This is a genomic window from Flavobacterium mesophilum, assembly GCF_039581405.1.
Classification (GTDB): Bacteria; Bacteroidota; Bacteroidia; order Flavobacteriales; family Flavobacteriaceae; genus Flavobacterium.
This window is the reverse complement of record NZ_JBCPXZ010000001.1, coordinates 346,029-403,699: the sequence shown is the minus strand read 5'-3', so window position 1 is coordinate 403,699 and position 57,671 is coordinate 346,029. Positions and strand designations below refer to the sequence as shown.

Below are 57,671 nucleotides of genomic sequence, written 5' to 3'. Positions count from 1 at the left end.
AAGCAGGAATAAACAGAATTCCTTCTGGCGCGTCACCAGTTTTTACCGTTTGTAGATATTGTGGAGAAGTTGGGTTTGTAGCATCATAAACCATAAAAGCATCAGATCTTTCTAAACCAACAAATATGATGTTTTGATTTCCCATTTTAGCTACCACAACAGCTTCTGGTTCAGAACCCTTATCGTCGCTTCTTTTATCGTCGTATGTTCCAATTTCGTTTGTTTTTTTGTCAACGTCATTTTTGCTGTCAAAAACGATTTTTCCTGTGTTTCCATTCCAAATAGAGAAAGATCGAGCTCCAAAACTTACCATTTCGTCTAAGTCTCCATCTCCATCAGTATCTCCCATGTCAGCAACAAGGTTTAGTCTTCCTACATTAGCATCTAATTTTAGAGTAGCGGCATCTGGAAAAACTGTAGCGTCTAAAGTCATGCTTTTCATGCGCTTCACATCTGTATAAGCAGTATATTCTCTTGCATCACCTTCGTTAGCAGTAACAAAATAAGGAGTATTGTTTACCGTAAAATGGCTAATGGCATCTGGCATATAAAGTCCTTTTACTTTCCAAGGATTAAAAGCAATTTTGCTGTCGCTGTCGCTTACGTCAATTGCATTATCTGCAGTATTGTAATCTTTTAAACCTAAAGGATAAATAGCGGTAATAGTTTTTGAGGTTAAATCAACTTTTGCAACACCATTGTTTTCTTGTAAAGTTACCCAAGCCGTTTTAGAATCGTCAGAAATTGTAATGTATTCCGGTTCGATATCTTGAGCAAAACTAGTTTTAGCAAATTTTGAAATTCTGAATCCGTCTTTTGCTAAAGCTGCAGCTTGGCTAGCAAATGAACTGAAATCTAAAGTTGTAACATTGTAAGTGCTAGTTTCAATAATAGAAATTGTTCCGTTTGGATCTTGTGAATAATCGGTATTTGGTTCTCCTTCATTTGCTGTCATAATGTATTTTCCGTCAGGAGAAAAAGTAATCATATCTGGCAAGGCTCCAACAGTAACTTGTTTGATCAAACTATAATCTGAAGTGTTGAAAATAACAACTTTCCCGTTTCCTTGTTTGTTTGCAGTCGATTCTAAAGCAACAGCAAGTTTTCCATCAAAAACAGAAACGCTATTTGAAGCTCCTTCGTAAGCTGTCAAATCAATTTTACCGATTTTTACTGGTTTTGTAGGATCAGAAATATCGATAACATCAATTTGGTTTGTTCCACTATTGTTTACTGTAAAAAGTCTTTTGGTTTTTTCGCAATAAGCCGAAATTTCAGCAGCAGCTTCACCACCAATTGTGATAGAACCAATTTCTTTAAAAGTTCCAGGGTTTTCATTTACAACAACTTCGTTGCTAGCGTTTTCATCGTTATTACAGCTCGTCATAATTACAAGAGCCACTAATAATGAGACAGTTAATTTTTTCATTTTAATTAGTTTTTAGTTGGGCAAATGTAATTCGTGGATTTCTGTCAAATATTAAGCCTTCATTATTTAATCTTTAACTTAATTTTATAAGATATTTTCCTTATAAAATTGATTTAACGGAGGAATGTTTAAAACTTCTTTTTATATATTTTGAGAAGAAGCTATTAAAAGTATTGCTGATGAAAAGCCATGCAAGAGAAAATATATTCCTATAATGATAAAAATAAGTGGGAGGTAAGATTTTCTCCATTTAGTATTGCTTAGGATCTCATAACTATTTTCTTTTTTGAGGTAAAGGATATCAATCAAATCGTTAATTTTCTGTGGATTTGTATTTGCATCTGGCATTTGCTGTGTTATCGAATTGCCGTTAAGGTCTGTAAATACTATTATTGGGTAATAAAATTTAAGTTTTTGACGGCCACGCATTCTTGTTTTGCGAAAGTGACTCCATCTTTCTATTATGTGAAAATCTATTATTTTAGCTTTGGTACGAATGCCATTCGTTTCCATGTTACGAATGTGTTTTTTCATACTGATTCCTCCGTAAATACAACCAATTCCCATTGCCATATATAGAATAGTTTCACTTACTCTAAAACTGCAAGATAGAAACAATATGGACAATGCTAGGAATATAAGAAGAGCTGCGTTTTGCTTGAAATTTTTATTTGTTCTGTTGAACGGTTTGCTTTTAAAGAAATTCACAAAAGCATTTAGTATAATTTTGAAAAAATCAGTTATTCTCATGAATGGTTATTGAAGCTTGGTTTGAATCTGAAACAAATATAGATTTTTTTAGAAACGATATTATTCAAAATGAAGGTTGAGTCAAAGATTTAGAATCAATCAATTCGAGTTTTCAAAATCCTTATGAATGATTATCTTTGTAAACTTTTAAAAATAGAATCAATTTATGTCAACAAATAATAGAAGATTTCCAGCAGAGTGGGAAAAACAACAAGGAATTGTTTTATGTTTTCCGCATAATGGCAACGATTGGCCGGGAAAATATGAAGCTGTTCAATGGGCTTTTGTAGAATTTATTAAAAAAGTAGCCACTTTTGAAACTGTTTTTTTGGTTGTAGCCGATGAAAAGCTAAAGGAGAAAGTTGCAGATATGATTGAAAGAGCTCGCGTAAACATTAAAAATGTTTCTTTTATTATTCATAAAACCAACAGAAGCTGGATGCGTGACTCAGGACCGATTATTGTAAAAAACGGATCGAAAAGAGAAGCTTTGAACTTTAATTTCAACGGTTGGGCAAAATATAAAAACTATCAATTGGACAAATTCGTTCCGGGAAAAATTGCCGATTTTATTGATGTTCCTTTGACGCAAGTTATGTACAAAGGAAAACCAGTAATTGTTGAGGGTGGAGCAATTGATGTAAACGGAAAAGGAACTTTGTTGACTTCTGAAGAATGTTTGATGCATCCAACAATTCAGGTGAGAAATGCTGGTTTTACAAAAGAAGATTACGAAGCTGTTTTTAAAGAATATCTTGGTGTTACCAATGTAATTTGGCTTGGAGATGGAATAGAAGGTGACGATACACACGGGCATATCGATGATTTATGCCGATTTGTAAATGAAGATACGATTGTAACAATTGTAGAAACAGATAAAAACGATTCAAATTACAAACCTTTACAGGATAATTTGAAACGTTTGCAAAACGCAAAATTAGAAAACGGAAAATCTCCTGTAATTGTAGCATTGCCAATGCCAAAACGTGTTGATTTTGAAGATCTACGTTTGCCAGCAAGTTACGCGAACTTCTTGATTTTGAACAATTGCGTTTTAGTGCCAACATTCAACGATAGCAATGATAGAGTAGCTTTAAATATTTTAGCAGAATGTTTCCCGGATCGCGAAGTGATCGGGATTAGCTGTATTGATTTTATCTGGGGATTTGGAACATTGCACTGTTTAAGCCAGCAGATTCCAGCGTAATTTGAGAAAAAATAAAACCATATAAGTAAAATATAAGAAAATTTAAGTTTGAATTAAATGAACTTATATTACTTATATGGTTTAAAAAAATGTATCCCTGCAACTTTGCCATATTAAAACAAAACATAAAAAAACCTTGGCCATACATAACCAAGGTTTTTTATTTTCTATATCTCTTCAGAGATTCTATCTTCTCTTCATTGTCTGATAAACGGAGGTAAAAGCTGGCTTGAAACCTCTCCAAAACCAATTCTTACTTCTGCATTTTCACAGAAACCGCGAATAATAACAGTATCGTTGTCTTCGATGAATTTGCGTTCAGTTCCGTCTTTCATTTTTAACGGATTTTTTCCGCCCCAAGTCAATTCCAACATAGAGCCAAAACTATCAGGAGTTGGACCAGAAATTGTTCCAGAACCCATCATGTCGCCAGAATTAACACGACATCCATTTGAAGTATGGTGTGCCAATTGTTGACTCATTGACCAATATAAATATTTGAAGTTCGATTTTGAAACAATCGTTTCTTCCTGTTCTTCTGGTTTTATTGAAACTTCCAAGTGAATGTCAAAAGCTTTTTTTCCTTTAGTTTGTAAATAAGGAAGTGGAGTCGGATCTTGTTTAGGTCCTTTTGTTCTAAAAGGTTCCAAAGCATCCATAGTTACAATCCAAGGCGAAATTGAAGTCGCAAAGTTTTTTGCTAAAAATGGCCCAAGTGGCACATATTCCCATTTTTGAATATCGCGCGCGCTCCAGTCATTTAGCAAAACCATTCCGAAAATATAATCCTCAGCTTCGTAAGTTGGGATATTTTCGCCCATTACATTTACATCGGTAGTAATAAAAGCAGTTTCAAGCTCAAAATCGACTAAACGTGAAGCGCCAAAAACAGGAGTGTCATGTCCAGCTGGCAAAGTTTGTCCCATTGGTCTGTGAACTGGAATTCCAGATGGCACAATTGTAGAGCTTCTACCGTGATAACCTACTGGAATATGAAGCCAATTTGGCAATAAAGCGTTTTCTGGATCACGGAACATTTTTCCAACGTTTGTTGCATGTTCTCTGCTTGAATAAAAGTCAGTGTAATCACCAATTAAAACTGGCAATTGCATCTCTACATCTTCGATTTTAAATATAACAATATCGCGATGTTTTGTTGAATCTCTAAGTTGTGGATTGGTTGCATCAAAAATATCAGCAATACGATTTCGGACCAAACGCCATGTTTTTTTTCCGTCAGAAATAAAATCATTCAGCGTGTCCTGCATAAACATATCATCAGTCAAATCTATTCCCTCAAAATAGTTTAACTGTTGTAAAGCCCCTAAATCTATAGCATAATCACCAATTCGTGTTCCTACAGTAACGACATTTTCTTTAGTAAGAAATACACCGAAAGGAATATTTTGAATAGGGAAGTCGCTATTTTCTGGCACTTCTAACCATGATTTTCTTTTGGTATCGTTGGCGGTTATTGGCATGTTAGATGTTAATTATTTGTTGAAAAATTACATGTCAAATATATCATAATCTAACTGTATGACAAACGTTTTTTTGTATTTTTGCATCAAATTAACGAAAAACGAAAAAATGCAACGCGACGAACAAATTTTTGATCTTATCCAAGAGGAAAAAGAAAGACAAATTCACGGATTAGAGCTTATTGCTTCTGAAAACTTCGTAAGTGATGAAGTAATGGCAGCAGCAGGGTCTGTTTTAACGAATAAATATGCTGAAGGGTATCCTGGCAAAAGATATTACGGAGGCTGCGAAGTAGTTGACGTTATTGAGCAAATTGCAATTGACAGAGCTAAAGAATTATTTGGTGCTGAATATGCAAACGTACAACCACACTCAGGTTCTCAGGCAAATACAGCTGTTTATCACGCTTGTTTGAATCCTGGTGATACTATTTTAGGTTTCGATTTATCTCACGGTGGTCACTTGACTCACGGTTCTCCAGTAAACTTCTCAGGACGTTTATATCGTCCAGTATTCTACGGTGTAGATGCTGAAACTGGTCGTTTAGATTATGATAAAATTCAAGAAATTGCTACTAAAGAACAGCCAAAACTAATTATCGCTGGAGCTTCTGCTTATTCTCGTGATATGGATTTTGCTCGTTTCAGACAAATTGCTGACAGTGTAGGAGCAATCTTATTTGCTGATATTTCTCACCCAGCAGGTCTTATTGCAAAAGGATTATTAAGCGATCCAATTCCACATTGCCACATTGTTTCTACAACAACTCATAAAACATTAAGAGGACCACGTGGAGGTCTTATTTTAATGGGGAAAGATTTCCCAAATCCACAAGGATTAACAACTCCAAAAGGAGAAATCAGAATGATGTCTTCATTATTGGATTTAGCTGTTTTCCCTGGAAACCAAGGTGGGCCTTTAATGCACATTATCGCTGCTAAAGCGGTTGCTTTCGGTGAAGCGCTTAAAGATGAGTTCTTTACTTACGCAATGCAATTACAAAAAAATGCAAATGCAATGGCTGATGCTTTCGTAAAAAGAGGTTACAATATCATCTCTGGCGGAACTGATAACCACATGATGCTTATTGACTTAAGAAATAAAAATATTTCTGGTAAAGAAGCTGAAAATGCATTAGTAAAAGCTGAAATTACAGTAAACAAAAACATGGTTCCTTTTGACGATAAATCTCCATTTATCACTTCTGGAATTCGTGTTGGAACAGCTGCAATCACAACTCGTGGTTTAGTTGAAAAAGATATGGAAACTATCGTAGCTTTAATCGATAAAGTTCTTACAGATCATACAAACGAAGATCTTATCGAAGAAGTTGCTGAAGAAGTAAACGAATTAATGAGCGAAAGACCAATTTTTGCATATTAATTAAGATAAAGCCTTAAAGTTTTTAAAATCGAAAGTCAAAAGTCTTATTTTTGACTTTCGATTTTTGCTTTTATAACTCATAACTTTTAATTCATAACTCATAATTTAGAATGGGCGTATTAAGATTACAATTGCCAACCGACCCAAGATGGGTAAATATTGTTGAGAAAAATATCGAAGAAATCTTAACAGATCATGCTTGGTGCGAGCAGAAAGCAGCAACAAACGCGATTACAATTATCACTAATAATTCTGAACATCAAGATTTAGTTGTGGACTTATTGGCTCTTGCCAAAGAAGAAATTGATCATTTTGAGCAAGTTCACAATATCATTATCAAGAGAGGATTAAAATTAGGACGTGAGCGTAAAGACGATTATGTAAACGAACTATACCAATACATGAAGAAAAGCGGAGATGGAAGTCGTGTTTCAGGGCTTGTTGAAAGACTTTTATTTTCTGCAATGATCGAAGCAAGAAGCTGTGAGCGTTTCAAAGTTTTATCTGAAAACATTCAAGACGAAGAATTAGCTGTTTTCTACAGAGAATTAATGGAAAGCGAAGCTGGACATTATACCACTTTCATTACTTACGCGCGTAAATACGGAATAGGTATTGACGTTGAAAAACGCTGGAGAGAATGGTTGGCATTCGAAGAATCAATCATTACAAATTACGGAAAAGGAGAGACGATTCACGGGTAAGTTTTTTGTTTGTTTTGTTTCAGGTTTAAAGTTTCAAGTTTCAAGTTTGTCAGACTGAGCGAAGTAGAAGCTGGCACAAAGTTTGGCAAATTTCAAAAAATCCGTTTTTAATTTGCGCTTTCGCGAAAGCGAATCAGGAACTCAATTGTTCAAAAGTTCAAGTTTTTGTTAATCTAATAATCTGAAATCTAAAATCAGAAATTCTTACATTTGAGAGTAACCAAAATCTCGAATCATGAGAATAGAAATGGATTTAAAATTGGGGTTTAAAGATGTAATGTTTAGACCTAAAAGATCAACGCTTAAAAGCAGATCTGAAGTTTCTCTAGAGCAAAATTTCAAGTTTTTACACAGTACTTCAAATTGGACAGGAATTCCAATTATGGCGGCTAATATGGATACTGTTGGAACTTTTGAAATCGCAAAAGTTTTGGCAAAAGAGAGGCTTTTTACCGCTGTTCATAAACATTACACTTTAGAAGAATGGAATTCATTTCTAAAAAATGCAGCTCCCGATATTTACGATTATATTGCGGTAAGCACGGGGATAGGAAAAGAAGATTTTGAGAAAATTGAAAAAATAATCACTGCAAATCCGTTACTGAAATTCATTTGTATTGACGTAGCAAACGGCTATTCAGAACATTTTGTTCAGTTTTTAAAGAAAACACGCAAACAATATCCAGATAAAATCATTATTGCAGGAAACGTAGTTACAGGCGAAATGACTGAGGAACTATTGTTGGCAGGAGCCGATATAGTAAAAGTCGGAATTGGACCAGGTTCTGTTTGTACGACTCGTGTAAAAACTGGAGTTGGTTATCCGCAACTTTCTGCTATTATTGAATGTGCAGATGCTGCACACGGTTTGGGCGGACACATTATAAGCGATGGTGGTTGCACAACTCCCGGAGATGTTGCAAAAGCTTTTGGTGCCGCGGCTGATTTTGTAATGCTTGGCGGAATGCTAGCAGGACATACCGAAAGTGGCGGAGAACTAATCGAAGTAAAAGGAGAAAAATTCAAACAATTTTACGGAATGAGCTCTAAAACCGCCATGGACAAACATTCCGGAGGTGTTGCAGAATACAGAGCAAGCGAAGGAAAAACAGTTCAAGTTCCGTTTAAAGGAGATGTAATTCACACTGTTTTGGATATTTTAGGTGGCATACGAAGCACTTGTACTTATGTTGGGGCTTCAAGATTAAAAGAATTAACCAAACGAACGACTTTCATCCGCGTAAGCGAGCAAGAAAATCAAGTTTTTAAAAAATAATATGATTCAAATTACTGAAGCATCTATTGATGATATTGCTAAAATTCAAGAGATTGCACACATTACTTGGCCAATTACATATGGCGAAATTTTAACGGCAGAACAATTAGATTATATGTTAGATCTTATTTATTCTGATGCAGCACTTTCAAAACAAATTCAGAATAAAGAGCAGTTGTTTTATTTAATTTCAGATACTGATTCCGTAATTGGTTTTATCGGAATTGAACACAATTATAAAAACGAAGCAGTGACGAAAATTCATAAAATTTATCTTTTACCAGAAACACAAGGAAAAGGTTACGGTAAAATTGTTTTTGAAGAAATCGGAAAAATGGCTTTAGAAAATAACTCAGAAGAACTTTTATTAAATGTAAACCGCTTTAATACGGCTTTGAATTTCTATAAAAAACTTGGTTTTGAAATTAAAGAAACTGTTGATATAGAAATTGGGAATGGGTATTTGATGGAGGATTATGTGATGGGGAAACAATTATAGTAAAGGTTTAAAAATAAAACAAATGAATTTTATTAAAAGCCTGCTAGGCATAACAAAAAATTACGAATTCGAATTTAACGAGACCGGAAAACATCAACTTGGAGGTGAAATACCAGCAGAATTTGTAATCCCAGATAATGAATTTAAGTCTAACTTTCAATATTTGGGTTTTATAGATAATAATGACGAGCTTTTTAATTGGTTGCCATTTAAATTGAACTTAATATGTCCAATATATTTAGATTTTGACCAAATATTTCTTGATTATGAAAAGCCCAACGAACCCCAATTAATCTTTCCTAAAAATACATCTGAAATTGGAAGTGCATATAAAAGTTTAGATATAAATTCAAAAGTAATTTACGAAGCTCAGAAGTTTTCTTTGAGAGAATTTGATGGTGTTACAGAAGATAATGAATTTGATATTAAGGGAATTGCAGGACGACCTCATTGGGATCAAAAACAAAATATCCCAATTTGTCCTAAGACAAATAATAAAATGAAATTTGTTTGCCAATTAACGAGTTGGAATGATGTGCCAACAAAATATACCAATGTTGTGGAAGAAAGCGAGTACGAACAAAAGTTGTTTTCTAAAATGAATTTTTGGATTGATGGCAATTTGTATGTTTTTATAGAGCCTAAAGCAAAAACAGTTTGTTATTTTATACAAAACACTTAAGGATTTAAACTAGGTTTATTAGCTCACAATCACATCATGCTTAAACAACAAACCTTTTACTTCATTCAAAGAAAAAACAGCTTTCTTCAATTTAGTTTTTGATGGATCAATGGTGTAGTTAAAACTCGTTTTAAAATCGGCTTTATTGGCAATGGCTTTGTCAAATTCTGAGCGGTATAAATCGCAATTGTAAAAAACGACATTAGTCAAATCTGCAGCCATAAAATCGACGGCAATCAAACTGCAATTGGTGAAAAATGTTCCTTTTAATTTTAGAGTATAAAATTTGGAGAAATCCAAAATGCAGTCATTGAATTCGATTTCAAATATAAGCTTGTCGCACATCGCAAAATTAACGTCTTTAATTTCACATCGATTGAATCTGGCTGTTCTAAAAGCCACATAATTGATTTTGGCTTCGTTAAAAATGCAATCATTAAAAACACAATCGATAAAAGTAACAGCAAGAAAAACGCAAGCAGAAAAATTACAATTATTAAAAATACAGCCTTCGAAATCCTTGAAATTTAAGTCTTCTTTGGTGTAAATAATGTTATTGTATTCTTTGTCAAGAAAATATTCGCTTTCTTTTTTCAACTCTTTTCCGATAATTATTTGAGGCTGAAAAGGTAATAATTTGCTGTAGAATTTTCCATGAAATTCATAAATCATTTTGAAATTATTAACGACTTTCGAATAAATTTAATGTAGCTTTACACTTATTATTAAGCCAAAATTTATCAATTTCACAATATGGAATCAACAAGAAAAGAACATGATTTTCTGGGGGAATTAGAAATTCCAAATCATTTATACTACGGAATCCAAACTTTTAGAGCGGTAGAAAACTTCAATATTACCGGTATTTCAATTTCGAAAGAACCATTGTTCATCAAAGCTTTAGGCTATGTGAAAAAAGCTGCCGCTTTGGCAAATAAAGATTGTAATGCAATCGATCCTAAAATTGCCGAAGCAATCTGTTACGGAAGCGATCAAGTTATTGCAGGTAAATTTGATAAGGAATTTGTTAGCGATTTGATTCAAGGTGGCGCGGGAACTTCCGTGAACATGAATGCCAATGAAGTTATCGCGAATATCGGGTTGGAATATTTAGGTCATAAAAAAGGCGAATACCAATTTCTTCATCCCAATAATCATGTAAACTGTTCACAATCTACAAATGATGCTTATCCATCTGCATTTAGAATTGCTTTGTATTTGAAAATGGAAAGCTTTATTAAAACTTTTGCAGGTCTTGAAGTTGCTTTCGCTAAAAAAGGTGAGGAATTCAAAGAGGTCTTGAAAATGGGAAGAACGCAGTTGCAAGACGCTGTTCCGATGACTTTAGGGCAAGAATTTAAAGCTTATGCCACAACAATCGGCGAGGATATTCAGCGTTTGAAAAATGCTCAGGAATTATTATTGGAAATCAATATGGGCGCAACGGCCATTGGAACAAAAGTAAATGCGCCAGAAGGTTATCCTGAAATTTGCGTAAAATATTTGGCTGATGAGGTTGGAATTCCATTGACGCTTTCTCCAGATTTAATTGAAGCAACTGTAGATACAGGAGCTTATGTGCAGATTATGGGAACTTTAAAACGTTCTGCGGTTAAGATTTCCAAAATCTGTAACGATTTGAGGTTGTTGAGTTCTGGACCAAGAACAGGTTTGAATGAAATTAATCTTCCGGCACGCCAACCAGGATCTTCAATTATGCCAGGAAAAGTAAATCCGGTAATTCCGGAAGTTGTAAACCAAACTTGTTTTTACGTAATCGGGCAGGATTTGACAGTAACAATGGCAGCAGAAGCTGGACAATTACAGTTGAATGTAATGGAGCCAGTTATTGCTTTTGCGATGTTTACGTCGTTAGATTATCTTTCAAATGCCATTCAAACTTTAATTGATAAATGTATCAACGGAATTACTGCAAATGTAGATCACTGTTATAATATGGTAATGAACAGCATTGGAATTGTAACACAATTAAATCCAATAATTGGTTATGAAGAAAGTGCTAGTATTGCTGGAGAAGCTTTAAAAACAAATAAGAGTGTGCATCAGATTGCAGTTTTGGAGCGAAAGCTTATCACGCAGGAAAAATGGGATGAAATCTATTCTTTAGAAAATTTGATCCATCCAAAATTTATCACAAAATAGTATTTGGTATAAATAATGTTATAAGAAGCCGTCATTTTATTGACGGCTTTTTTTTATTTTATATTTATTGATTTAGTAATGTAAAATCTTGAAAATAAGCTATATATTTACATATGAATTGATTATTGTTTCCAAAAATTAAAACTTTAGTATGGTAAAATTTTTAAAAAATAATTACTTTCAGAATAAATATGGAATCATAGGATTGCTCTTTTTTATTCAATTTAGTTTAAAAGCGCAGACCGAAATTGACTCTTCTAAGATTTGTCCTCCGAAAACAATTTTAGAAATCTTTAAAAAAAAGGATTCTGCTTACGTGGTAAAGCCCGTAAAAAACAGTTTTTTTCTAATTATTCCAGCAATTGGTTCTCAACCTGCAACAGGTTTCTTTTATGGTGCTGTTGCTCAATATACTTTTAAGGGAAAAGAAAAAACAGATAAATATTCTATTGCGAATGTTGGAATAACATATACCACAAAAAAGCAATGGCTTATTAATGTCAAGAATAATATTTTGCTGAAAAACAATAAGATATTTTTGAGTGGCGACTATCGTTTGTATATATTTTCACAACCCAATTATGGTTTAGGAACAAATATTATTCCGCCTAGGCGAGATGAAATTCCTGGTTTCAGCATAGATTCGATTGCGCAACCAATGGATTATAATTATTTTAAGTTTCATCAGTCGGTTTCTTTTCAGGTGCATCCCAATTTTTATGTTGGAGGTGGAATCAATATCGATTGGTATTCTAGTATTGTAGACAAAGATCTTGATGTTGCTAATGGGAAGTTTACCTATCATTATGATTATAACCAAAAATACGGTTTTGATGACAAAGAATATTTTTTGAACGGAATGAGTCTTAACTTGGTTTACGATTCTAGAGACAATCAAGTAAATGCCTCACATGGATGGTTTGCCAATATAAACTATCGTTTTAATCCAGTTTTGTTTGATAATCAAGAAGTAAGCAATGTCTTGTATGCTGAATACCGAAATTTTATTCCGGTTTCGAAAAAAGATAAAAGATATATTTTAGCACTTTGGACCTACGGGCAATTTGTCACCAAAGGAAAAGTTCCTTATTTGAATTTGCCTGCAATTGGCTGGGATCAGCGAAGCCGAAGCGGTGAAGGATATACCCAAGGATTATTTAGAGGAACAAATTTGGTTTATGCAGCAACCGAATTTAGATTCCCAATTACGTGCAATCAAATGTTGAGCGGAACCGTTTTTACAAACTTTGTGACTACAAGTAATCCAGATACAGACACCAAACTTTTTCAATATATTCAGCCAGCATTTGGTTTTGGTCTGCGCGTTTTAATTGATAAAGCTACAAGAACCAATTTGATTATGGATTATGCTTGGGGGAACAGTTCTAAAGGTTTTTACCTAAATGCAGGCGAAACTTTCTAACCATTTTTATTCTTGCCTAATATCGACAGAGGCTTTTGTTCATAATTAAATCATAATTTTTAATTATTGTGATTTATATTTCTAAAGTCAATCCTTATTTTTGTTGTATACAGAAATTTAGATGAAGTTACTCATAGTCGAAGACGAACCAAATCTTTTGTCGATTTTGCGAAAAGGATTTGCCGAAAACAATAACGAAGTAAGTGTGGCTCTCGATGGCAAAACAGCTCTCGAAATGATTCACAATTACCATTTCGATGTTGTTGTTTTAGATGTCATGCTGCCAGATATTAATGGAATCGAAATTTGCAGAAGATTGCGCGCAGCCAAAAACTTTGTACCCATATTGCTTTTGACTGCCTTGGGAACTTCTGAAAATATTGTGACAGGCTTAAACGCAGGTGCCGATGATTATTTGGTGAAGCCTTTTAAATTTGGCGAGCTCGATGCGAGAGTTAATGCTTTGAATCGAAGAGCAAATCAAGATATTGAAAAAATTGACACGATAACAATTGGCGATTTAGAAATAAATGGAAAAGCCAAATCTGTAAAAAGAAACGGTGAGGCGATTGTTTTGACAGCAAAAGAATTTAAACTGCTCTATTATTTGGCAAGAAACACAGGCCGAATTGTTTCCCGAGATCAGATTTTAGATAATGTCTGGGACATTAATTTTGATATGAACACTAATGTGGTGGATGTTTACATCAATTATTTAAGAAAAAAAATAGATAAACCTTATAAAACCAAACTCATTCATACCATGAAAGGTTTAGGTTACGTAATACAGCCCTAGATGGATATCAGAAAACGAATTACTTTTACATACGTAGCACTTTCTACCTTTAGTACATTGCTATTGTGTATCGTAGTATTTGTCCTTTTTAGGGAAAATAATCGCTATCATTTCTTGAAGAGATTAGAGGACAGGGCGAAAATTGTTGCTTCAATACATTTTCAAAATGATCCTGAAAAAATAAAGTATTACAGCAATCTTAAGAAAAATGGTCTTGAAGAACTTATTGAAGAGGAAGAATATGTGTTGAAAATAAACAGTGCGAACAGTTTTGATTACAATACAAAACTGAATTTGCCCAACTCATTTTATTCAACTGTATTAAGTACTGGAAAAGATTATTTTGAAATCAACAGCAAATATTATTTAGGCCAAGTTTTTACAGAAAACAACCAAAAATACATTGTTATTGTTGGTGCGCGCGACAGACGCGGTAAAACGACTACAATATACATTATCAAAATATTAGTTTTTGGCGGTATCGGATTTATATTGCTGGCTTTCTTTTTAGGCCGATTTTTAGCAAAACGTGTTATTAATCCGGTAGCGAGAATTACAAAAGAGGTAAATAGAATTAGTGCTTCGAATCTTCATAATAGATTGCCCGAAGTCAAAAACTCTGATGAAATTTCAGATCTTACCGCTACATTTAACGATATGCTCGATAGGCTTGAAACGTCGTTTGAAATTCAAGCCAACTTTATCAATAATGCTTCGCACGAATTAAAAACGCCAATTACGACTATTATTGCCGAGTCTGAAATTATGCTTTTGAAAGAAAGACAGGTTTCAGAATATATTCAGTCTTTAGAAAACATTTACAGCCAAGCATCAAGATTAGGAAATTTGACCGAAAGTTTGCTGAAATTAACCCAAACAGGTTACGATGGCAAAAAACAAGTTTTGGATATTGCCAGAATTGATGAATTACTATTGGAAGTAAAATCTGATTTGGATAAAATTTTTCCAGATAACAGAGTGAGTATTAAACTTAATTTTGCACCAAAGGATTCTAATTTGCTTTTAATTCCTTGCAACAAACCACTTTTAGAATTGGCAATAAACAATATTATTACCAACGGAGTTAAATATTCTGATAATAATGAAGTGTTTGTAACACTTTCTGCAAACAAAGAAATGATTAAAATTGCCATAAATGATATCGGAATTGGAATCCCGCCAGAAGATATCCCGCATTTATATGAACCTTTCTTTAGAGGAAAAATTGCTACCAAATATATTGGTTACGGTTTAGGATTGCCTTTGGCTTCAAAAATCATTCGCATGCATGATGGCGAAATTCAGGTGCAGTCAGAACAGAATAAAGGAACGATTGTGACCATCATTTTCAACAAATCAAAAATCAAGAAAAACAACATTAAAAATTCTAATGTTGAATCTTAGAAAAATCTAATTTTAGATTAATACCCATCTAATTTTCAAGGAGTTATTTTGTATGTATAAACTAAACGATTATACTTATGAAAAATATCCTTATACCCACTACTTTAAAAGACGATACAATTTGTGCAGTTAAATCGGCAGTTAATCAAACTAAGGATTCGGCTTGTGAAATCATTTTATTGATGGTTGCTGAAACGCCTGATTCATTTTCTTCTTCATTTTATTTGCGCGAAATGAAAACCGGACTTTCAATTAGCCAGGAAGAAGTTTTAGAAACTTGCAGATATATTGTGGAGCATGCTCCAAACTGCAAAATCAAAGTTCACAATCAATACGGACTTTCTTCGCCAATTTTTAAACGCATTATTGATCATTTCGCAGTCAAATTGGTGATTTTAACCCATTCATACAAACAAGAAACAAAACGTATTCATCAATATTTAATTCAATTGGCAGGAAATCAAAAATGCCCGATTCTGCATCTTGGAAACGAACGTTTAAAAGAAGATTTTACAAAAGCACTTTATATTGAAAGTGGCAGCGCCAATGTACATGTGAAAGATGTGCAACAGTTTTTAAATGAGAATTTCTCTTATGAAATTGTAAGCCAGACTTCTAAAATTGATGATGATTACGAAAATCTAGCACCTTATTTATCGGAAGCAATATCAAAATATGAAATCGATTTGCTTGTCGAAACGAGAAAAAGTGAAAAAATCAAATTCAAAAAGAGCAAAAAAGAAAATATCAATGAAAAACTAGGACTTCCAGTTCTTTCATTGTACGAGGAAATGGTTTAATAAGTGATTAGTAAAAGGTGGATAGTAATTAGTAATTAATAATTGTTCTTGATATAGATTTTACTAATTTTTTTTACATGATTCGATTTTGCAAATGTAATTTATGCCATGGCTATTCACTAATTACTAATCACGTAAACCGTTGTAATATTAATTTAATTTAAAACCGAAAATATGTTATTAAAGAAAAGAATACCAATGAAGTACGTTCTCGGAAAAATTAAAGTAGAAATTGTACTAGTTCTTGCTTATACCATTTTGTTTGAGGTATTTCATTATTATTTCATCAATTTGCCGGTCGATATTCCGATTGCAATTCCAACAATGATTGGAACTATTATATCATTATTATTAGCCTTTAAATCTAATCAGGCCTACGACAGATGGTGGGAAGCCCGAATTGTTTGGGGCGCGATTGTAAACGACTCGAGAAGTTTGATTCGCCAAGTTTTGACCTTTTATAAAGATCCCGATTTTTCTGTCGAAGCAAGCGAATTCAAAGAAAATTTTGCAAAAAGACAAATTGCGTGGTGTTATAGTTTAGGTCATGCACTTCGAAATAAAGATGCGATAAAACCCATCGAAGGCTTGATGAGCGATGAAGAAATAAAATACATTAAAAATCATCAAAATGTTCCAAATGCGATTTTGATGCTTCACGCAAGAGATCTAAGAAACGCAAAAAACGATAAGCGATTCAATGCTTATCAACAAGTTGAAATTGATAATACATTATCGCGATTATGCGATCATATGGGGAAATGTGAGCGAATTAAAAACACAATTTTTCCAACAACATACAGCATGTACATTAGATTGACATTGTGTTTATTTATTTTATTGTTGCCTTTTGGTTTGACAAGTGTGTTGAGTTGGTTCGCAATTCCGTTGATTACCGCAATTGGAGCAGCTTTCTTTTTGATTGAAAGAATGGCGATTCATTTACAGGATCCGTTTGAAAACAGACCAACAGATACTCCAGTAACAGCAATTGCAAACACAATTGAAAAAAATATCAAACAAATGCTGAACGAATATCAAAGTGAATTTGATATCCTGAAAGAATTTGATTTAAAAGAAGAACCTAAAAAGGCAGAGCAAAATGCCTACTACGTTTTATAAAAAATAATTGACTTGGTTTCTCAATTTGTTCCAGGCAGCGTTTTAATTAGTGGCGCTGTCTGGTTTTTTTGTTTTAAAGTGAATATTTTTTGAGTAAATTCCCTAAAATTTGAATCGATTGGCGCAATTCATTTGTCCAAGGAAGACCAAAACTCAAACGCATACAGTTGGAAAATTGATTCTGAAATGAAAAAATCCTGCCCGGTGCAATACTGATGTTGTGTTTCATGGCCAAATGATAAAAAGCAGCAGTATCAATTTTTTTATCCAATTCTACCCAAAGGAAAAATCCGCCTTGAGGTTGACTCACTTTTGTTCCGGCCGGAAAAGATTCTAAAACGGTATTGATGTAATTGTTACAATTTCGATTTAAGATTTGACGAATCTTTCTAAGATGATTTTCATAACGTCCGTTTTTCAAGAAATCGCCCACAACTTCGTGCGTAATAGTAGGAGAGGAGATGGTGTGATATAGTTTTGTGCGCAGCATTTCTTTTTTGAATTTTCCCGGTGAAACCCAGCCAACGCGGTATCCCGGTGCCAATGTTTTGGAAACCGAACTACAGCAAAGCACAATACCACTTTCGTCATAAGTTTTGCAATTGGTTGGTCGGCTTGCGCCAAAGTACAAATCGCCATGAATATCATCTTCAATCAACGGAACATTATAAAAATCCATTAATCGGACAATTTCTTTTTTATGCTCGCTTGGCATCATACTTCCAGAGGGATTGCTGAAATTGCTCATCAAAACACAAGCTTTTACTTTATTGCTTTTGAGTGTTTTTTTTACGGCTTCAAGTTCAATTCCTGTTGTCATGTTGGTCGGAAGTTCCATAACATATAAACCTAAAGATCTTGCCAATTGCAGAATGCCGAAATAAACAGGACTTTCAGTGATAATTGTATCTCCCGGTTTTGTCAAAGTCAACAAACAATCCGAAATAGCAGAAATACAGCCTGGAGTGGTAATAATATCATCTTCAGTTAATGAACCACCCCATGTAAAAGACCAGCGCGCAATTTCTTTTCGCAGATTGCTATTTCCTTGAATTTCCTCATAACTGGTGCCGCTGTTTGGCAATTGGCGCATAGCCTGAACCATTCCTTTATTCAGTTTGGCAATTGGCAATAATTCATTTGAAGGAAAACCGAGCGAAAGCATCGTAACATCTTTTACTCTCATATCGCCGTAAACCAAGTCAAGTAAATCTTCACGGTCTATATTTTCAACTTTTAAAATTGGTTTGCTGGCAGAAGGTTCTGCAATATTTCTGGCCGAAATATTACTCACATAATAACCCGATTGAGGACGCGATTCAATCAACGATCTGCTTTCTACTTCATAATATGCTTTGCTTACCGTACTCATGCTGTAGCCAGTTTCTGCACAAACTTCCCTGATTGAAGGCAATTTGTCTCCAACATTCAAAAGACCAGATTTTATTTGTTTTTCAATAACATCTGCAAACTGTAAATACAAGTAATTCGAACTTTTCATAAAATAAACTGTTATGCTGCAATTTACAAAAACTGTATCTGTATTGCTGTATTATTTTTTAGAAATTTGTCTCAGAAAAAAAGAAGAAATAGAAATCGTGAAAACAACAAAATATTATACAGCTGCGATTACCGCTTATACTATCTGGGGATTTTTCAGTTTGGTCTTGAGGCCAATTCATGATTATCAGTCCTTAGATATTTTATTTTTTAGAGTTTTCAGCTGCAGTATTTTGATGCTGTTGATTGCTTTTCTTTTCAAAAGAAGCAAAATAAAAGAAACCGTGGGGAGTTTCGCTGCGCTTTCTTCTTCAGAAAAGAAGAAAGCAGTTTTGCTTAATATTAGCGGAAGCTTCTTTTTAATGGCCAATTGGTTCACATATATCTATGTTATGAATCACGTGAGCGTTAAGGCGACTTCTTTAGCCTATTTGGTTTGCCCGATTTTGACCACTTTATTGGCTTATTTTCTGCTTAAGGAAAAGCTTAACAAAACACAATGGCTTGCTGTTGGATTAAGTATTTTAGGCTGTCTTTTGCTATCATATGCCGATATTATGGATATGTTTTTCAGCATCATCATCGGATTAACGTATGCTTCTTATTTGGTAAGTCAGAGAATTAACAAAGGTTTTGATAAATTCATTGTACTGACATTTCATATTACATTGGCGGCATTGGTTTTATTGCCTTTTTACCCAGCTTACAGCGGTCCAGTTCCAACAGAATTTAAATTTTATTTCTGTATTGAAACGATTGCCATAGCGTTTACCATAATTCCGTTGTTTCTGAATTTATATGCGCTTTCAGGGCTTCCGTCTTCAACTGTTGGAATGTTGTTGAATATTAATCCAATGATTGCTTTTATGTTAGCGGCTTTTGTTTTCAAAGAGAAAATAAGCACTTTGCAGATTGTAGCTTATAGCATCATTTTTATGGCGGTGTTAGTTTTTAATTCACATCATATTTTTGCATTAAAACAAAAATATATCCTGTCGTCTAAAGATTCTCAATAGTTGGTTTTGCATTTTTTATTGGTTTAGAAAGTAAAATTACGAGAATCTTAACAGGGTTTTAAAACAGGAATGAAAAATAATCATTCCTGTTTTTTTGTTTTTTATGATGAAAAAAGGCCATTGTGATAGTACCGGGAATAAATAAAAATTAAAATAAACTGAATACGACTTTTGTTAACGCATTTCAGTTTCGTCTAATTTTATAAAATCAGTCACGAACTTCACGACGTTTCCATTTTTATCATATCCAACGTATCTTGTGTAAAGGCCATCACCATAACCGGAGCCAAACATAATCATATTGCTTTTGGAGTTTTTAGGGGTGTAATTTATCCAATCTTCTCCTCTTGAACTTTTCGGAATGTTTTTGTTTTTTGCGAATTGAAATGCGAGTACATCATTATAAAAATTGGCATTTTTATCATTTTTGTAAAAATTAGTCATTTCTTCTTGGTATTTTTTGAATGTTTCAAAATCAGAAAAGCTGCTAAGGCCTGTTTCTACGGGATACCATCCATTCATTTTTTTTTCAAAATCATCAGACAAGAACTTTTCTGAAATTAAAGAGATTTCCCAGTAAACAGGAATTTCATCTTTAATATTCAATTCTGCATAGGCAATACGTCCTATATAATCGTCCTCTAATCCAATGTATAAATAAACTGGATATTCTCCTTTTTCTATAATCCAATTTTGAGGGTATGCCAATTCTTTAAACAAAGGATCTACGCATACAATTTGACCAGATGTAATACTAAGTTTTCCAGCAAAAAAGCGATCATAATATTTATTGTTTTTTAAATCATTAAAATCATTGTAGTTAAAAGTGCTTTTTTCGTCGCAAATAATTTGTGTAACAGTTTTGTTTTTAATGTCTTGTTTGGATTGAGGCTTGAATTCTGTTTGTTTAAATTTATCATTACATGAAAAAAGTGTCCAGAAAGAAGCCATAATTAGTGTTATTTTGAATTTGTTCATAAAGATTAAATCAAGAATTTCTTGAATAAACAAATATAGTATTTAACTTGTTAAATAATGAATTTTTTAATAGTTTTTAATAGTGGTGGCAAACCTGAAATATTGTTTTTTATATTTTTATTAACGTCTGATAAATTATTTTAATCACTATTTTTTTTAATTTAACAAACATAAATTTTGCATCAAATATGAAAAATACCAAACTTCAAGCCTTTCTTCCTTTGTTTTATTTAGTGTGGTCTGATGATCTTTTGACTCAGAAAGAATTTTCGACACTAAAAGAGTTTATAAATTCCCTGAATGTTTTATCAGAAGAAGAAAAAGCGTTTTTGCTCTCAAAAGTTGATGTTTCAAATCCGCCTTCTCGAAATGAACTCACACAATGGAAATTGGATATTGAAAAAAGTATTCAGGATAAATCGTCTATAAAGTCCATTTTTGATATTGCAAAAGCACTTTCTGGCAGTGATTTGGATTTAACTCCGATAGAATCAGACTTTATAAAACTGGAAAATGATCTTGGAATTTTGGGCGAAGAAGCGCTTCAGAATTTCAAAACGAAAGCCGATTCGTTTACAGCAAATTCCCAAACAACAAGCAATTTCGATATTCAAAAAATAACGGAATTACTGGATGGAAAAGAAGCTCCAATCATAAAAAGAGTAAAATCAGTTATTTCGAGACCTGAATTTGCTTATGAAACTTCAACAGATATAAATGTTTTTCGTCAAACGGTTTACAATTGGTGTAAAATTTTAGCCGAAGAAAACTTTGGAAATATGGCCTATCCAAAAGAATATGGAGGAGGAGGAAACGTAGAGGATTATTTTGCAATCATGGAAACGCTGAGTTATCACGATTTGAGTTTGGTAATCAAATTTGGCGTGCAATTCGGGCTTTGGGGAATGAGTGTGCAATCACTTGGAACCGAAAAACATTATGCTAAATATTTAAAAGATATTGGTTCTCTGAAACTTCCTGGCTGTTTTGCCATGACCGAAACCCATCACGGTTCAAACGTAAAAGGTTTGGAAACTACAGCAACTTATAATCATAACGATCAGACTTTTACGATTCATACACCAAATAAAAATGCTCAAAAAGAGTATATTGGAAACGCTGCAGTTCACGGACAAATGGCAACTGTTTTTGCAAAATTATTTATTGACGATCACGATTATGGCGTAAATGCTTTTGTGGTGCCATTGCGCGATCCAAATGGAAATGTCTTAAAAGGCGTAACAATTGGTGATTGTGGACATAAAATGGGATTAAATGGCGTTGACAACGGAACTATTAGTTTTGATAATGTGGTAATTCCAAAGGATAATATGCTGGATCGTTTTGCTTCTGTAAATGAAAAAGGAGAATTCGAAAGCCCGATTCCGAGTGATAATCGTAGATTTTTTACCATGTTGGGAACTTTGGTAGGAGGAAGAATCGGAATACCGCGTTCAGCTTTGGCAGCAACCAAATCAGGATTAACAATTGCCATTCGCTACAGCGATCAGAGAAGGCAATTCGGACCAGAAGGCGGGTCAGAAGTTCCAATTTTAAATTACAGAATGCATCAACGTAGATTATTGCCACCTTTAGCCAAAACATACGCAGTTCATTTTGCACTTCAATATTTAACGAATCGATTTTTGAATAGAACTGAAGCTGAAATGCAGGAAATCGAAGCTTTGGCTGCAGGATTAAAATCGTATTCTACTTGGAGTACAAGAGATATTTTGCAAGAATGCCGCGAAGCTTGTGGCGGAAAAGGATATTTATCTGAAAACCGAATCGATGCTTTGAAAAACGACACAGAAATTTACACCACTTTTGAAGGTGATAATACAGTTTTGATGCAGTTGGTTGCTAAAAATCGTTTGTCTGAATTCAGAAAATCGTTTGGAGAAATGGGTTCGCTCGGAATCATCAATTATGTTTATGAAAATGCCAAAACGGCTCTTGCCGAGAAAAACCCAATCGCAACCCGAAGAACTGAAGACGAACATTTATTGGACGCAGAATTCCATCATCAAGCTTTTGTTCACAGAGAAAAAACAATTTTAGCTTCGGCCGCGCGACGTATCAAAAAACTGGTCGATAGCGGTTTAGAAGCTTATGACGCATTTAATGTGGTTCAACATCAAATGATCGATGTGGCGCAGGCTTATTTGGAACGCATCGTTTTAGAACAATTCCAAGAAGCTTTAAAAACAATTAAAGACGAAAAGTCAAAAGAGATTTTGACCAAATTATATCAATTATTTGCGCTTTCGCAGATCGAAAAAAACAAAGGCTGGTATCTAGAAGACGGTTATATGGAAGCCGTAAAAACAAAAGCCATAAGAAAAATGGTCAATCAGTTATGTTGGGATATTCGCCCAGATGCAGTTGCGCTCGTAAATGCTTTCGATATTCCAGAAAGCTGTTTATCGGCACCAATTGCTAGATATTAAGGTTTTTTAGCCACAAATTATACGAATTTCCACGAATTGTACTTTAAAAAGAAATTAGTGCCAATTCACGTAATTAGTGGCAAGAAAAAACTTAGTCCCTTAGCAACTCAGAACCTCAGAACCTTTTTTCATATATTTGTTTCCCTATTAAACTATCTATCTTTTACCAGTGAAGAACCACCTTTTACTGTTTTGTGCTTTTTTATGCAGCATTCCAACTTTCGCATTGGATAGTGAGGATGTTATATTGTCCAAATTAAACGATGCACTCAAAAACAAACAGCACTACGTTAAGCTCAAAGAAGAGCGCATTTTAAACTTTAAGAAAATAAAATCGGAAGGTTTAACTCCTGAGCAAGAATACAATTACAATAAAACATTATATCTCGAGTATCAGAAATTCAATTCAGATTCGGCTATTCGATATGTAAAAAAGAATGTTCATATTGCGGAAACACTTCAGAATAAAGACCTTTTGCATTTAGCGCAATTGGAATTGGTTACGCTTTATTCTTCTTCGGGAAAATATCGCGAATCGGAAGCGTTATTAAAAAGCATAAATAAAAAAGCTTTGCCTCCGAATTTATTGCCAAATTATTACATTTCGTATCGCGAATTTTTTGAGCATTATGCAGCCAACAGTTATAATGATGAATATCGCCAGCAAATTGGGAAATATCGCGATTCGCTTTTAATGGTTTTAAAACCAAATACTTTAGATTATCAAATCAATAGGATTACCCAAGACATCTTTTTAAAGAAATATGTCAACACTGAAAAACAGCTAAAAGTTTTATTGAAAACTACGAAAGAAGACAATCCGCAATATGCGATGATTACGTATCTTTTGGCAAAAATATATGAAGCGACCAATAATCTGGAACAAAGGAAAATATATTACGCCCTTTCTGCCACATCAGATTTGAAAAACGCCAATAAAGACAATGCTTCATTACAAGAATTAGCCTCTGTTTTTTATGAAATTGGTGATGTCGATATGGCGTACAAGCTCACACAATCGGCAATTGAAGATGCACTTTATTGTAATGTACAGTTCCGAACGCTTTTAATGTCTGAAGTATATTCGATCATAAATACTGTCTATTTAGAAAAGGAAGCCAAACGAAAAACCGAATTACAGGTTTATTTGCTCTGCATTAGTTTGTTGTCTTTATTTTTGATCGTAGCCATAATCTATGTCTACAAACAAATGAAGAAGGTTTCTAGAATTCGAGGAGAATTGTATGAAACCAGCCAGAAATTAGCCGAATTAAATAAAGACATAACAGAAACCAACGAACAACTTCAAGAAAGAAACTCGCAATTGTCTGAATCCAATCACGTTAAAGAAGAATATATTGCCCATTTTTTCAGTCTTTGCTCAACTTACATCAACAAACTGGAAAACTATCGCATTATTTTAAATAAAAAAGCGACCGCAAAACAGTTTGATGAAATTTACAAAATTCTGAAATCGACGACTTTGGTTGATAATGAATTGGAAGAGCTGTATAAAAACTTTGATATTATCTTTTTGAATTTGTATCCAACCTTCGTTAAGGACTTTAACGCCTTGCTAATTCCGGAAGAACAAATCGTTTTAAAACAGAATGAATTACTGAATACTGAGTTAAGAATTTTTGCTTTAATCCGACTTGGAATTACGGACAGTGTTAAGATAGCGGCATTTCTTCGTTATTCTTTAAGCACAATTTACAATTACAGAACCAGAGCTCGAAATAAAGCAGCAGTTTCCCGAAATGATTTTGAAGAAATGGTCATGAAAATAGGTTTAATTACTTTGAAATCATAAAGAAAAATTTTAAAAGCACTACTTTTTTTAGTGCTTTTTTTTATTTATTAAATTGATAATCAGTTATTTGATTTTTTAATTCACTACTTTTTTCCGTTTAAAAATGTAACTTGTACGATAACGTTTTAGTTTTACAATATTATTAAAAGGTACAACTGACCACTAGACCTTTTATGTAAATTGAATGCTTAAATAAATAATAATAGTTATGTTTAAAAACGTTAAAACAATCGTTGTTTTAGTTTTATTGAGTTCATTCGGATTGAATGCGCAAAATAAAGTTCCGGTTTATCTTGATGATAAAAAGCCAATTGATGAGCGTGTAGAAGATGCGCTTAAAAGAATGACAACTGACGAAAAAATTGCCATGATTCATGCGCAATCTAAATTTAGTTCGCCAGGTGTAAAACGTCTTGGAATTCCAGAAAACTGGATGACCGATGGACCACACGGAATTCGTACGGAAGTAAAATGGGACGAATGGGATCAAGCAGGATGGACAAATGATTCTTGTATTGCTTTTCCTGCGTTAACAGCGCTTTCTGCAACTTGGAACAAAGAATTGGCTTCTTTATATGGTAAATCTATTGGAGAAGAAGCACGTTACCGTAATAAAAACGTATTATTAGGACCTGGAGTAAACATTTACAGAAGCCCATTGAATGGTAGAAATTTTGAATACATGGGAGAAGATCCGTTTTTGACTTCAAAAATGGTGGTTCCTTACATCAGAGGAGTTCAATCAAATGGAGTTGCTGCTTGCGTAAAGCACTTCGCCTTAAACAATCAAGAAACAAATCGTAATACAGTAAATGTTGTAGTTGATGACCGTGCTTTATACGAAATCTATCTTCCAGCTTTTAAAGCGGCTGTGCAAGAGGGCGATGCATGGGCTATCATGGGATCTTACAACAAATACAAAGGACAACAATGTTGCCATAACGAGTTTTTGTTAAACGATATTCTTCGTAAAGAATGGGGTTTCAAAGGTGTTGTAATCTCAGATTGGGGAGGAGTTCACGATACCAAACAAGCTATTCATAATGGTTTGGATATGGAATTCGGTTCTTGGACAAACGGACTTTCTTGGGGAACAAGCAACGCTTATGACAACTATTATTTAGCAAAACCTTATGCTGAAATGATCAAGAAAGGCGAAGTTGGAACAAAGGAATTAGACGAAAAAGTGCGTCGCATCTTGCGTTTGGCTTTCTTGACTACAATGGATAAAAATCGTCCTTTTGGTTCTTTCGGAACACAAGAACATGCTGACGCAGGTCGTAAAATTGCTGAAGAAGGAATTGTTTTATTACAGAACAACAACAACATTTTGCCAATCAATCTTTCTAAAACAAAGAAAATCGCTGTAATTGGGGAGAATGCAATCAAAATGATGACTGTAGGAGGAGGAAGTTCTTCTCTTAAAGCAAGATACGAAATTACCCCTCTTGAAGGATTAAAGAAAAAAATCGGAAATCAAGCTGAAATAGTTTACGCTCGTGGTTATGTTGGTGATCCAACAAGTAATTATAACGGAGTTGTAGCTAAAGTAAGTTTAGAAGAAAAACGCTCTCAAGCGGAACTGACTGCGGAAGCTTTAAAAGTAGCTAAAGATGCTGATATCGTTCTTTTCATTGGAGGTTTGAACAAAAGCCCTAATCAAGATGATGAAGGCCATGACCGTACTGAATTAAACTTGCCATACGCTCAGGATAAATTAATCAGTGAATTGGCGAAAGTAAATAAAAACATTGTTTTCGTAAATATTTCTGGAAATGCTGTGGCAATGCCATGGATTAAAGAAGTTCCAGGAGTTGTTCAAGGATGGTTTTTAGGAACAGAAGCTGGAAATGCTTTGGCAAATGTTTTGGTTGGAGATGTAAATCCTTCTGGAAAATTAACGTTCACTTTCCCAGTAAAATTAAACGATAACGGAGCGCACGCTTTAGGACAATTCCCAGGTGGAGATGAGGTAGTTTATAACGAAGGAATTTATGTTGGATACCGTTGGGCAGACAAGCAAAAAATCAAATCTTTATTTCCTTTCGGGCACGGATTAAGCTATACAACTTTTGCTTACGGAAAAGTTACTGCTGATAAAAAAACAATGTCAGCTGGGGATAAAATTACGTTCTCTGTTACAGTAAAAAACACTGGAAGCCGCGAAGGTTCTGAGATTGTACAACTTTACATCAGCGATTTAAAATCTTCTTTGCCTCGTCCGGTAAAAGAATTAAAAGGTTTTGAGAAAGTTTCGCTTAAAGCAGGTGAAGAAAAAACTGTAAGTATTACAATTGATAAGGCAGCTTTAAGCTTCTTTGATGATAAAAAACACGACTGGGTTGCTGAACCAGGAGCTTTTGAAGCTTTAATTGGTGCATCATCTGCAGATATAAAATCTAAAGTGGGATTCTCACTTCAATAAGTTTTATTATTTCTAAATTGGTTGGTTTGTAAAGCTGTAAATGTAAAAGTTTACAGCTTTGCTTTTGTCTTGAAATAGAGGTGAAAAAACAATATCTTAGATTTTTGCTTCAACTATAAAGAATTTATAAAATGAAAAAAATACTATTATGCACACTTGGTTTTGTTTTGTTTCAAAACCTTTCGGCGCAAAGCCTTAATAAAATGCAGTGGTTTAATGAACCTGAAAAATGGGAAATTAAAAACAACGCATTGATTATGAATGTTACTCCAAACAGCGATTACTGGCGAATTTCGCATTACGGATTTACTGTTGATGACGCACCTTTTTATTATGCAACTTATGGCGGAGAGTTTGAAGCCAAAGTAAAAATCACAGGAAATTATATTGCCCGTTTTGACCAAATGGGATTAATGATTCGTATTGATGAGAAAAATTACATCAAAACCGGAGTAGAATTTGTTGACGGAAAATTCAATATCAGCACTGTTGTCACACATGAAAAGAGTGACTGGAGTGTTACTACGCTTGACAAAGCGCCACCATTTGTTTGGATAAAAGTAGTAAGAAGACTGGATGCAGTTGAGGTTTTCTTTTCTTATGATGATAAAAACTACATCATGACCAGAAATGCACCTTTGCAAGACAATACACCAGTTATGGTAGGCTTAATGGCAGCATCGCCGGATGGAAATGGTTTTGAGGCCAAATTTGAAAACTTCACCGTAAAACATCTTTCAGATCAGCGAAGATTAGAATGGTTGAAAAATCATCAGTAAATTTTTGAAATTCCAATTTTAAAATCCCAAATTACAACACAACTTATTACTTATCTTAACCAAAAACAAAAATGAACATTCAACCAAAAAAACATTATGAAATTCTCGACGGTTTGCGTGGAGTTGCGGCTATTTTAGTTGTGGCTTTTCATATTTTTGAAACCTTCGCAGGCGGAAACCGATTTAAACAAATTATCAATCACGGATATCTTGCAGTTGATTTTTTCTTTCTTTTATCAGGATTTGTTGTCGCTTATGCGTATGATGATCGTTGGGGAAAAATGACACAATGGGAATTCTACAAACGCCGATTAATACGCTTACAGCCAATGGTCATCATGGGAATGATTATTGGAGCCATCTTTTATTATTTCCAAGCTTCAGATATACTATTTCCGCAAATTGCAGGTATGGAGGTATGGAAAGTAATTGTAACTATGTTAATTGGTTTTACTTTATTGCCAATTCCGCCTTCATTAGAAATCAGAGGCTGGGGTGAAATGCATCCTTTAGACGGTCCGGCGTGGTCACTTTTTTTCGAATATATTGCAAATATCTTGTACGCCCTAATCTTTCGCAAATTTTCAAAAAAAGTACTGTCAGTTTTTGTGCTGATATTTGCCGGACTGCTAATTAATTACCTTGTTTTTGGGCCAAAAGGAGACGTGATAGGAGGATGGTCTTTAAACCTAGAGCAAATGAACATCGGTTTTACGCGTTTATTATTTCCATTTTTTGCCGGAATTTTGCTTTGTCGTCTAGGGAAATTAATCCACGTAAAAGGCGCTTTCTGGGTTTGCAGTATTTTAATCACAATTGTTTTGGCTTTGCCGAGATTTGGAGATGAAAACAGTCTTTGGATGAACGGTTTATACGAATCATTTTGTATTATTTTAATCTTTCCTTTAATTGTTGCAATTGGAGCAGGAGGGGAAATCAAAAATCCTTTATCGCTCAAAATATGCAAGTGGTTAGGCGATATTTCATACCCAATTTACATCACGCATTATCCGTTAATTTACTGGTACACTGCATGGGTCGTGAATAACAAAGTTTCGCTACAAGACGGTTTGATTCCTGGAATTGCTCTTTTGATTGCTAGTATCGTTTTGGCTTATGTGTGCTTGAAATTATACGATGAACCTGTTAGAAATTGGCTTCAGAAGAAATTTCAAAGTAGCAAAGTGACAAAGTAGCAAAGTGACAAAGTAACAAAGGCCTTGAGGAAACTTTGCACCTTTGGAACTCTGTTACTATGTAACTGGAAAGAAAATATTGAATTTCTAATTTGTTAGTTATAGATATTCAAAAAAAGGGATAAACGTAATTGTTTATCCCTTTTATATTTTAGCAAAGATTGAAAAAACTTTGTCACTTTGTTACTTTGAGCCTTTGTACTTATTCGATAACCAACTGACCTAAAGCTTCTTTACTAAACCCTTTCAACTCAGAAGTTTTTCCAGCTTTGATTTTCGCAACCCAATTTGGATCAGATAAAAGTGGTCTTCCTACGGCAACTAAATCAAAATCGCCCCTGTCGAAACGTCTGTTTAGTTCTTCTAAAGAAGTTGGCTCAGAGCTTTCTCCAGCAAAAGCGCCAAAGAAATCGCTTGAAAGTCCAACAGAACCTACTGTAATTGTTGGAGCTCCGGTTACTTTTTTAGCCCATCCAGCAAAATTCAAATCAGAATCTTCAAATTCAGGTTCCCAAAAACGACGTTGTGAAGCGTGAATAATATCAACTCCAGCATCAACAAGAGGTGTAAGCCAAGCTTCTAGTTCTTGTGGATTTTTAGCCAATTTATAATTGTAATCAGAAGGTTTGAATTGAGAAAAACGCATGATGACAGCAAAATCATTTCCAACTTGTTTTCTCACTTCTTTTACGACTTCAATTGCAAAACGATTGCGTTCTGGCAACGTTTTTCCGCCATAAATATCTTCACGTAAGTTGGTTTCAGCTCTAAAGAATTGGTCGATCAAATAGCCGTGTGCACCGTGAATTTCAACAGTGTCAAAGCCTAATCTTTTAGCATCAGCTGCTGCTTTTCCAAAAGCCAAAATTGTGTTTTCAATATCTTTTTCAGACATGGCAACACCATTTCTAAAATCAGGACGGTTCAATCCAGACGGACCTTCAAATGGAACAGGAGGAACCCATCCAGAATGGTGGTTGTCCATAATTCCCATATGCCAGATTTGCGGGCCCATTTTTCCGCCAGCGGTATGAACTTCATCAATAACTTTTTTCCATCCGTTTAAAGCTAAATCGCCGTAAAAATGAGGAACATTAGCATCATTAGAAGATGATTTTCTGTCAATAACAGTTCCTTCAGATAAAATTAAACCAACTTCACCTTCAGCTCTTTTTTGGTAGTAAGCTGCTACATCATCAGTTGGAACTCCATTTGGAGAAAAAGAGCGCGTCATTGGCGCCATTACGATTCGGTTTTTCAGATTCAACGATTTTAAGTTAAATTCCGAAAACAGGTTGTTTGTACTCATAGTAATTTTACAAATTAGATTGAATTAATTTACTAAGTGCTTCAAAGGCACCTTCGTTGCGTTTATAATAAGTCCATTGTCCAACACGTTTGGCTTCGATAAAACCAGCGCGTTGTAAAATAGACAGGTATTCAGATACTGTAGATTGTGTCAAACCTGCTTTGGCCTGAATTTGTCCCACGCATACGCCGTGTTCAAATCCGCCATGCTCAAGTTGACCGGGAAAGTTAATTTCGGGTTCTTTTAGCCACTCCAGCATTTGCAATCTGGATTTGTTTGAAAGGGCTTTAAAAAGTTCTATATTTTCCATGACACAAATATATCGACTTTTCCCGATATATCAATTAAGAGAAAAATATTTAGGATAATTTTGTGATAGAGGAGAGGAAATAATGAGAATTTTAATAAAGAAAAATTATATTTGTTTGCAAAATTTTAGCGTTGAATGAAAAAGGAAAATCCATATGAGCAAGCTATAAAACTAGGAAGAACAGTTGATTTTCTATTAGGAAGAAGAGAGTTTTTTTATGAAGAAGATGTGTTTTCTAAAGAGTTGCATGATTGTTCCAGAACATTTCTAGATATTTTGGATTATAGAAAAAAATATGGAGAGGTTAAAATGTTGAAACGCTTTGAAATCGATATTAAAAAAGTTTTAAAAAAAGAGTTAACTCCATATGATTTCTCTATTATTTCTTACTACATCTTTATTTATATGCGACATTTTTATGAAGAGAAAGATCTTGAAATTGAATGGTTTCCAGATAGAAAAACGAAAAGATTAATTAGAAAGCATTATTATAATTTTTATGGGAAATTTAATTTTAAGGATAATTTTAATTACAAATTTCCAGTAGAAAGCAATGGTTTTTTTCTTTCTAATATTATGGCAAATTTTCAATTTATAAAGGAAAGGTTTGGAGTTGATTTATTAAAAGAAGATCTAAATGAATACAAAGAAAGTTGGCTGTGCCGATTGTTCAATACTTATAAATTAAAATTTTAAATATACAGATAGTCCCTAATTATATAAATAAACTTAATCGATTATGAAAAAAACTTTACTTATTGTAGCATTCTTATGTTGTGTCGTTACCAGTTCAAAAGCCCAAGTTGTAGGCGTTGATGTTGGAGATATCGCTCCAGAAATTGAACTTCCAGATACAAAAGGAAATCTTGTTGCGCTTTCATCTTTCAGAGGTTCGCTGGTTTTGGTTGACTTTTGGGCTTCTTGGTGTGGACCATGCATCAAAGAACAGCCAACTTTGCTAAAATTGCATAACTCGTATCCGGATAAATTATCAATTTATGGTGTTTCTATGGATACAAAAAAGCCTTTATGGACTGCCGCAATTGCAAAAGGAAAATTGCCTTGGACAAATGTAAGCGACTTGAAATATTGGCAATCACCAGTGGTTAGTGCTTATATGCTGCAATCTGTTCCATTGAACTTTTTGATTGATAAAAACGGAATCATTTTGGCCAAAAACATTCACGGAAAAGCATTGGAAGATATGGTTAACGGTTTGTTGACTAAATAATTTTTGTTTCAAGTTTCAAGTTATCTCAGTTCAAAACTTGAAACCTGAAACGCGAAACAAAAAAAGCCCATTCGATAAGAATTGGGCTTTTTTGTTCGTTACTCGTTTTCTGTGTTTGCCTTTTTGACGCCTCCAAAGCTTGTTTTCATCATTTCCCTAATCTGGAACTGCGATTTGTTTCGTGTAACATTTTTCCATTCGTCAAAATCATAAATATGAATTTTATCGGCATACGGATTTGTTACAAAGAAAAGTCTTGATATAGAGAATTTATAATATTTTAATTCATGCGAAATGTGGCGATCGGGTACGACAATAAGAATCGTATCCCAGTCCAGAAAATCTTTAGGAACGTCCTCTCTTTCAGTTAATCCAAGAGAATCAAAAAAGGCAACTATCTTTTGATCATTAATTTTATCGATCTTTTCATCGATACGTTTAATGGTGCTCAGAAGCTTTTTTTCATCTTTAATAACACTCATATAATCCTTGTTTTTTTTATTTTAATATAAAATTACATCAAAAGAAAATCATTTTTGAAAGTATAGCCAATAGAATGATTCTAAATTTTTGTTAGCCTTTTTCAATCAATCCTACAACGTTTATACTTTATGCTTTTGATAAAATACTATTAATTTAAATCGGTTTTAAAACCTAATTTTATCACTTCACGCTTTTATCTAACCAAACCACTTTTTCATGAAAATATCTTTTTTCAAAAAACTTCCTTTGTTTATAGGCTTCTTGATTCCGATTTTGGCTTTCGCCCAAAGTAAATCAGACCGAGAGTTGATTTTAATCGATAAGGATTGGCGTTTTTCTTTAGGACATTTGTACGATACTGAAAAAGACTTTGGTCATGCTACAGGATATTTCTCCTATTTGACAAAAACAGGTTTTGGAGACGGTCCAGCGGCGAAAGATTTTGATGATCGCGCTTGGCGAAAACTCGATTTGCCTCACGATTGGGCGGTCGAACAACCTTTTAGCGAAAGTGGCAGTTTTAGCCACGGATTTAAAACAGCTGGAAAAGGTTTTCCAGAAAAAAGCATTGGTTGGTATCGAAAAAAAATCAATATTCCGGACTCTGACAAAGGAAAAATTATTTCTTTGAAATTTGACGGCATTTTTAGAAATTCAAAAGTATTTTTCAACGGCTATTACCTCGGAACAGAGGAAAGCGGGTACAACGGATTTGAATATGATGTGACGGCTTATGTCAATTATGGAGGAGAAAATACAATCGTCGTACGTGCTGATGCTTCCATGGAAGAAGGCTGGTTTTATGAAGGCGCCGGGATTTATAGACACGTATATCTTCAAAAAACAAATCCAATTTATGTTGCTTTGAATGGGACCTATGTAAAGTCTGAAATTCAAAATAATAAAGCGCTAATTACAGCTGAAGTTTCAGTTCAAAATAAAGGAAATTATAAAGGTTCAATTGAACTGGTTGAGACGATTTTTGATGCTTCGAATAAGCAAATTACATCCGTTTCTGAAAATGTTGTAGCTCCTGAATTTTACAAAACAACAAATCTTGTTTCGAAACTAAGTGTCGAAAATCCGATTTTGTGGGATGTTGACTCGCCAAATTTATATCGTTTAGTTACTGAATTAAAGCAAAACGGAAAAATAATTGACCGTTATGAAACGCCATTCGGAATTAGAACGATAAAGTTTGATGCTGAAAAAGGTTTTTTTCTGAATGGAAAATCATTGAAATTAAAAGGAACCAACAATCATCAAGATCACGCCGGAATTGGAACTGCTTTGCCAGACGAAATTCAGTATTACAGAATCAACAAGTTGAAAGAAATGGGTTCGAATGCGTATCGTTGTTCACATCACCCGCCAACACCCGAATTATTGAAAGCTTGTGATGAATTGGGGATGCTTGTAATTGACGAAACCCGATTGATGGGAATCAACGATTATCATTTGAATGATTTGGAACGAATGATGAAGCGTGACCGAAATCATCCAAGTATTATTTGCTGGTCAGTTGGAAATGAAGAATGGAATATTGAAGGCAATATTGTGGGTGAACGCATTACAAATGTGATGCAGGATTTTGCAAAAAGCATTGATGATACAAGACCAGTGACAGTTGGAATCAGCAGCGGATTTAGAAGTGGTATTTCATCTGTAGTAGAAATTATGGGCTACAATTATCTTGGCAATGGAGATATTGATGCGCACCGAAATGAATTCAAGCAACAACCCGGAATGGGAACGGAGGAAGGTTCAACTTTCACCACGCGAGGGGTGTATTTTACAGATGATGCAAAACACTATAAAAGCGCTTACGACCAAAAGCCTAGATCAACTTTTTACAGTATTGAAGAAGGTTGGAAATTCTACGCAGAAAGACCGTATTTGGCGGGAATGTTTATCTGGACTGGTTTTGATTATCGTGGCGAACCAACACCTTATGGATGGCCATCAGTAACTTCATATTTTGGGATGATGGATGTTTGCGGTTTCCCGAAAGACAATGTTTTTTATTTGAAATCTTGGTGGGGGGATAAACCTGTTTTGCATCTTATGCCACATTGGAATTGGGCCGGAATGGAAGGGAAGGAAATTGATGTTTGGGTTCAGTCTAATTGTGATGAAGTGGAGCTTTTCTTAAACAAAAAAAGTTTAGGCAAAAAGAAAATGGAATTGAACAGCCATTTAGAGTGGAAAGTCAACTATCAGCCCGGAACTTTGGAAGCTGTTGGTTATAAAAATGGAAAGAAAGTTTTGACCGAAATTCAGAAAACTACAGGAAAGGCCGAAAACATTAAGCTTTCTTCAGATAAAGAAAATCCGTCAAAAGGCAATGTTTCAGTTGTTACAGTTGAGCTTACAGATAAAAATGGCTTGCATGTTCCAACAGCAAATGATGAAATTCAGTTTTCGATAAAAGGCGGCAAAATATTAGGAGTTGGAAATGGTGATCCAACTTCGTTAGAAAATGATCAATTCTTGGATGAGATTTCATTAGTTAAAATAAACGATTTAAAGGAGCAAAAAGGAATTTCAGCCACTTTGCCTGATCAATTGCAAAATTATCCAGAAAACGATTGGAAAACAGCCTTTAAAGACCGAGATTATAAAAACCAAGCACCGTCATATATTTATAAAGGCGAATTTAATTTGGAAAACGATTCAGCTTCAAATGTGGTGAGTTTCTTTTACAAGAAAATCGGAGTTGAAAGTGTTGTTTTTGTAAACGGAAATAAAATCGCACCAAGCGCTGAAGATCCTCAAAAATATGTCATTAATTCTTCCATTTTAAAAGAATCTAAAAATACAATTCATATTATCGCAACACCATTGCAAAAAATCAAAGATTGGGACGTAATGAACACAGATCCAGGCGTTATCCAAGTTTTGAAACCAGCAGAACCATGGAATCGAAAGTTGTTTAATGGCTATGCGCAAATCATTGTTCAAAAAGACGAGAACAGCAATGAAGTTGCATTAACTGCTTCTGCAAAAGGATTACGAACTTCAGTTTTAGTTGTGAAATAATTAACCGCAAAGCACACAAGGAATTACGCAAGGTTCGCAAAGTTTTATAGGCAAAGCTTTGCGAACTTTGCGTTTGTCAAAAATCCCAGAGAAAAAATCTTTGCGTGCTTTGCGGTTAAAATAAAAATAACAATATAATAATGTTTGATTTTCATAACTTTGCAAAATGAATAATCAGACAGAAATGAACAATTGCGATTTTAATACTACCGATTTAAAACTAAAAGGCTTCAAAGTATATGAAGTAAATGGTGATGTAAGCAAAATTCCGACCTACAACAGAAGGGATTTTTATAAAATCTGCATCAATACCAGCAAGAGCCTTATTCAGTATGCCGACCGCGGTATAGAAACTGATGGCACTTTCTTGTTTTTCGGAAATCCGATTATTCCTTATTCTTGGGAATTCATTTCTCCAGATCATCATGGCTATGCTTGCGTTTTTACCGAAGAATTTCTAAAATCCAAAGAACGTTCTGAAACGCTTCATGAATCGCCTTTGTTTAAAATTGGCGGAACTCCGATCTTTTCTTTATCTGCTGAACAAAAGGTGTTTATAGATTCATTATTTCAGAAAATGATTGAAGAACAAGATACAGATTATGCGTTTAAAGACGATTTGATGCGTAATTATATCAATTTGATTTTGCATGAATCAATGAAGATGCAACCTTCGGAGAATTTCTTTAAGCCTAAAAATGCATCTTCTAGAATAACTTCTTTGTTTTTAGAATTATTAGAAAGACAATTTCCAATTGAAACTAAAGATCAGCCACTTTTATTGAAAACGCCTCAGGATTATGCGCAAAGCCTTGCAGTGCATGTGAATCATTTAAATCGTTCGGTGAAAGAAGTTACAGGAAAACCAACAACATCACACATTACAGAAAGAGTAATCAACGAAGCAAAAGCACTTTTGCAGCATACAGATTGGAGTATTTCAGATATTGGTTATTCATTAGGATTTGAATATCCGAGTTACTTTAATAATTATTTCAAACGACTTACAGGTACGGTTCCAAAATCGTTAAGAATGTAAATTGTTTCATTTTCATAATTTTTTGTTTGAATATTGTTATTTCTGGACTGAAGTATTGTTCTACATTTGTCCCAGATTAACAAACAAATCATTTATCGGTTTTTAAAGACTAAAAAATACTTCTTAAAAGCAAGGTCCCAGCTTTACGGTTTAGTTTTAAATGCTTGATATAAAATAATATAAAGTTTTAAAGAATTAATTACATGAAAGTCTCTTTTTGAAGAGATCGACGTTCTGATTTTGCTATCGAAAGATAGTTTGCGATAACTTTTAAAATAAATTATTAACCTAAAAACAACTAAATTATGTCGACACAATACACCACAGTGACCGAAGAAGGAAGAATTCCAAATACTTATATGACAGGTGAGGTGTCATATAAAAAGCAAACCAGCGAAATTCATCCCGAAAATACAACGATTAAAGAAGTTTCATTTGAACCAAGCGCTAGAAGCAATTGGCATAGTAATGCAAGTCTGCAATTGCTGATTGCAACAGATGGAATTGGATATTACCAAGAAAGAGGAGGCGAAATTAGAATGCTCCACAAAGATGAAGTGGTTACCATTTTGCCTGGCATTGAACATTGGTATGGCGCAACTCCGTTTAATAAATTCTCGTATATCGCTATCATTACAGAAATTGACAAAGGTTTTGGAACTTGGCTTGAAAAAGTATCAGACGAAGAGTATTTTTCTTTTCAAAGAGCTTAATTTTTTAGGTGCTAAGATTCTAAGGTTCTGAGGGACTGAGATTTTACGTGTGTGGTAAAGATTTTTTAACATCACAACAATGAAATATTTTTGTAACTTTCATGTTGTCAATTTTTTACAGGAATAAATCTGTCTAAATCTGCCAAATCTGCGTGCCATTTTTCGTTCCAAATAAACCTGAGACCTGAAACTTCAGACTTCAAACTTGAAACTTCAAAAAACAACAACAAAAAACAAATTATGGAAACAAAAGACATCAAAGCCTTTGGTACTGAAGCTGCCGAAGCACCATTAAAAACATTAGATATTAAAAGAAGAGCGGTACAAGCACATGACGTAGAAATTGAAATTTTATACTGCGGTATTTGCCACTCTGATTTGCATTCTGCTAGAAATGAATGGCACGGAACTATGTATCCAATTGTTCCAGGCCACGAAATAGTAGGGCGCGTTACTAAAGTTGGAGATCACGTTAAAAACTTCAAAGTTGGACAATTAGCAGGGGTAGGTTGTATGGTTGATTCTTGCAGAGAATGCGATCATTGCAAAAACGATTTGGAGCAATATTGTGATGAAGGAAGTATTTTGACATTCAATTCTCCAGACAAACATTTGGGCGGACATACTTTTGGAGGTTATTCTCAAAGCATTGTAGTGGATGAAAATTATGTATTGCATATTTCTGATAAATTAGATTTAGCTGGAGTTGCGCCATTGCTTTGCGCTGGAATCACAACATATTCTCCACTAAAACATTGGAAAGTTGGTCCAGGCCAAAAAGTTGGGATCGTCGGGATTGGAGGTTTAGGACATATGGGAATCAAATTGGCTAAAGCTATGGGTGCTCATGTGGTCGTATTTACAACTTCTTTGTCAAAATTTGAAGCTGCAAAAGAGCTTGGGGCTGATGAGGTAGTTTTATCTACAGATCCAGAACAAATGGCAAAACATGCAAAAAGCTTGAACTTTATTTTAGACTGCGTTTCGGCGGAACATAATATCGATTCTTACTTGAATTTGCTAAAAGTTGACGGAACTCTAACGCTTGTAGGTGCGCCAATGGAACCGCTTCCGGTAACATCTTTCAGCCTTTTATTAGGAAGAAGAAGTTTTGCTGGTTCAGCTATCGGTGGAATTGCTGAAACTCAAGAAATGCTTGATTTTTGTGCAGAACACAATATTACGGCAGACATCGAATTAATTGGCGTAGATCAAGTAAATGACGCTTACGAAAGATTGCTTAAAGGAGACATCAAATATCGTTTTGTGATTGATATGGCGTCTTTAAAATAAGATACTAAGGCACTAAGTTGCTAAGGTTCTAAGTTTTCCATTTTAAGCTTAAAATCTTTGTCAATAAAATATTAAAAATTAAGATGTTAAGATTAGCGATGCTGAGATAAAAACTTAGTTTCTCAGAATCTTAGCATCTTAGAACCTTAAAAGGAATGAAAACACGCAAACTAGGAAATAGCGGTCTTGAAGTCTCAGCATTGGGACTTGGCTGTATGGGAATGAGTTTTGGATACGGTCCAGCTCATGATAAAAATGAAATGATAAGTCTGCTTCGTTCGGCTTATGAAAAAGGAATTACTTTTTTTGATACTGCAGAATGTTATGGCCCACATTTAAACGAAGAGTTGTTGGGAGAAGCTTTAGCGCCTTTCCGCGATAAAGTAGTAATTGCTACTAAATTCGGTTTTTTGGAAGGTGATTCTAAAAAAGGTTTAGACAGCCGTCCAGAATGGATTAGACAAAGCATAGAAGGTTCATTAAAAAGATTAAAAACAGATGTGATTGATTTGTATTATCAGCATCGTGTTGATCCAAATGTGCCAATCGAAGACGTTGCTGGAACGATAAAAGATTTAATTCAAGAAGGAAAAGTAAAACATTTTGGACTTTCAGAAGCAGGAGCAGAGACGATTCGTCATGCGCACGCAATTCAGCCTGTGACGGCACTTCAGAGTGAATATTCACTTTGGTGGAGAACGCCTGAAGAAGATGTTTTTCCAACATTAGAAGAACTCGGAATTGGTTTTGTGCCTTTCAGTCCGTTAGGAAGAGGTTTTCTGACCGCAAAAATTGATGAAAACACACAATTCGACAGCACAGATTTTAGAAATTCTTTACCACGTTTTGCTCCAGAAGCGAGAAAAACAAATCAACAATTTGTTGAAGTATTAACCAAAATGGCCGAAGAAAGAGGTGTAACAAATGCTCAAATTGCACTTGCGTGGAATTTAGCTCAAAAACCTTGGATCGTGCCAATTCCAGGAACTACAAAATTGCATCGTTTAGAAGAAAATTTAGGAGCAATAAGCCTAGAACTTTCTACTAAAGATGTTGAAGCAATCAACGAAGCAGCCTCAAAAATAACAATCGAAGGCTCAAGATATCCAGAACAACTTCAGAAAATAACTGGAAAATAAAATAAGGTTCTAAGGAACTAAGTTACTAAGGAACTAAGTGCAAAAAAAACTTAGAACCTTAGCCCCTTAGCATCTTAGTATCTTTAAGAAAAGAGAAACCCCTCAAGCAATTCAACTCTTGAGGGGTTTTTGAAAATAAATAATAACCAATTAAATTTATTTTACTTTTAATCTTAGCATCTTAGTTCCTTAGTCCCTCAGCACCTTAAAAAATTACTTTTTATCTAAATTTTGTTTAAGCATTTTGGCGTGTTCCAAATGTGCTGTCAGGCCGGCAATATTATTTGAAGCCCACATTTTCACATCATTATCTGTGGCGTCTTTTGAAGCTTTTTGAAGTTTTTCAATTGCTTTTTCGTGACCGTCAATCATCATATCGGCAAATTTCTTGTCGAAATCCACACCTGATTTTTCGTTTAGTTTGTTGTATTCATCTTGGCCTTCTTCTGTCAATGAAGTTGGAAGCGTAAAGTTTTTGGCTTTCGCCAAAGCGCTAACTTCAGAAGCCGATTTTGTATGTTCGTCAACAAGCATTTTACCAAATTTTTTCACTTCGGGATTTGTGCTTTTTTGTTGTGCCAATTTTCCAATTTCAATTTCTGCCAAATTAATTTCAGCCTGATCTACTAAAAACTCAGAATCATCTTCTTTGCTGTTGATTGTATCAAATTTGGCTTCATTTGCATCTTCTGCAACTTCTTTTGGATCCTCTTGTTTCGTTTCGTTTTTACAAGAATTCAGAAATATAATGATCAGTCCTGCTCCTAAAATTGCTTTTCCGGCTAATAGTATCTTTTTCATGATTTTAATAGTTTAAAGGTTACGATGTAAAATTATTTAGGAAACGCAAGGAATGCCTTACAGGATTTTAAGAGATTGTTATATGATTTGAATTAATCGTACAACAAATGTGGTTTCCCGTAAAATGAATTGACAATTATTTAGCATATTTGTTTATAAACCCATCTACAAAACCTACTTTACTATGTCATTGAAAAAGGAAAACCAAGGGCAATTGATACTTCTTGGAATTGTTGCATTAGCTTCTGCATGGTTCTTATATGATAAATTCAATACGTTTGAAACTAATGGCGGAAAAGTTTCTGCACCTTTAATTTTAATGCTTATTTATGATTTTTTTGGAAAGTCGGCGGCTTCAGGAATTCTGCTTGTGAGCGGTTTATGGATGATTGTGAATGGTATTTTGAATATTAACAATCAAAAGAAATGGGATGCAATTGAAATTGAAAAGAAGAAACCTAAATTTATTTCATTTTCTGATGGTGAAGAATTTGAAATTATCAGAACATTATCAAATGATGAGGTTGATTATTTCGAAAACATGAATTTTGAAATAAAAGAAGGCTTACTTTTTAAACATTATTGGACTGATAATAGTATTGACAACAAAAATGATGAAAATTGGCTTAATATTTCAACCTATTTTTGGAAAGTTGATACACAAGTTCAAGATGCGCTATTGTCTGAAAATTTCAACAATTATCAACAGTTGCAGTTTTGGTTTTTGAATCAAGTTGATCAAACCAATATTAAATCGGAAAAACTCACTAATGGTAATGAGAAGTACTATTATGAAGAACAAAATGAAAAAATAACGATCAATAATTTAGTAGAAAGAAGCATAATTGAATATTGTGAAATCCAAAGTTTAGGTGATGATGCAATCAATGATTTTAAGTATTATCAAGATGAGCTTTTCTTTTTGATCACAAATTCAAAAGTAAAATTCCAAAACAACGAATTGTACATCAATGAAGATAAAATTTCAATTGAGATAGCGTATGCAATAGGTGCAATCGAACTTTTACGAACAAAAAAGAATAAAGTAGTATTGAATTATTAAACGAAAATCTATTTAGCCAACCAAAACCAAACTTTAATTTATGAAATCAACCACAAAAATTAAAATTACTGCCGTAATGCGAGTTTTAGTCTTAACTGCATTTATTTTTTTCGGTGCTACATCTAAATCATCTGCGCAGAAATTGACTTTTAATCCCAAGACAACATCAAACGGATTGATTTTCGGTTCCATTACTTTTCCAAAAGAAAAAGCAAGATTTAATGGTTATTATATGCTTATCAGCTATAAGTCTACAGATCCAAAATTGGTTAGAAAGTATTCAAAAGAGGTACATTTTATTCCGGCGCAAATTACTAGAATGAAACATAAAGGAGATTTAGATAACGGATTGACTTATCTTTTTGCAGTTGAAAAACCGGAAGGAGAATATGTAATCACCAATATTAGACTGTTTTCAAATAGCGGTTTTCAAGTGCTTCAGAAAACGAGTAATGTTAATGGCTTTTCAATTCCTTTTAAAGTGAATAAAGGCCAGATTCAGTATGTTGGAAATATATTATTTAATGAATATGCCGAAGAAGGTGAAACGATTATAGGTTATCAAAACAATTTTGAAAAAGATCTTGCCGGAATTAGAATAGAAGAACCATACGTTTTTTGGGATGCAGCAAAAAATGATGAGACCATAAAACTTTCTTTTGAGAAGGAATCGTAAAAAGTTTTTTTGGATGAAAATTCCAAATTCCACATTTAAAGTTTTATTTCAAAACATCATATTCAAAATGAAAAATATAATTATCCTAATTTTATTTTTAAGCTTTATGGTTTCATGCAAACCGAAATCAGAATTTAAAACCATCGATTTTGGTAATTTTGAAATAACTGTTCCGCAAGAATGGGAAAAATTAGAATTCCAAGGAATTGATAGTTATGTTGGAGGAATAATTACACCTGAAAAAGATTCTTTAATTTTTGACATCGGAAGATATTCTGAAGATGTGAGTAAGAATGCTTTGCCTTTAGTTTTTGATAAAAATGGTTATAATGAATTAACTAAAAAAGAGAAGCAACTTTTAAAAAACACAAAACATTTAATTGTTGATTCATTATCAGGTAATATTGACTTCGGAAAATATCCAAAATATAAATTTGTATTTTATCCGATAGATTGTTTTAAAGCAAAAATAATTACACCGGCCAATCAAGGATTTGGTACGACAGGTATCTATATTGATAGTTTGAGGGGAAACACTAAAGATTTTAGTAAGGTTGGGATGTGCTTTTATGGTCGGAATCTAAAAAAGAAACCCCAACAACAATTTATAATTGCGTTAAAAACAATTAAGCTAAAAGAATATTGTCATTCTGAAAAATGAAATCATAGAAAAATGATCAAAATCCCAATTCCAAAAAAGAGTTGGGATTTTTTTTAATATTTCGGACAAAATTAAAATTCAGAATCCGTATTTTCGTTTAGTAAAATCTAATTGTAAAATAGTATGAAAGAGTTAGTTAAGTTTGGAAAGTTGCTGTTTCAAATCATTTTATTATTTCCTTTTATTTGCTTTTCTCAGATAAAATCAGATAATCAATTAAAAAGTAAATTAGATTCTCTCGTTGATCAAAACGTTCAAAAATATTTCAAAGACCCAAAAGCCGTTGCATTGTCAATTGGAATTGTATTAAATGGGAAAAATTATTTCTATAATTATGGCGAAACTGAAGTTGAAAATTCAACTTTGCCAACAAAAAATACGATTTACGAACTAGGATCTATCACTAAAACATTTACGGGTATTATGCTTGCTCAGGCAGTTATAGATAAAAAAATCAATTTAAATGATGATATTCGAAAGTATCTTAAAGGCGATTATCCAAATCTGGAATACAACGGAAAAGCAATAACAATTCAAGATCTTTCAAATCATACTTCAAGAATTACCAGAATATTTCCTAATCTTTGGAAAAGAGCTGAATGGGATTCGTTAAATCCATATAAAAGTTATACAAAAAAGTTATTGTTCGAAGGGCTTCACGATTTTAAAATGGATACTTTGCCTGGCGTAAAATATACTTATTCCAACATGGGAACGGGAGTATTAGGAATCATAATTGAAGATGTATATCACGATGGCTATTTTAATTTGGCATCGAAATATATTCTGAAACCACTTAAAATGTCCAATACGACAATAGATCTTTCAAAAGTAGCCAAAAGCAATATTGCGATGCCTCATAACAAGAAAAGAGAAATAATTCCGCTTTGGGATAATGCTGAAATTTATGCAATTGGCGCTTTGCGTTCAAATGCTGTAGATATGGTGAAATACATTTCAGCTAATAATGCTGAAAAAATGCCAAGTATTGCGTTGTCTCACAAATTCACATTTAAAGGAACAGAAGGAGACATGGGATTGAATTGGTTTATGCATACGACTTCGGAAGGTATCAAAATTTATGAACATGGAGGCGGAACTGGAGGTTCGAGATCATCCCTAGACTGCTTTCCAGACCTTGATTCTGGCTTTATAATTTTGACAAATAGTTTAGCAAATCGGAATGATTTGGAAAAAGACTTAAGAACAATGATTATGGATTTAAATAAGAATTCAAACCCATAAAGATTTTATCAGTAAAAGAAAAACTCCCAATTCCAAAAGGATTGGGAGTTTTTTTATTTAAGACTTTCCAACTTTCGACTTTAAGATTTTCGACTTTAAGATTTTCGACTTTTGACTTTCGACTTTTGACTTTTGACTTTAGCGACTCAAATTATGAAAGTTATAGCCAAAATTATATAACAGAAAAATCTTGCTTTTCGATGAACTTTGGGAATACCATACATCTCTAATCATTAACCTAAAAAATTAAAGTCATGCCAAACCCTAGAATCAAGAATGAAGCACAATATGAAGCATTGGTGAAAAAAGGCTACAGCAAAGAAAAGTCGGCCCGAATTGCAAATACACCTGATGCAGGAGAAAAAGGCGGAAAAGCAAAGCCTTATGAAGAATGGACAAAAGATGAATTGCTCAAGCAAGCTGTAAAAGTTGGCATAAAAGGGCGTTCGTATATGAATAAAAAAGCTTTAATAAATTCCTTGAGAAATAATTAATTCGAAACAATTAAAACAGAAATTCATGCCTGTAAAAATCGCGCAGCAAAAACTTATGAATCAGTTGATCAAGTCGCCACAAGCGGTTCTTGCAAAACTGGATTTGGTTTATGTGAGCAATCAAAAATTGCCAATTGAGAGATGCGCAGGTGATGATGGATTTATTTATAAAAAGAATGGACGTTGTATCAAACAGAAAAGCGAATTAAAACGCTTTAATAGTTTGGTCTTGCCACCAGCCTGGGTAAATGTCAGAATTTCTGATTTAGCAAATGGGCATTTGCAGGCTGTTGGTTTTGATGTCAAGAACAGAAAACAATATCGTTATCATCCAAAATGGAATTCCATTCGAAATCAAACCAAGTTTTATAAAATAGCCGAATTTGGACAAAAATTACCTTCGATAAGAAAAAGGGTCGATAAAGATTTAGAAGAGAAGGAGTGGTCTAAAAACAAGGTTATAGCGCTTGTAATTCGGTTAATGGAGGAAACACATATCCGAATTGGCAATGAAAAGTATGCAAAAGACAATAAATCATACGGACTTTCGACTTTGCGTAAGCGTCATATCAATATCAATAAAAATGCACTTCGATTTGAATTCATTGGAAAAAAAGGAAAACAGCACACCATTACAACTCGAAATAAGCAATTAATAAAATTAGTAAGCCGTTGCGAAGAAATTCCGGGTTGGGAAGTTTTTAAATATTACGACAATAATGGTGAAAAAAAGGTACTAGACAGCCATATGGTAAACGAGTATCTGCATGCAATTTCGGGAGAATATTTCAGTGCTAAAGATTTCAGAACCTGGGCAGCGTCGATTATTTTTTTCGAAAATCTAATGGAAATCGGAACAACATCAGATGAAAAAGAAATCAAAAAAAATATTCTGACGGCCTATGATGCAACGGCAGAAGCACTCGGAAATACAAGAAATGTCTGCAAGAATTATTACGTTCATCCTTTGTTGATTTCAACGTATGAAAATGGAACAATTCAGCAATATTTTGACAAGGTAAAAAAGAGCAGGAGTACTAAAAAGTATTTTTCGCCAACTGAATCTGCATTTGCGGAATTGATAGAAAAATATACGGTAAACTTACTCTAGTCAGTAATTTATAGGGTTAGAAATAAAATATTTAGAGTTAATGCATCTCTTTTAAAAGCATGAAATTTGAGAAACAAACAAATCGTTATTAACTAAAAATCAATTATTATGTTACGTTGGACAGTCATATTTATTGTTCTTGCAATTATTGCAGGAATATTTGGTTTTGGCGGAATTGCCGCTGGAGCAGCTAGTATAGCAAAAATTTTATTTTTCATATTCTTGGTATTGTTTATCATATCGCTAATTAGCGGAAGAAGAAGTGTTTAATACTGATAGACTCAGTGAATTAGAACAAAGTAAAAACGACACATCTATTTCGGTAAATGTGTCGTTTGCCTTTTAAATAAAAATAAAAATATCATGGGAACAAAAAGCGGTGCTTATCAGGACGTTTACATTAAAAGGGAAGACGAAATGGTAAGCTTGAAAAATGATGTAACAGATTTTTGTGAAAAATACATCAAACCAGTGCATCCTAAAAATTGGGATTGGAGTACTCGAGATTTCGAAAATCCTGAAAATGACCCAACAATTGATGAAGCGCGAGCTGTTGCAAATGTAGTTTACAAAGATTTGATGGACAGCAAACAAACGGAAGTAGATCTTTCGACGATGAATAATGTTGAAGCGATAAAAGCCTATTTAAATCCAAAAAGCAAACACGAAAAGTTTAATATGGAAGAATTTGCTTTTGCGTTAAAAGTAGAATTGGAACACGGTCGTGTCAGAGACGTGAATGTGACCAATAATCATCCGTTTTTGACTGCGATGATCGCACTTGCGCATATGACTGAAAGCTTGACGTATTACAAACGTTTGAAAGTAATGGAGGCCGAAGGAGAAATCTTTGAAATCCTGCGTAAAATCGAAAATTCAAAAACAGGAAATGAGGAATGGTATAAAGAACTAGGCAAAGCCGAAATCGAATTAAGAGAAGCCAAAAACGAATTAGCAGAACGCCTTCAAAAAATGGATGATATTCCAGTATTAGAAAAAATTGGTGATTAAAACATTTACTTACACGTTGATTTTGGGATATTCCCATTCGTTTTAGTCACAAAAAAACCGTTAAAGCAATTTAACGGTTTTTGATTTTTGTCTCCTTTCTAAAATTTAAAATTTGCGAGGATCATTATCGGGATAATTGTCTTCATCATCTTCCTCTTGTACATCATCTTCGATATAAGTATTGTCATCGTCATCTATGTCGTCGTCCATATCGTCTTCGTCATCTTCATCATCAAGATCCTCTAAATCATCTTCGTCTTCATTAAAATCGTTTTCAAAAGTATCTGCAGGATTGTCAAATTCATCGTTTTCAACATCTTCATCAAGATCATCTTCTAAATAATCATCGTCATTTTCCAATTCGACTTCATAAATGTCATCATTGTTGTCTTCTAAATCTCGGTCATTATGGAAATCATCGTTATAATCATCTAAATCATCATCATACCCAATGGCGTCCTGATCAGGATTTGGTTTGTTTGGGTTGGAGCCATTTCGTACCGTATAACCGCGATCAGCAGTTGCTTCAATGCTGTTATCTGTGTCTTTTTGATCGTCTAAATCATAAAATTCTTCGTTCATAGTAGTATTTCTGTCCGAAGTATTTTGATTTTTTGGATTTCTGTTTAAAGTGCTGTTAATTCTATTTATAGTATTCATGATATCGAATTTTATAGTTTATAGATTACAAAGCTACTCCCGAAAGCAAGAGTATTCTTTATAGAATTGTTTTATGTAATTGTATAATTAACAGATGTTTAGAATGAAATTTAATCGTCAAATCCTATAACCCTGCTGAAATTACGGATGTTAATTTTATCATCTATTAATCATTAAAAAATTTACCATGAAAAGTACAGATCATAAAACCGAAACTCCGACCGTGAAAAGGGGCGTTACAAAACCAAAATCAAATGCAGCGACTGGTTTGACAGAATTATTTGAAGAAAGCTTAAAGGACTTATATTGGGCCGAAAAAGCATTAACAAAAGCGCTTCCAACAATGGCGAGAAATGCAACCTCTGAAGAATTGATTTCTGCTATAAACAATCATTTAGTTGAAACAGAAGAACATGTTTCCCGCTTAGAAAAAGTTTTTGAGCTAATTGGCAAAAAACCTTCTGCTAAGAAATGTGATGCCATGGAAGGCTTGATTGAAGAAGGAAAAGGGATTTTGGAAGAAACTGAAATTGGCGTAGTGCGTGATGCTGGAATTATTGCCGCAAGTCAAAAGATCGAACATTACGAAATTGCAACTTATGGAACTTTGAGACAATTTGCCGAAACACTTGGCTGGGAAGAAGCCGCTTCATTATTAGAACAAACTCTTGATGAAGAAAAAGGAGCCGATAAATTATTGACAGAAGTTGCTGTAAATGCCATAAATCTTGAAGCTGCTGAAGCAGAGTAAGATTAGAAAATCAAGTAGAAAAGTGCAGTTGAAAAACTGCGCTTTTTTTTAATTAAATCTAAAAAGAAAAATATGCCCGAAGGTCCATCGATATTGATATTAAAAGAAGAAGTGCAGCAGTTCTCTGGACAAAAAGTTATTGATGTTTCAGGAAACAGCAGTGCTGATATTCAGCGATTAAAGGATAAGAAAATCTTGTCATTCAAAACTTGGGGAAAACACTTTTTGATTTGTTTTGAAGATTTTACCGTCAAAATTCATATGCTGATGTTTGGCACGTACCGTGTGAACGAGCAAAAAGAGACAAAGCCAAGAATGCATTTGCAATTTGCTAACGGAGAAATTAATTTTTACACCTGTTCGATCAAGATCCTAGAAGGAGCGGTCAATCAATATTACGATTGGAGTGTTGATGTTCTAAACGAAAATTGGGACCCAAGTAAAGCAAAACAAAGTCTGGAGAAAATTCCGAATGAAATGATTTGTGATGCCATTTTAGATCAAAATATATTTTCAGGAGTAGGGAATATCATCAAGAATGAAGTTTTGTACCGCTGTTATATTCATCCCGAATCATTAGTTGGAAAAATTCCTTCTGAAAAGATTGATGAAATTATCTCGGAATGTTCCATTTATAGCTTTGAATTTTTGTATTGGAAAAAGAAATACGAGCTTAAAAAACATTGGCTTGCATACACAAAGACTCTTTGTCTACGATGTAATTTGCCTATCATTAGAAAACCGACAGGAAAAAGGAACCGCAGAAGTTTTTTCTGCACCAATTGCCAACAACTTCATATATGAAAAATCAAGTTTTAATAGGATGTTCCAGTTACAATAACCGTTTTTGGAAAGGTGTCTTCTATCCCGAAAACTTGCCTTCTTCAAAATGGTTTGATTATTACTCCCAGCATTTTGATACCTATGAGTTTAATGGGAGTTTTTATAAATTTCCGACCATAAGAATATTTCAAAATTGGTACAACAAAGCACCAGAAGGCTTTTTGTTTTCGGTCAAAGCGCCCAAAGAAATTACGCATATTCGAAAATTTGAAGCCTGCGAAGATTTACTAAATGACTTTTACAATTGTTGTAAAGAGGGACTTAAGGAAAAGCTGGCTTGTGTTTTGTTTCAATTTCCGCCAACTTATACTTTCACTTCGGAGCGATTACAGCATATTATTCAAAATTTGAATTTGGATTTCAAAAACGTAATCGAATTTCGACACGAAAGCTGGTGGAATCAAGAAGTTTGGAATTCATTTTTAGAAAACAATATTACGTTTTGCAGTGTCAGCCACCCAAAATTGCCTAGAACTATTTTTACTGATTTTCCGTTCGTTTACATACGTTTTCACGGTGTTCCAAAAATGTTTTATTCGAGTTATTCTTTTGATGAATTATTGGAAATCAAAAATGAAATTGCAGCAAAGCAAGGTTTTATTTATTTCAATAACACAGCGAGCGATGCTGGAATTTTAGATGCTTTAGAGATGAAACGGATTGTTTTTTAACCGCAAAGCACGCAAAGGTTTACGCAAGGCACGCAAAGTAAAAACAAATCTTTGTGAACACTGCGTAAACCTTTGCGTGCTTTGCGGTTAAGCTAAATCTTTATTCACCTGCAAATTCCCTTGAATACCGTCATCCATAGTTTTTCCAGTAATAAAAGCGGCGGTCATTTTAGCAATGGCAACCATTTTGCCGTGTTTATTGTTCCAATAATAACCATCTTCAGGAACGACTTTTATGACGCTTAAATTTGGATCGTCAATGCCTCCTGGCATCCAGATTTTTACAATTGGATCGTATAATTTTTTTATCGTTTCTCTATCGTAAGCAATCGTTGCTGATCCGTGAAGCGTTAAGAATTTATCATTTGGTTCAGAAAAAAATAATTCTACAGTTGGATTTAGAGTAATTTCGGCATTTTGACTGCTGTTTCGGTCTGATAAAAACCATAAATTCCCCAAGTCATCAATTTTCTGTACAGACATTGGTCTGGATTGCAAACGGTCATTGTTGTATGTGCAGAACATGCATATTTTTATGTTTTCTGCTAATTCTTGTATCTTGTTTACCGCATATTCTTCGGTAAGGTTTTTATGATCTCCCATGGCGCTTTGATTTAAATTGTAATAATTAATGTGCTGATATGTTTGTGTTTAAAAAATCAGCTAAACAAAGTTGAGGTTTTTGTGGTGGAAAGATTTATAGAATTATATTTTAAAATTATTACATTTCAATTCTTCTGTATTGTCAGAATATTTTTCTAAAATCTTGTAGGGCAATAAATTTATCTTATCTTTACGGAAAACCAGATTTAACCCGTCTCTACATGAACAATTTTACAATTTTCTATACCGATGATGATGAAGATGATTTAAGCATATTTGCAGATGCGGTTGATTCATTATCAAAAGAGGTTAACTTGCAGATGTTTTCTGGCGGAGAAAAATTGTTAAATACAATCCATAATTCTTCCCAAAAGCCAGATGTCCTTTTTTTAGACTTAAATATGCCTGGAAAAAATGGATTTGATGTACTTAAAGAATTAAAAGGTTCAACGGAAAATAGCGATATTCCGGTAGTTATTTTTTCAACCTCAAATGAACCTAGTATTATCGAAAAATGTTTGGTTTTAGGAGCCAATTTTTTCATTACAAAACCTGTTTTTATGAAAGATATTGTAAAAGCAATTGAGTTTGTTTTGAGCATCAATTGGCAGGAATTTGTGCCCGACCGAAAGACTTTTGTCTATAAAAATTAAATAGACAAGAAAAAACACCAAATTGATTTGCTAAAATGAATTTGGTGTTTTTTTATAATTCGGGCAAGAAAATTTTAAAAGTTGCTCCTTCACCTTTTTCGCTGTGTGCCTTGATTACGCCTTTGTGGTTTTCGACAATCTTTTTCACGATCGCTAATCCAATTCCGGTTCCTAAAAATTCACTTTCTGTATTCAATCTTTGGAAAACTTCAAAAATGCGTTCTTTATAAGCGTCGTCAAAACCAATTCCGTTGTCGGAAATCCTTAAGCAGAAATAGATTTTATCTGGATAATCGACTTTGAAATTCAATTTGTGGCCAACAACTCTGCGGGCTTTGATTTGAATTTGAGGAGGAACATCTTTTCGTGAAAATTTCAAAGCATTTCCAATCAAATTATGCAGTAATTGTCTGAATTGAAAAGGCATAACAGTTCCTTCGCCTAAAGGATGCAGATCAATAACTGCATTTTTCTCTTCAATTCGATCAGAAAAGTCCATGATTACTTCTTCGGCAATTTCGTCCAAATTTGTTTTGACAAAAGTTCGATCAGCTGAATTCGTTCGAGAATAGGTAAGGAGATCCTGAATTAGTGCTTGCATTCTTTTGGCCGAAAATTCAATTCGTTCCAAATATCCTTTGGCTTTTGCCGAAATGTTTTGTTCGCCCAAATCATTCAATCGACTGGCAAAAGTTTGGATTTTTCGAAGCGGTTCTTGTAAGTCATGGCTTGAGATATAAGCAAAAGATTGAAGTTCAATATTCATGTTGATCAAATCCTTGTTTTTGCTTTCCAATTCTTCGGTACGTTGCAAAACCTGTTTTTCTAAAATGTCGGTAGAATCTTTTTGTTCCTGAATATCGGTACTGGTTCCGACCCACATTTGGATTTTTCCATCAGTATCTTTTTGAGGAATTGCATGGCTGGCGTACCATCTGTATTTTCCATCATGACGCAAAAAACGATGTTCAAGTAAAAACTCTTTTCCTGTTTTTATCGAATCCATCCAGCGGTTTATGTTTTCTTCACGGTCATCAGGATGAATAATTTGAAGCCATCCGTTTTGGTTTATATTGATTTTTGATTTTCCAGAAAAATTATAAAGCGCTTGATTGAAATAATTTAGATTTCCCATTGCGTCGCTGGTCCAAACAAATTGCTGAATAGAATCGGCTAGAAGCCTGAATTTTTCTTCGCTTTTCATTAAAATTTCCTGATTGTTTTTTTCGTCGGTAACATCCATTACGATTCCCAGCATTTTTAACGGATTTTTTAATTCGTCAAAAAACATTTTTCCATGAACTCTAATCCAAGCCATTGAATGGTCGGGTTTGATAATTCGGGCTTCGTATTTATAAATATTAGTTTTTAGTGCTTTAGTGTAAGCTTTCTCGATTAATGGAAAATCGTCAGGATGTATTTGTTTTAAAATGTCGGCACGAATTATTTTTTTATTTTTATCTAAACCAAAAAGTGCTGCCATGTTATCCGAATAAATTAATTCCTGCGTAGGAACATTCAAATCCCAAGTTACAATTTCAGCAATTTCTGATGCAAGTCGAACTCGTTCTTCTGCGTCTTCCACTTTTTTTCTGGCTTCCACTTTGTCTGTAACATTGTTAACGGTAACCATTACAGCCGAAATTTCACCATTTGTTTCATAAAGGGGCGTGTATTGATAATCGAAATAGAATTTTTTCATTTCGCCAGTAACATCTATATAGGCAACCGACTCGTTTTCTCGAATAATTTTTCCATCTGTCAGGACTTCTCGCAATAATAAAGGATATTTCTGATTCAGTAATTCAGGAAAAACCTCTAAAGCTGGCCTGCCAATTACTTCACTTTCTTTTTTCTGCCAAATATCATTTAGCATCGTTGTATTGGCTAATTCTATAATATGATCTTCTCCCTTCACAAAAGTCATTGCAATTGGCGACTGCATCACTAGATTTCTAAAAGCTTTTTCTTGTTCGGCCAAAAGATGTTTGGTTCGTACAGATTCTGTAACTTCATAACCCACAACAATAACTCCGGAAACTTTTTGGTTTTCTTCTCTCAAAGGATGAAAAACAATATTAAAATAGCATTGTTCTTCTTTGTTGTAACGGTTTAAGGTAACTGGCAATTCATTTGTGGAAAACGGAATTCCTTCTTTATAAACCTTCGAGATTAAAGGATATATGGCCTCTTTGCTTTCTGGAACAGATGCAAAAACAGGTTTATGAAGTGTTTCTTCTTCTGTTTTATCAACAATTTGGTAATAAGTATCGTTTGCTAATTCGACAATTAAATCTTCGCCTTTCAGTATTGCAATTCCAAGAGGCACCTGCTGTACAATGTTTTTGAATTTTTTTTCGCTTTCTTCAATGATATTTCGAGCGTTTACTAGAAGCGTAACATCATTTGCAATGGCTACGATTCCAGAAATGGTTCCATCAGGTTCTTTCAAAGCTTCATAAACCACATTGATAAAAGTATTGACAACTTTGCCATTTCGGGTTAATTTTACCGGAAGTTCATTGGCAGTAAAGCGTTCGCCTGTTAGGTAAACTTTCATTAATAAATCTTCTAGACCCGCGCCTGCGGCTTCTGGAATAGCCTCAAAAACGGGTTTATTAAGTACTTGATGTTCTTCACGTTCCCAAATTTCGAGCATTAGCTTATTGGCAATTTCGACAACAAAATCTTTTCCTCTAAAAATGCACATAGCATTTGGTGTCTGTAGAATATTATTGCGATAACGTTCATTGCTTTCTTCAAGCCCTTTTCTAATATTTACTTTATCTGTTGTTTCGGTACAAACTACAAGAACACCTGAAATTGTACCGTCGTCATTCGTAACAGGGCTATAACTGAAAGTCCAATATACATCTTCAATTTTTCCGTTTCTGAATATTGGAACTAATTGATCTTCATGCCAAGTTGGTTCTCCATTGGTCAAAACCTGATCAATAAGTGGGCCGATGAAATCCCAAATTTCGGGCCAATATTCAGCTCCTTTTTTTCCTAAAATATCTGGATGTTTTCCTTCTTTTCCAAGACTCGGACGATAAGCGTCATTGTAAAAACAAATATGATCTGGTCCCCAAAACAAAAACATGGGAAATTTTGAATGCAAAAGAATTCCTAAGGTTGTACGAAGGCTTTGAGGCCAAGTTTCAACCGCCCCAACAGAGGTTTTGCTCCAATCTTTAGCGCGGGTTAGGGCACCCATTTCACCTCCATTTGAAAGAAAATCGTAATTTGTATTGTTCATTAAAATTCGTTTTTGCTGAGTTGAAAAATAAATTTTAGGTAATTAAATATAGTACTTTTTATGTTTTTTGTGATTTAAAATTAAAATTAATAAAAATTTCCAGCATTGAAAAAGGCCTTTTTTGAATGAGGTAATTTTAAAATCTATTGAGTTAATTTTATTTGAAGGGTATGATGAAATTTGATAAAAGTTAGATTGCAAAAAAGGTAATTCAAATTTGAAATCATGAAAAAAGAACAAAAACACGAAACCGATTATATACAGAAATATCAAGACGAAGGCTACACGGCTAATTTTTTATTTGACGAAGGCACGCTGATAGATTCTGATACAAAATATGCTTATCAGCCGGACGAAATTTATATTGTAGCCCATCATCGTTATGAAGGTATGAGCAATCCTGATGATATGTCCATTTTATATGTTATTGAAACAAAGGATCATATTAAAGGAACTCATTTATTAGGATATGGCCCTACAGCGGATTTAGACGAAGCGGAGTTTTTCAAAGATATTCCGAAGAAAAATTATTCGAAAAATGCTGATATCAGCGAACTTACTTAAGATAAAATAAATAGGTATTTTTATTTTGCTGAGGAGCAGTCGTTTCAGAGAATTCTGAGGCGGCTGTTTTTTCTTTTTTAAGGGACAATGGAACAGAGTAACAAAGTGACAAAGGCTTTGTTACTTTGTCCCTTTGCACCTTTGTCCCTAACAAAATAAAAATTATGAAATATCTGACTGAAATTCTGTAAAAGTTTGATTTGCAATATGTACGAAATTTGGATTATAGAAAATGAGGAAAATTATTCACTCATTATTATTTGACAAATCAAGTATTGACCGCTTAATAAAAAATCAAACCATAATGAAAAAACTATACTTAAATAATGGTGAATTTGATACTGTTTTTAATGATCTTAAAGATAGTTTTCATGGCACATTAAGTGCAAAAGACAATGACTATAATCTTGACATTAAATCAAAATGGACGAAAGGATCTATAAAAGGAACTCGTTTTGATGATAAGATTTTGTTTATGCATTTTGATTTGGTTTTTCATCAGGATGTAAGCTTGAGCATTGAAGCATTCCAGTCGGCGCCTGTGTTTTTTGTTTATTGCGAAAACGGAAATGTATGCCACAGTTTTGGAGCAAATGGCGAGAAAAAGATTTTGCATAAAAATCAATCAGCGGTTTTAAACAATTCGTCTGTTATTAATAGTGTTTTGTATTTCGAAAGCCATAAACGAATTCAATTTACATTATTGGGAATGCCAACAATTGAAAGCAAAAATGAACCTTTAGTTTCGCAGGTGAAGCAACATTTTACAAATGATTCTGGAAACTACATTTATATTGGAAAGGAGAATTCAAGAATTTCAAAAAAGATTCATCAATTCAAAACAATGCCAGAAAAAGGCTTAGTAGGAACGATTCTTAAAAAAAGCATTCTGAATCATATTGTAGAAATGGAGGTTGAGCAACATGCTTATAATTATTTGAAAACATTTGAGCCTATTGTTGACATTGCGGTAAAACAATTACATGAAATCAAAAGAATCTCGTCAATTAGTTTTTCAGATGCACTTGCGTCTATCAAGCTTTTTAGAGCAAAACATCATTGGTCATTCAAATTATACAACCAGAAATTAGCTAGCTAGCCAAGCATTATATATTATTAGAAGATTCTAAGTACAAAGATTCTGAGATTCTAAGTTTTTAAACTAGTATCTCAGAATTTTTTTTGAAGTTGAAATTCACTTATTAGCTTAGCCTCTTAAAGCCTCAGAACCTCATTCCTTTTCGAAGTAAATTATAAAGTAAATCATGATTAGATTTAAGCAAAAGGAAATGCTGTTTGTAATTATTATAGGAAGATCTTTTTTTAGAATTCCATAAATAATCCAAATGAAAATTCCGAAAGTAAGGATTCCGAAAGTTCGAAGCGAAATGTCTTTTACTTTCTTGGTTTTCCAAACCTTCAGAATCTGTGGAATTGTCGAAAACGTAATACAAGCTCCTGCGAAAAGTCCGATGATATCGAGGTAATTCATTTTTTGTAAATTAAGTTGCGCTAAAGAATAATCTCGCAAAGGCGAGAAGACGCAAAGTTTTTGTTTTTTAGGTTAAATGCTTAAAGTAAAACTTTGCATCTTAGTGACTTTGCGAGCCAAAAAACACAAAGAAAAAACGTAGCCCCGAAGCTTCGGGATAGCATCTCAGGCTCTCAGAACCTTAAAAAAAAACTAGCCGACCATTTCTCCGCCATTGATATGAATAAACTGTCCCGTAATATAACTGCTGTCTTCACAAGCCAAGAATACGTAAGCAGGAGCAACTTCAGAGGGTTGTCCAGCTCTTTCCATAGGATTGTCCTTTCCAAAATCTGAAATTTTATCAAAACTAGCCACGATTAAAGGAGTCCAGATTGGTCCAGGTGCAACGCCATTTACCCTAATTTTTCTTTTAGCAAGCATGGTCGATAATGACTTTGTAAAACTTACGATTGCGCCTTTTGTACTGGCATAATCGGCTAAATGTTCACTGCCGCGGTATGCCGTTACAGAACTTGTATTTACAATGGTGTCGTTTTCATTTAAAAAAGGCAAAACTGCTTTTGTGATATAGAAATACGGATAAATATTGGTTTCAAAAGTTTTTTTAAGTTGTGTCGCCGTTATTTTTTCTAATTCGCTTTGCGGAAATTGGACGGCAGCATTATTGACTAGAACATTGATTTTTTTAAATGTAGTAATACAATTTTTTACGGCACTTTTACAGAACTTTTCATCCTTCAAATCACCACTTATCAGCAAACATTGTTGGCCTTCTTTCTCAATTAATTCTTTTGTTTTCAAGGCATCTTTATCTTCTTTTAAATAAACAATCGCAATATTGGCGCCTTCTCGGGCAAAATGAACCGCCACACTTCGCCCAATGCCGCTGTCGCCGCCCGTTATAAAAGCAACTTTGCCCAAAAGTTTGCCGCTTCCGGTATAATTTTCTCTGATAATTTCGGGTTCTGGATGCATTAAATATTCATTTCCGGGAAGTTCCTGTTTTTGCTCAGGAAATGTTTTTCTCTTTTCCATAATAATTTAATTTAAAGCAATTTATGAGGTTTTTTGCAACTCTTTTGACTGAAATAATTATAAGATTGCCTCAAAAAAATGTGCTTTTTTATGTTAAAACATGGGAATTATGTAACGAATTAGATTTTCAATGAAAGAGCTTTTTAACTTTTCTTTATAAATTTGAAAGTTGCGGTAAAGCTGTTTGCAAAGTAAAATCAGATGCTTTTGAATAGCTCGCATAAAACATTTCAAACCAAAAA

Annotated in this window: 54 protein-coding genes (1 of these 54 only partly in view); 39 read left to right on the top strand and 15 right to left on the bottom strand. The window is 33.9% G+C overall.

Annotation, left to right across the window (positions count from 1 at the left end; translation table 11 throughout):
* Both AAYQ19_RS01605 and AAYQ19_RS01600 read right to left on the bottom strand, forming a co-directional pair.
* A protein-coding gene (locus AAYQ19_RS01605; RefSeq protein ID WP_343533155.1) for a choice-of-anchor I family protein crosses the window boundary here: on the bottom strand, positions 1 to 1,429 show its 5' portion. It extends 86 nt beyond the left edge of the window; 1,429 of the gene's 1,515 nt are visible here — the first part of the coding sequence; the start codon lies at positions 1,427 to 1,429; the stop codon falls past the left edge of the window.
* A 141-nt stretch (positions 1,430 to 1,570) separates the two neighbouring features.
* Positions 1,571 to 2,179: a hypothetical protein gene (locus AAYQ19_RS01600; protein WP_343533153.1), complete on the bottom strand. Its 609-nt coding sequence runs from the start codon at positions 2,177 to 2,179 to the stop codon at positions 1,571 to 1,573.
* 166 nt (positions 2,180 to 2,345) lie between these two features.
* Between AAYQ19_RS01600 and AAYQ19_RS01595 the strand changes: the two genes are divergently transcribed.
* Positions 2,346 to 3,386, top strand: a complete 1,041-nt coding sequence (locus AAYQ19_RS01595) for an agmatine deiminase family protein (RefSeq protein WP_343533151.1) — start codon at positions 2,346 to 2,348, stop codon at positions 3,384 to 3,386.
* A 197-nt stretch (positions 3,387 to 3,583) separates the two neighbouring features.
* Here AAYQ19_RS01595 and fahA read toward each other — a convergent pair whose 3' ends face one another.
* A complete protein-coding gene (gene fahA, locus AAYQ19_RS01590) occupies positions 3,584 to 4,867 on the bottom strand; it encodes a fumarylacetoacetase (RefSeq protein WP_343533149.1) in 1,284 nt (427 codons plus the stop codon).
* 109 nt (positions 4,868 to 4,976) lie between these two features.
* On the opposite strand from fahA, the gene glyA reads away from it, so the two are divergent.
* The 5 genes from glyA (at position 4,977) to AAYQ19_RS01565 (ending at position 9,412) form a co-directional block, all read left to right on the top strand.
* Entirely contained in the window at positions 4,977 to 6,251 is a 1,275-nt protein-coding gene (gene glyA / locus AAYQ19_RS01585; protein ID WP_132991450.1) for a serine hydroxymethyltransferase, read from the top strand.
* Between the two features lie 110 nt (positions 6,252 to 6,361).
* Positions 6,362 to 6,955: a MiaE family protein gene (locus tag AAYQ19_RS01580; protein WP_343533147.1), complete on the top strand. Its 594-nt coding sequence runs from the start codon at positions 6,362 to 6,364 to the stop codon at positions 6,953 to 6,955.
* 235 nt (positions 6,956 to 7,190) lie between these two features.
* Entirely contained in the window at positions 7,191 to 8,231 is a 1,041-nt protein-coding gene (locus AAYQ19_RS01575) for a GMP reductase (protein WP_343533145.1), read from the top strand.
* Position 8,232: 1 nt separating this feature from the next.
* A complete protein-coding gene (locus AAYQ19_RS01570) occupies positions 8,233 to 8,730 on the top strand; it encodes a GNAT family N-acetyltransferase (RefSeq protein WP_343533143.1) in 498 nt (165 codons plus the stop codon).
* A gap of 22 nt (positions 8,731 to 8,752) precedes the next feature.
* Positions 8,753 to 9,412, top strand: coding sequence for a hypothetical protein (locus AAYQ19_RS01565; protein ID WP_343533141.1), 660 nt, complete (start codon positions 8,753 to 8,755; stop codon positions 9,410 to 9,412).
* A gap of 18 nt (positions 9,413 to 9,430) precedes the next feature.
* On the opposite strand, the gene AAYQ19_RS01560 is transcribed toward AAYQ19_RS01565, so the two are convergent.
* Positions 9,431 to 10,009, bottom strand: a complete 579-nt coding sequence (locus AAYQ19_RS01560; RefSeq protein WP_343534384.1) for a pentapeptide repeat-containing protein — start codon at positions 10,007 to 10,009, stop codon at positions 9,431 to 9,433.
* Between the two features lie 156 nt (positions 10,010 to 10,165).
* Here AAYQ19_RS01560 and aspA point away from each other — a divergent pair, with 156 nt between their 5' ends.
* The 6 genes from aspA to AAYQ19_RS01530 all read left to right on the top strand — a co-directional run bounded on the left by aspA (position 10,166) and on the right by AAYQ19_RS01530 (position 17,120).
* Positions 10,166 to 11,575, top strand: a complete 1,410-nt coding sequence (gene aspA / locus AAYQ19_RS01555; RefSeq protein ID WP_343533139.1) for an aspartate ammonia-lyase — start codon at positions 10,166 to 10,168, stop codon at positions 11,573 to 11,575.
* Between the two features lie 151 nt (positions 11,576 to 11,726).
* The gene (locus AAYQ19_RS01550; protein ID WP_343533137.1) at positions 11,727 to 12,998 is read left to right on the top strand and encodes a BamA/TamA family outer membrane protein; all 1,272 of its coding nucleotides are present in this window, start codon (positions 11,727 to 11,729) and stop codon (positions 12,996 to 12,998) included.
* Positions 12,999 to 13,119: 121 nt separating this feature from the next.
* On the top strand, positions 13,120 to 13,794 hold the full coding sequence (locus tag AAYQ19_RS01545) for a response regulator transcription factor (protein WP_343533135.1): 675 nt from the start codon (positions 13,120 to 13,122) through the stop codon (positions 13,792 to 13,794).
* Positions 13,795 to 15,198 (top strand): ATP-binding protein, encoded by a 1,404-nt coding sequence (locus AAYQ19_RS01540; RefSeq protein WP_343533133.1) that lies wholly within the window; start codon positions 13,795 to 13,797, stop codon positions 15,196 to 15,198.
* Positions 15,199 to 15,275: 77 nt separating this feature from the next.
* Entirely contained in the window at positions 15,276 to 15,998 is a 723-nt protein-coding gene (locus AAYQ19_RS01535) for an adenine nucleotide alpha hydrolase family protein (RefSeq protein WP_343533131.1), read from the top strand.
* Between the two features lie 174 nt (positions 15,999 to 16,172).
* Positions 16,173 to 17,120: a bestrophin family protein gene (locus AAYQ19_RS01530; RefSeq protein WP_343533129.1), complete on the top strand. Its 948-nt coding sequence runs from the start codon at positions 16,173 to 16,175 to the stop codon at positions 17,118 to 17,120.
* Positions 17,121 to 17,193: 73 nt separating this feature from the next.
* On the opposite strand, the gene AAYQ19_RS01525 is transcribed toward AAYQ19_RS01530, so the two are convergent.
* Positions 17,194 to 18,621: an aminotransferase-like domain-containing protein gene (locus AAYQ19_RS01525; RefSeq protein ID WP_343533126.1), complete on the bottom strand. Its 1,428-nt coding sequence runs from the start codon at positions 18,619 to 18,621 to the stop codon at positions 17,194 to 17,196.
* A gap of 97 nt (positions 18,622 to 18,718) precedes the next feature.
* Between AAYQ19_RS01525 and AAYQ19_RS01520 the strand changes: the two genes are divergently transcribed.
* The gene (locus AAYQ19_RS01520; RefSeq protein ID WP_343534382.1) at positions 18,719 to 19,636 is read left to right on the top strand and encodes an EamA family transporter; all 918 of its coding nucleotides are present in this window, start codon (positions 18,719 to 18,721) and stop codon (positions 19,634 to 19,636) included.
* Between the two features lie 174 nt (positions 19,637 to 19,810).
* Here AAYQ19_RS01520 and AAYQ19_RS01515 read toward each other — a convergent pair whose 3' ends face one another.
* Complete coding sequence (locus AAYQ19_RS01515; protein WP_343533124.1) at positions 19,811 to 20,614, bottom strand: DUF4241 domain-containing protein; 804 nt, start codon at positions 20,612 to 20,614, stop codon at positions 19,811 to 19,813.
* 188 nt (positions 20,615 to 20,802) lie between these two features.
* Between AAYQ19_RS01515 and AAYQ19_RS01510 the strand changes: the two genes are divergently transcribed.
* The 5 genes from AAYQ19_RS01510 (at position 20,803) to AAYQ19_RS01490 (ending at position 29,277) form a co-directional block, all read left to right on the top strand.
* Positions 20,803 to 23,064 carry an acyl-CoA dehydrogenase family protein gene (locus tag AAYQ19_RS01510; RefSeq protein WP_343533122.1) on the top strand — a complete coding sequence of 754 codons (2,262 nt, stop codon included), beginning with the start codon at positions 20,803 to 20,805 and terminating at the stop codon, positions 23,062 to 23,064.
* A 169-nt stretch (positions 23,065 to 23,233) separates the two neighbouring features.
* A complete protein-coding gene (susR, locus tag AAYQ19_RS01505) occupies positions 23,234 to 24,877 on the top strand; it encodes a SusR family glycan utilization regulator (protein WP_343533120.1) in 1,644 nt (547 codons plus the stop codon).
* A gap of 208 nt (positions 24,878 to 25,085) precedes the next feature.
* A complete protein-coding gene (locus AAYQ19_RS01500; protein ID WP_343533118.1) occupies positions 25,086 to 27,302 on the top strand; it encodes a glycoside hydrolase family 3 C-terminal domain-containing protein in 2,217 nt (738 codons plus the stop codon).
* Positions 27,303 to 27,433: 131 nt separating this feature from the next.
* Complete coding sequence (locus AAYQ19_RS01495) at positions 27,434 to 28,081, top strand: DUF1349 domain-containing protein (RefSeq protein ID WP_343533116.1); 648 nt, start codon at positions 27,434 to 27,436, stop codon at positions 28,079 to 28,081.
* Positions 28,082 to 28,152: 71 nt separating this feature from the next.
* The gene (locus AAYQ19_RS01490; protein WP_343533114.1) at positions 28,153 to 29,277 is read left to right on the top strand and encodes an acyltransferase family protein; all 1,125 of its coding nucleotides are present in this window, start codon (positions 28,153 to 28,155) and stop codon (positions 29,275 to 29,277) included.
* A gap of 202 nt (positions 29,278 to 29,479) precedes the next feature.
* On the opposite strand, the gene AAYQ19_RS01485 is transcribed toward AAYQ19_RS01490, so the two are convergent.
* Positions 29,480 to 30,586: an NADH:flavin oxidoreductase gene (locus AAYQ19_RS01485; protein ID WP_343533112.1), complete on the bottom strand. Its 1,107-nt coding sequence runs from the start codon at positions 30,584 to 30,586 to the stop codon at positions 29,480 to 29,482.
* A gap of 7 nt (positions 30,587 to 30,593) precedes the next feature.
* Positions 30,594 to 30,896 carry an ArsR/SmtB family transcription factor gene (locus tag AAYQ19_RS01480; protein ID WP_073414322.1) on the bottom strand — a complete coding sequence of 101 codons (303 nt, stop codon included), beginning with the start codon at positions 30,894 to 30,896 and terminating at the stop codon, positions 30,594 to 30,596.
* Positions 30,897 to 31,031: 135 nt separating this feature from the next.
* Here AAYQ19_RS01480 and AAYQ19_RS01475 point away from each other — a divergent pair, with 135 nt between their 5' ends.
* Positions 31,032 to 31,592 (top strand): hypothetical protein, encoded by a 561-nt coding sequence (locus AAYQ19_RS01475; RefSeq protein WP_343533109.1) that lies wholly within the window; start codon positions 31,032 to 31,034, stop codon positions 31,590 to 31,592.
* A 43-nt stretch (positions 31,593 to 31,635) separates the two neighbouring features.
* The gene (locus AAYQ19_RS01470) at positions 31,636 to 32,127 is read left to right on the top strand and encodes a TlpA family protein disulfide reductase (protein WP_343533107.1); all 492 of its coding nucleotides are present in this window, start codon (positions 31,636 to 31,638) and stop codon (positions 32,125 to 32,127) included.
* A gap of 98 nt (positions 32,128 to 32,225) precedes the next feature.
* Here the strand turns inward: AAYQ19_RS01470 and AAYQ19_RS01465 are convergent, their stop codons facing one another.
* Positions 32,226 to 32,609: a hypothetical protein gene (locus tag AAYQ19_RS01465; protein WP_343533106.1), complete on the bottom strand. Its 384-nt coding sequence runs from the start codon at positions 32,607 to 32,609 to the stop codon at positions 32,226 to 32,228.
* A gap of 217 nt (positions 32,610 to 32,826) precedes the next feature.
* Here AAYQ19_RS01465 and galA point away from each other — a divergent pair, with 217 nt between their 5' ends.
* The 5 genes from galA to AAYQ19_RS01440 all read left to right on the top strand — a co-directional run bounded on the left by galA (position 32,827) and on the right by AAYQ19_RS01440 (position 39,833).
* Positions 32,827 to 35,649, top strand: a complete 2,823-nt coding sequence (gene galA, locus AAYQ19_RS01460) for a beta-galactosidase GalA (RefSeq protein ID WP_343533104.1) — start codon at positions 32,827 to 32,829, stop codon at positions 35,647 to 35,649.
* A 166-nt stretch (positions 35,650 to 35,815) separates the two neighbouring features.
* Positions 35,816 to 36,688 (top strand): helix-turn-helix domain-containing protein, encoded by an 873-nt coding sequence (locus tag AAYQ19_RS01455; protein WP_343533102.1) that lies wholly within the window; start codon positions 35,816 to 35,818, stop codon positions 36,686 to 36,688.
* 305 nt (positions 36,689 to 36,993) lie between these two features.
* Complete coding sequence (locus tag AAYQ19_RS01450; protein ID WP_343533100.1) at positions 36,994 to 37,401, top strand: cupin domain-containing protein; 408 nt, start codon at positions 36,994 to 36,996, stop codon at positions 37,399 to 37,401.
* A gap of 240 nt (positions 37,402 to 37,641) precedes the next feature.
* A complete protein-coding gene (locus AAYQ19_RS01445) occupies positions 37,642 to 38,694 on the top strand; it encodes an NAD(P)-dependent alcohol dehydrogenase (protein ID WP_343533098.1) in 1,053 nt (350 codons plus the stop codon).
* A 155-nt stretch (positions 38,695 to 38,849) separates the two neighbouring features.
* Positions 38,850 to 39,833, top strand: coding sequence for an aldo/keto reductase (locus tag AAYQ19_RS01440; protein WP_343533095.1), 984 nt, complete (start codon positions 38,850 to 38,852; stop codon positions 39,831 to 39,833).
* 213 nt (positions 39,834 to 40,046) lie between these two features.
* Here the strand turns inward: AAYQ19_RS01440 and AAYQ19_RS01435 are convergent, their stop codons facing one another.
* Complete coding sequence (locus AAYQ19_RS01435) at positions 40,047 to 40,634, bottom strand: DUF4142 domain-containing protein (protein WP_343533093.1); 588 nt, start codon at positions 40,632 to 40,634, stop codon at positions 40,047 to 40,049.
* 184 nt (positions 40,635 to 40,818) lie between these two features.
* Here AAYQ19_RS01435 and AAYQ19_RS01430 point away from each other — a divergent pair, with 184 nt between their 5' ends.
* The 8 genes from AAYQ19_RS01430 to AAYQ19_RS01395 all read left to right on the top strand — a co-directional run bounded on the left by AAYQ19_RS01430 (position 40,819) and on the right by AAYQ19_RS01395 (position 46,895).
* Positions 40,819 to 41,697 carry a hypothetical protein gene (locus AAYQ19_RS01430; RefSeq protein ID WP_343533091.1) on the top strand — a complete coding sequence of 293 codons (879 nt, stop codon included), beginning with the start codon at positions 40,819 to 40,821 and terminating at the stop codon, positions 41,695 to 41,697.
* Positions 41,698 to 41,737: 40 nt separating this feature from the next.
* Entirely contained in the window at positions 41,738 to 42,373 is a 636-nt protein-coding gene (locus tag AAYQ19_RS01425) for a hypothetical protein (RefSeq protein WP_343533089.1), read from the top strand.
* Between the two features lie 67 nt (positions 42,374 to 42,440).
* Complete coding sequence (locus tag AAYQ19_RS01420; protein WP_343533087.1) at positions 42,441 to 43,034, top strand: hypothetical protein; 594 nt, start codon at positions 42,441 to 42,443, stop codon at positions 43,032 to 43,034.
* Positions 43,035 to 43,157: 123 nt separating this feature from the next.
* The gene (locus tag AAYQ19_RS01415; protein WP_343533085.1) at positions 43,158 to 44,279 is read left to right on the top strand and encodes a serine hydrolase domain-containing protein; all 1,122 of its coding nucleotides are present in this window, start codon (positions 43,158 to 43,160) and stop codon (positions 44,277 to 44,279) included.
* 254 nt (positions 44,280 to 44,533) lie between these two features.
* Positions 44,534 to 44,773: a DUF7218 family protein gene (locus AAYQ19_RS01410; RefSeq protein WP_343533083.1), complete on the top strand. Its 240-nt coding sequence runs from the start codon at positions 44,534 to 44,536 to the stop codon at positions 44,771 to 44,773.
* Between the two features lie 25 nt (positions 44,774 to 44,798).
* Entirely contained in the window at positions 44,799 to 45,884 is a 1,086-nt protein-coding gene (locus AAYQ19_RS01405) for a DNA topoisomerase IB (protein ID WP_343533081.1), read from the top strand.
* Positions 45,885 to 45,992: 108 nt separating this feature from the next.
* Positions 45,993 to 46,154, top strand: coding sequence for a DUF1328 family protein (locus AAYQ19_RS01400; RefSeq protein WP_320567139.1), 162 nt, complete (start codon positions 45,993 to 45,995; stop codon positions 46,152 to 46,154).
* A 93-nt stretch (positions 46,155 to 46,247) separates the two neighbouring features.
* Entirely contained in the window at positions 46,248 to 46,895 is a 648-nt protein-coding gene (locus AAYQ19_RS01395; protein ID WP_343533078.1) for a DUF5661 family protein, read from the top strand.
* 105 nt (positions 46,896 to 47,000) lie between these two features.
* Here AAYQ19_RS01395 and AAYQ19_RS01390 read toward each other — a convergent pair whose 3' ends face one another.
* On the bottom strand, positions 47,001 to 47,555 hold the full coding sequence (locus AAYQ19_RS01390; RefSeq protein ID WP_343533076.1) for a hypothetical protein: 555 nt from the start codon (positions 47,553 to 47,555) through the stop codon (positions 47,001 to 47,003).
* Positions 47,556 to 47,742: 187 nt separating this feature from the next.
* On the opposite strand from AAYQ19_RS01390, the gene AAYQ19_RS01385 reads away from it, so the two are divergent.
* The 3 genes from AAYQ19_RS01385 (at position 47,743) to AAYQ19_RS01375 (ending at position 49,820) form a co-directional block, all read left to right on the top strand.
* Positions 47,743 to 48,306, top strand: a complete 564-nt coding sequence (locus tag AAYQ19_RS01385) for a YciE/YciF ferroxidase family protein (protein ID WP_343533074.1) — start codon at positions 47,743 to 47,745, stop codon at positions 48,304 to 48,306.
* 72 nt (positions 48,307 to 48,378) lie between these two features.
* Positions 48,379 to 49,110, top strand: a complete 732-nt coding sequence (locus AAYQ19_RS01380; RefSeq protein WP_343533072.1) for a DNA-formamidopyrimidine glycosylase family protein — start codon at positions 48,379 to 48,381, stop codon at positions 49,108 to 49,110.
* The gene (locus AAYQ19_RS01375) at positions 49,107 to 49,820 is read left to right on the top strand and encodes a DUF72 domain-containing protein (protein WP_343533070.1); all 714 of its coding nucleotides are present in this window, start codon (positions 49,107 to 49,109) and stop codon (positions 49,818 to 49,820) included. Before AAYQ19_RS01380 ends, AAYQ19_RS01375 begins: the two co-directional genes overlap by 4 nt.
* Before the next feature lie 87 nt (positions 49,821 to 49,907).
* On the opposite strand, the gene AAYQ19_RS01370 is transcribed toward AAYQ19_RS01375, so the two are convergent.
* Positions 49,908 to 50,423 (bottom strand): pyridoxamine 5'-phosphate oxidase family protein, encoded by a 516-nt coding sequence (locus AAYQ19_RS01370; RefSeq protein ID WP_343533068.1) that lies wholly within the window; start codon positions 50,421 to 50,423, stop codon positions 49,908 to 49,910.
* A gap of 221 nt (positions 50,424 to 50,644) precedes the next feature.
* Between AAYQ19_RS01370 and AAYQ19_RS01365 the strand changes: the two genes are divergently transcribed.
* Positions 50,645 to 51,076, top strand: a complete 432-nt coding sequence (locus AAYQ19_RS01365) for a response regulator (RefSeq protein WP_343533066.1) — start codon at positions 50,645 to 50,647, stop codon at positions 51,074 to 51,076.
* Between the two features lie 52 nt (positions 51,077 to 51,128).
* On the opposite strand, the gene AAYQ19_RS01360 is transcribed toward AAYQ19_RS01365, so the two are convergent.
* Positions 51,129 to 54,335, bottom strand: coding sequence for a PAS domain-containing protein (locus tag AAYQ19_RS01360; RefSeq protein ID WP_343533064.1), 3,207 nt, complete (start codon positions 54,333 to 54,335; stop codon positions 51,129 to 51,131).
* Positions 54,336 to 54,560: 225 nt separating this feature from the next.
* Here AAYQ19_RS01360 and AAYQ19_RS01355 point away from each other — a divergent pair, with 225 nt between their 5' ends.
* Positions 54,561 to 54,899 (top strand): hypothetical protein, encoded by a 339-nt coding sequence (locus tag AAYQ19_RS01355; protein ID WP_132991318.1) that lies wholly within the window; start codon positions 54,561 to 54,563, stop codon positions 54,897 to 54,899.
* 304 nt (positions 54,900 to 55,203) lie between these two features.
* Entirely contained in the window at positions 55,204 to 55,998 is a 795-nt protein-coding gene (locus tag AAYQ19_RS01350; protein WP_343533060.1) for a hypothetical protein, read from the top strand.
* A 132-nt stretch (positions 55,999 to 56,130) separates the two neighbouring features.
* On the opposite strand, the gene AAYQ19_RS01345 is transcribed toward AAYQ19_RS01350, so the two are convergent.
* The gene (locus AAYQ19_RS01345; RefSeq protein WP_343533058.1) at positions 56,131 to 56,391 is read right to left on the bottom strand and encodes an SWEET family sugar transporter; all 261 of its coding nucleotides are present in this window, start codon (positions 56,389 to 56,391) and stop codon (positions 56,131 to 56,133) included.
* Between the two features lie 192 nt (positions 56,392 to 56,583).
* A complete protein-coding gene (locus AAYQ19_RS01340) occupies positions 56,584 to 57,429 on the bottom strand; it encodes an SDR family oxidoreductase (RefSeq protein ID WP_343533056.1) in 846 nt (281 codons plus the stop codon).
* Positions 57,430 to 57,671 lie beyond the last annotated feature (242 nt).

Excerpts from the sequence above, each read along its gene's own strand:
- AAYQ19_RS01600 (WP_343533153.1), bottom strand. The coding sequence starts at position 2,179 with ATGAGAATAACTGATTTTTTCAAAATTATACTAAATGCTTTTGTGAAT.
- AAYQ19_RS01595 (WP_343533151.1), top strand. The coding sequence starts at position 2,346 with ATGTCAACAAATAATAGAAGATTTCCAGCAGAGTGGGAAAAACAACAA.
- fahA (WP_343533149.1), bottom strand. The coding sequence starts at position 4,867 with ATGCCAATAACCGCCAACGATACCAAAAGAAAATCATGGTTAGAAGTG.
- glyA (WP_132991450.1), top strand. The coding sequence starts at position 4,977 with ATGCAACGCGACGAACAAATTTTTGATCTTATCCAAGAGGAAAAAGAA.
- AAYQ19_RS01580 (WP_343533147.1), top strand. The coding sequence starts at position 6,362 with ATGGGCGTATTAAGATTACAATTGCCAACCGACCCAAGATGGGTAAAT.
- AAYQ19_RS01575 (WP_343533145.1), top strand. The coding sequence starts at position 7,191 with ATGAGAATAGAAATGGATTTAAAATTGGGGTTTAAAGATGTAATGTTT.
- AAYQ19_RS01570 (WP_343533143.1), top strand. The coding sequence starts at position 8,233 with ATGATTCAAATTACTGAAGCATCTATTGATGATATTGCTAAAATTCAA.
- AAYQ19_RS01565 (WP_343533141.1), top strand. The coding sequence starts at position 8,753 with ATGAATTTTATTAAAAGCCTGCTAGGCATAACAAAAAATTACGAATTC.
- aspA (WP_343533139.1), top strand. The coding sequence starts at position 10,166 with ATGGAATCAACAAGAAAAGAACATGATTTTCTGGGGGAATTAGAAATT.
- AAYQ19_RS01550 (WP_343533137.1), top strand. The coding sequence starts at position 11,727 with ATGGTAAAATTTTTAAAAAATAATTACTTTCAGAATAAATATGGAATC.
- AAYQ19_RS01545 (WP_343533135.1), top strand. The coding sequence starts at position 13,120 with ATGAAGTTACTCATAGTCGAAGACGAACCAAATCTTTTGTCGATTTTG.
- AAYQ19_RS01540 (WP_343533133.1), top strand. The coding sequence starts at position 13,795 with ATGGATATCAGAAAACGAATTACTTTTACATACGTAGCACTTTCTACC.
- AAYQ19_RS01535 (WP_343533131.1), top strand. The coding sequence starts at position 15,276 with ATGAAAAATATCCTTATACCCACTACTTTAAAAGACGATACAATTTGT.
- AAYQ19_RS01530 (WP_343533129.1), top strand. The coding sequence starts at position 16,173 with ATGTTATTAAAGAAAAGAATACCAATGAAGTACGTTCTCGGAAAAATT.
- AAYQ19_RS01525 (WP_343533126.1), bottom strand. The coding sequence starts at position 18,621 with ATGAAAAGTTCGAATTACTTGTATTTACAGTTTGCAGATGTTATTGAA.
- AAYQ19_RS01515 (WP_343533124.1), bottom strand. The coding sequence starts at position 20,614 with ATGAACAAATTCAAAATAACACTAATTATGGCTTCTTTCTGGACACTT.
- AAYQ19_RS01510 (WP_343533122.1), top strand. The coding sequence starts at position 20,803 with ATGAAAAATACCAAACTTCAAGCCTTTCTTCCTTTGTTTTATTTAGTG.
- AAYQ19_RS01500 (WP_343533118.1), top strand. The coding sequence starts at position 25,086 with ATGTTTAAAAACGTTAAAACAATCGTTGTTTTAGTTTTATTGAGTTCA.
- AAYQ19_RS01495 (WP_343533116.1), top strand. The coding sequence starts at position 27,434 with ATGAAAAAAATACTATTATGCACACTTGGTTTTGTTTTGTTTCAAAAC.
- AAYQ19_RS01490 (WP_343533114.1), top strand. The coding sequence starts at position 28,153 with ATGAACATTCAACCAAAAAAACATTATGAAATTCTCGACGGTTTGCGT.
- AAYQ19_RS01485 (WP_343533112.1), bottom strand. The coding sequence starts at position 30,586 with ATGAGTACAAACAACCTGTTTTCGGAATTTAACTTAAAATCGTTGAAT.
- AAYQ19_RS01480 (WP_073414322.1), bottom strand. The coding sequence starts at position 30,896 with ATGGAAAATATAGAACTTTTTAAAGCCCTTTCAAACAAATCCAGATTG.
- AAYQ19_RS01475 (WP_343533109.1), top strand. The coding sequence starts at position 31,032 with ATGAAAAAGGAAAATCCATATGAGCAAGCTATAAAACTAGGAAGAACA.
- AAYQ19_RS01470 (WP_343533107.1), top strand. The coding sequence starts at position 31,636 with ATGAAAAAAACTTTACTTATTGTAGCATTCTTATGTTGTGTCGTTACC.
- AAYQ19_RS01465 (WP_343533106.1), bottom strand. The coding sequence starts at position 32,609 with ATGAGTGTTATTAAAGATGAAAAAAAGCTTCTGAGCACCATTAAACGT.
- galA (WP_343533104.1), top strand. The coding sequence starts at position 32,827 with ATGAAAATATCTTTTTTCAAAAAACTTCCTTTGTTTATAGGCTTCTTG.
- AAYQ19_RS01455 (WP_343533102.1), top strand. The coding sequence starts at position 35,816 with ATGAATAATCAGACAGAAATGAACAATTGCGATTTTAATACTACCGAT.
- AAYQ19_RS01450 (WP_343533100.1), top strand. The coding sequence starts at position 36,994 with ATGTCGACACAATACACCACAGTGACCGAAGAAGGAAGAATTCCAAAT.
- AAYQ19_RS01445 (WP_343533098.1), top strand. The coding sequence starts at position 37,642 with ATGGAAACAAAAGACATCAAAGCCTTTGGTACTGAAGCTGCCGAAGCA.
- AAYQ19_RS01440 (WP_343533095.1), top strand. The coding sequence starts at position 38,850 with ATGAAAACACGCAAACTAGGAAATAGCGGTCTTGAAGTCTCAGCATTG.
- AAYQ19_RS01435 (WP_343533093.1), bottom strand. The coding sequence starts at position 40,634 with ATGAAAAAGATACTATTAGCCGGAAAAGCAATTTTAGGAGCAGGACTG.
- AAYQ19_RS01430 (WP_343533091.1), top strand. The coding sequence starts at position 40,819 with ATGTCATTGAAAAAGGAAAACCAAGGGCAATTGATACTTCTTGGAATT.
- AAYQ19_RS01425 (WP_343533089.1), top strand. The coding sequence starts at position 41,738 with ATGAAATCAACCACAAAAATTAAAATTACTGCCGTAATGCGAGTTTTA.
- AAYQ19_RS01420 (WP_343533087.1), top strand. The coding sequence starts at position 42,441 with ATGAAAAATATAATTATCCTAATTTTATTTTTAAGCTTTATGGTTTCA.
- AAYQ19_RS01415 (WP_343533085.1), top strand. The coding sequence starts at position 43,158 with ATGAAAGAGTTAGTTAAGTTTGGAAAGTTGCTGTTTCAAATCATTTTA.
- AAYQ19_RS01410 (WP_343533083.1), top strand. The coding sequence starts at position 44,534 with ATGCCAAACCCTAGAATCAAGAATGAAGCACAATATGAAGCATTGGTG.
- AAYQ19_RS01405 (WP_343533081.1), top strand. The coding sequence starts at position 44,799 with ATGCCTGTAAAAATCGCGCAGCAAAAACTTATGAATCAGTTGATCAAG.
- AAYQ19_RS01400 (WP_320567139.1), top strand. The coding sequence starts at position 45,993 with ATGTTACGTTGGACAGTCATATTTATTGTTCTTGCAATTATTGCAGGA.
- AAYQ19_RS01395 (WP_343533078.1), top strand. The coding sequence starts at position 46,248 with ATGGGAACAAAAAGCGGTGCTTATCAGGACGTTTACATTAAAAGGGAA.
- AAYQ19_RS01390 (WP_343533076.1), bottom strand. The coding sequence starts at position 47,555 with ATGAATACTATAAATAGAATTAACAGCACTTTAAACAGAAATCCAAAA.
- AAYQ19_RS01385 (WP_343533074.1), top strand. The coding sequence starts at position 47,743 with ATGAAAAGTACAGATCATAAAACCGAAACTCCGACCGTGAAAAGGGGC.
- AAYQ19_RS01380 (WP_343533072.1), top strand. The coding sequence starts at position 48,379 with ATGCCCGAAGGTCCATCGATATTGATATTAAAAGAAGAAGTGCAGCAG.
- AAYQ19_RS01375 (WP_343533070.1), top strand. The coding sequence starts at position 49,107 with ATGAAAAATCAAGTTTTAATAGGATGTTCCAGTTACAATAACCGTTTT.
- AAYQ19_RS01370 (WP_343533068.1), bottom strand. The coding sequence starts at position 50,423 with ATGGGAGATCATAAAAACCTTACCGAAGAATATGCGGTAAACAAGATA.
- AAYQ19_RS01365 (WP_343533066.1), top strand. The coding sequence starts at position 50,645 with ATGAACAATTTTACAATTTTCTATACCGATGATGATGAAGATGATTTA.
- AAYQ19_RS01360 (WP_343533064.1), bottom strand. The coding sequence starts at position 54,335 with ATGAACAATACAAATTACGATTTTCTTTCAAATGGAGGTGAAATGGGT.
- AAYQ19_RS01355 (WP_132991318.1), top strand. The coding sequence starts at position 54,561 with ATGAAAAAAGAACAAAAACACGAAACCGATTATATACAGAAATATCAA.
- AAYQ19_RS01350 (WP_343533060.1), top strand. The coding sequence starts at position 55,204 with ATGAAAAAACTATACTTAAATAATGGTGAATTTGATACTGTTTTTAAT.
- AAYQ19_RS01345 (WP_343533058.1), bottom strand. The coding sequence starts at position 56,391 with ATGAATTACCTCGATATCATCGGACTTTTCGCAGGAGCTTGTATTACG.
- AAYQ19_RS01340 (WP_343533056.1), bottom strand. The coding sequence starts at position 57,429 with ATGGAAAAGAGAAAAACATTTCCTGAGCAAAAACAGGAACTTCCCGGA.